Below are 57,537 nucleotides of genomic sequence, written 5' to 3'. Positions count from 1 at the left end.
CGTGATGCTGTGGGCGGTGTCACGCGCGCCGCTGGCGAAGCTGAAGGCGTACAAGGCGCGGATGGGCTGGACCTTCCCGTGGGCGTCATCGGCGAGCAGCGACTTCAACTTCGACTTCAACGTCGCGATCACCGAGGAGCAGCAGCGCCGGGGCGGCACCGACTACAACTACCGCACCAGTCCTCCGCTCGGGGCTGGCGACGTGCCGGCGATGGTGGCGGAGATCGCCGCCGGCACCGGCACGGATGGCGCGACCTTCATGCGCGATCGGCCGGGCATGAGCGCCTTCATCCTTGAGGATGGTGCCGTCTATCACACCTATTCGGCCTATGCGCGCGGCCTCGATGGGCTGTGGGGCGCCTATCAATGGCTCGATCGCGCGCCGAAGGGCCGCAACGAGCAGGGCGTGTGGTGGCGCCGCCGCGACGAATACGGCAAGCGCTGACACGCAGGAGCAAAGCCATGGCGTTCTTCCACTCCAGGATGCGCGCGATGCCCGACATCGCCAATGGTCTCCGCTTCGCTGCGGCGCCGACCTTCGCGCTGATGGCCGTGCTGAACGCCATGGCGCGTGACGGCCGGTCGGACGTGATCTGCACGGCCATGCCGGCGGGCGCGCCGCTCGGCGACATGACGGTGATGTATCTGCTGATGAGCGCATTCCACCTCGTGCCATGGTTGAAGCGCGTCGGCCGCTACGTTGCTATTCGAGCGAGCGAACGATGTGCTGCTTCAGCCGTTGCGCCGGCAGCGACAGACCCTTGACCTCGAGCAGCGCGATCTCGGTGTCCTTGAGATCCGGTAGGTCATGGCCGTCGAGCACGTGCAGGCCTGCCGGCACCATATCCTTCGGCAGCACCGCGAGCCCGAGCCCTGCCTTGACTGCGGCATGCGCGCCGGACAGGGCGGCGCAGGTGTAGGAGATGCGCCATGGCTTCCTCGCTCTGTCGAGCGCCGTGGTGGCGCGCTTGCGGTAGACGCAGGGCGGCGGCGACACCACCAGCGGCACCTTCGCGCCGTGATGCAGGAAGTCGCGGCTGCCTGACACCCATACCAGCGGCTCGCGCCAGACGCGCAGGCCCTTGGCGCGCACCGATGGCTCCTGCTTGACCAGCACCAGATCGAAATCGCCGGCGCGGAAGCGGTCGACCAGGTTGAGCGTCAGGTCGCAGGTGACTTCGAGCGCGACAGACGGATAGGCCTGCGCGAATCGCGCGAGCACCTCGGGCAGATGGCGGGTCGCGAAATCCTCCGGCGTCCCCAGCCGCACCACGCCGGTCATCATCGGCTCCCCGAACCGCGCCACCGCCTCGTCGTTCAGGTCGAGCAGCTTCTGCGCGTAGTCCAGGAACAGCTTGCCCTCGGTGGTCAGTGCCACCGCGCGCGGCGAGCGCTCCAGCAGCTTGGCGTTGACCGCGCTTTCGAGCCGCCCGATCTGCAGCGAGATCGTCGATTGCTGGCGTCCGAGCCGCTCGGCGGCCTGGGTGAAGCTGCCGAGCCGCGCGATGGTCGCGAAGGTGCGCACGAGGTCGATGTCGAGATTGGTCAACGTCTTCGGCATGGGGCGGTCATGATTGAGAAACACAATGGTAAAGCTTTCAATTATCAATTTTACAAATTATCGCCCTTTGCTGCAAGTGCGGCCGGCGCCCATTGGGGGCGCCCTTGGAGGGCGGAGGCCGGCACCAGAGGCCGTCCGCCCGATGCGGAGTAGCGCTTCATGGGGCTGACCGAACTTGCGTTTCAGAATCTACTGTCGCCGATGGTACTGTTCTTCATGGTCGGCCTCGCCGCCGCGCTGGCGAAGTCCGATCTCACTGTGCCTGAGGCGGTGGCGAAGCTGCTGTCGCTTTATCTCCTGATGTCGATCGGCTTCCGCGGCGGCGTCGAGGTCGCGCATCACGGCATGAGCTGGGATCTGGTCGCCGCGATCTGCGCCGGTGTCCTGCTGTCCTATTTCACGCCGATCCTGGCCTATCTGCTGCTGACGCGAATGAGCCGGCTGTCGCCGGTCGACGCCGCGGCCGTGGCCGGACACTACGGCTCGATCTCGGCGGTGACATTTGCCGCCGTCACCGGCGCGCTCAATCTCGTGTCGTTGCCGTTCGCGGGCTACATGGTCGCGGTCGCGGCCGCGATGGAGACGCCCGCGATCGTCTCGGCGCTGCAGCTCGCGCGTCCGCATCGCAAGACTGAAACGGGGGACGGGCATTCGATGTGGCGCGAGGTGATGCTGAACGGCTCGGTGGTCACTCTGCTCGGTGCCTTCGTGGTGGGTATGATCACCGGCACCAAGGGGCTCGCGACGGTGAAGCCGTTCCTGGTCGATCTCTTCCCAGGCGTCCTCTGCGTGTTCCTGCTCGACATGGGCTTGATCGCAGGCCGCGGCCTGCAGCACGGACGCAAATATCTCAGCGTGCCGCTGTGCAGCTTCGCCGTGCTGATGCCGCTGATCGGCGCAGCGCTGGGCGCTCTGCTCGCAAGTGCCATCGGGCTATCGGCCGGCTCTGCCGCCGTGCTGATGACGCTCGCGGCGTCGGCGTCCTACATCGCCGTGCCCGCCGCGCTGCGGCTGGCGCTGCCGGAGGCCAATGCAGCGATCCCGCTGACGCTCTCGCTCGGGATCACCTTTCCGTTCAACCTGCTGGTCGGCATTCCGCTCTATATCGGCGCTGCGACGATGCTCGCCGGCGCCGTGAAATGAGGGAGGAGACGATGAAGACATTCGCCAAGAAGCGCATCGATCTGATCATCGAGATGCCGCTGCTGCGCCGGGTCACCGAGCGCTTCGACCAGGCCGGCGTGACCGGCTATTCCGTGCTGCCGGTGATCGCCGGGCGCGGCCAGTCCGGCCCCTGGTCGGCCGGCGGGCAGGTCTCGGAGGTCGGCCAGATGGCGGCGATCATGTGCATCGTCGATGGCGGCCGCGTCGATGCCGTGCTCGATGCCGTCTTTGCCGTGGTCCAGCATCAGATCGGCCTCGTCACCGTGTCCGATGTCGAGGTGGTCAGGCCCGAGCGGTTCTGATCGGGCGCGGCGGGGATTACGCCTCCGCCGCTACCTTCAGCGCCTCGGCGCGGATCTCCTCGACCAGCCGCTCCTTGAGCGCCACGAACTCCGGCGAGGTCTTGACCTTGTAGGAGCGCGGATGCGGCAGCTCGATCTTGATGTCGGCCTTGATGCGGCCGGGCCGCGCGCTCATCACCAGCACCCGGCTGCCGAGGAAGATCGCCTCCTCGATGTCGTGGGTGACGAACAGCACCGTCTTCTGGTCGCGCTCCCAGATGCCGAGCAGCATCTCCTGCATCAGCACGCGCGTCTGGTTGTCGAGCGCGCCGAACGGCTCGTCGAGCAACAGGATCTTCGGATCGTTGGCGAGCGCGCGCGCGATCGCGCAGCGCTGCTGCATGCCGCCGGAGAGCTGCTTGGGCCAGTGGTTCTCGAAGCCCTTGAGGCCGATCTGTCGGATGAAGCGATCGGCGATGGCATTGCGCTCGGCCTCCGCCACGCCGCGCTCGCGCAGGCCGAAGGCGATGTTCTCGCGCACGGTGAGCCAAGGAAACAGCGTGTAGGACTGGAACACCATGCCGCGATCGGCGCCGGGACCGGTCACCTCGCGGCCGTCGAGCAGCACCTTGCCGCTGGTCGGTTGATCGAGGCCCGCGACGATGCGCAGCAAGGTCGACTTGCCGCAACCGGAGGGCCCGAGGATGGTGACGAAGTCGTTGGTGCCGATCGTGAGCTCGACCGGCTCCAACGCGCGTGTCGGCGCATGGCCCTGGCGGGCCGGAAAGGTGCGCGTGACGTTGTTGATGACGAGCGTGGTCATGCGAGCTTCCACGGGAACAGCCAGGCGTTGAACGTCTTGAACAGGAAGTCCGAGATCAGCCCGATCAGGCCGATGACGATGATGCCGAAGATGATCTGTCCGGTGTTGAGCAGCGCCTGGCTGTCGGTGATCATGTGGCCGATGCCGGAAGACGAGCCGATCAGCTCGGCGACGATGACGTAGGTCCAGGCCCAGCCGAGCACGAGCCGCAGGATCTCGGCGATATCAGGCGCAGCGGACGGCAGCAGCACCCGGCCGATGATGCCGCGGTCGCTGGCGCCCAGCGTATACGCAGCCTCGACGAGATCGCGTCTGGTATTGCCGACAGTCACGGTGATCATCAGGATGATCTGGAACACCGAGCCGATGAAGATGATCAGAAGCTTCTGGAGCTCGCCGATGCCGGCCCACAGGATCAACAGCGGAATGAAAGCGGAGGCGGGCAGATAGCGCGCGAAGGACACGAACGGCTCGAGGAACGCCTCGACCGGCTTGTAGGCGCCCATCAGTAGGCCGAGCGGGACGGCGATGGCAGCCGCGAGCACGAACCCGCCGACGACACGCCAGACGGTCATGCCGATGTCATAGAGGAAGCCGAACTTGGTCAGCAGATCCCAGCCCTCGCGCACCATCGTCAGCGGATCGGCAAGGAAGGTCTTCGACACGTAGCCGCCGAACGTCGCCAGGGACCACGCCGCGACGAAGACGACGAAGAAGGCGAGGCCGAGCGCTGTTCTTGACCTGGCGCTGACGGGATCGAGAGGTCGGATCACGGAGAAAGGCTTTCGTGGTGGAGGCGGTACGCCCGGTGTCGCGGGCTGCTGGTGGTCGGTTCGAATAAATTCACGAGGGCATGATCTCTCCACATCGTCATTGCGAGGAGCGAAGCGACGAAGCAATCCAGAGTCGCACCCCGCCCTGGATTGCTTCGCTACGCTCGCAATGACGGATCACTCAGAGCTTAGCTCCGAGCTACTTGATGAAGCTCGCGTCGTAGAGGTCGTCGATTTTCGGGATCTGCTTGACGATGCCGACCTCGAGCAGGAGCTCAGCGGCCTCCTTGTTGAAGGTCTTGAACTCGGTCTCGAAGAACTTCTGGCTCGCGGCCTTGTCCTGCCAGCGCAGATATTTGGCGGAGTTGCCGAACTGCTCAGCCGTCTGCTTCACGTCCGCGCCCATGATCTCATAGGCCTTGGCTTGGTCCTTGGCGATCATGTCCAGCGCCTCGAAATAGCTGTCGGCAAGCGCCTTGGCGGCCTTCGGGTTCTCGGACAGGAACTTCGGTGTGCAGCCGAACGTGTCCATCACCATCGGATAATCGAGGGTGGTGGCGATGATCTTGCCCTTGTCGGGAGCGGCGCGCACCGTCGACAGATACGGCTCGTAGGTCATCGCCGCGTCGTTCTGACCGGCGACGAAGGCCTGCGCTGCGGCGGCCGGCTCCAGGTTCACGATGGTGACGTCCTTCACCGTGAGGCCGTTCTTCTTGAGCATCCAGGCCAACCCGAAATAGGGCGAGGTGCCGGGTGCAGACGCGGCGACGGTCTTGCCCTTCAGGTCCTTGATGGAAGCGATGTCGTTGCGCACGGCCATGCCGTCGGCGCCGTAGCTCTTGTCGAGCTGGAAGATCTGCTTGGTGGCGACGCCGTTGGCGTTCCAGGAGATCCAGGTCTCGACCGTAGTTGCCGCGCACTGCACGTCGCCGGCGGCGATCGCGAGGTGGCGATCCTTCTGCGGGATCTTCTTGATGGTGACGTCGAGGCCGTTCTTCTTGAAGATGCCGGCTTCCTTCGCCAGCGTCAGCGGCGCGAAGCCGGTCCAGCCGGAAATGCCGATGCCGACCTTGACGTCATCGGCGTAGGCGGTCGTCGAAGTCAGGAGCGCGGCCGTTACTGCAAGTAGCCCGAATCTGCGCATCGTCATCGTCCTTTGCGGTGGGAGGAAACTGGTCGCGCGGCTCGCGCGCCGTCAAGGCTGCGCGGTCCGCCTGCGTCTGCAAGCGTGCTTGCAAATCTCGTGCTCAGGCCGGGCGCGCTTGATCGTTTCATTCGCTGCCCCTGAACCGCGCCACAAGCCGATGCTGCTCGCCGGGATAGACCAGCCGCACCGCTGTGAGCGGCTGGTTCTGGCGCCAGGTGTGCCGCTCGATCACGAGGCAGGGTGCGCCGATCGCGATGTCGAGCCCATCGGCGATCGCCTCGTCGGCGACGATGGCGCTGATCGCATGCTCCGCTTCGGTCCATGGCACGTGATGTAGCAGCCAGGAGCCGGGCGGATCGACCTTGAAATTGGCCTTGGCCGCGTCGGGGACGGCATCGAGGTCGATCAGGCGATCCTCGATCGCGAATGGCAAATTGTCGGCGCTGTGCCGGCAGCGGATCGCGATCACCTTGCATGGCGTCTTGACGCCGAGGCGCTCGCGATCGGCCGCGTTGGCGGTGCGGCGCGTCGATGAGATCAGCTCGTAGCCATAGGCGCGGCCGAGCGCGCCGATCTCGGCGCGGATGTCGGGGATCTTCAGCACGGCCGACAGGAATTGCGGCCGCCGCACGAAAGTGCCGGCGCGCCGCCGCCGCTCGATCAGGTCGGCCTGGGCAAGCTCCGACAGCGCCTTGTTCACGGTCATGCGCGAGCAACCATAGTGCTCCATGATCTCGTGCTCGAACGGGATGCGATGGCCCGGCGGCCATTCGCCGGTCAGAATGCGGCGCTCGATGTCGTGCCGGATCTTCTTGTAGAGCGTACCGGCTCCCGGCTTGGCGCGATCCTCGGCGAGGCTCATGCGAGCAGCCTCCGCACGGCCCTGTTGAAGCCGCGCCGGGCCGTGTCGCGCGAACGATGGTGGCCGCCCTGGACGACCTTGGCGCCGCCGGCCCAGACGCAGTCGATCGCGTCGTTCGACGTCGCGAAGATCCAGCCGTCGAGCAGCGCATCTTGCGTCCGCCCCGCGAGCGAAGGATGCGTCAGATCGAACGTGACGATGTCGGCACGGCCGCCCACCTGCAGCCCGGCGAGAGATTGCGCCAGCGCCTGCGCGCCGCCGGCGAGCGCGGCATCGAGAAGCGTGCGGCCCGTCGACGCATCCGGACTTGACGTCAGCACGTTGCGCTCGCGATGCGTCAGCCGCTGGCCGTATTCGAGCTGGCGCAACTCATCGCTCACGCCGACCAGCACGTTCGAGTCGGTGCCTACGCCGATGCGTCCACGCGCGCGCAAGAAGTCGCGCGCCGGGAAGATGCCGTCGCCGAGGCTGGCTTCGGTGATGGGGCAAAGGCCGGCCGTCGCGCCGCTGCTCGCGAGTGCCGCCGTTTCATCCGGCGTCATGTGCGTCGCGTGGATCAGGCACCAGCGAGCATCGACGGCATGATGATCGAGCAGCCATTGCACGGGACGCTGCGCCGACCAGGCCAGGCAGTCCTCGACCTCCTTGACCTGCTCGGCGGCGTGAATGTGGATCGGGCCGCCGTCCGCAAGCGGCAACAGCGTGCTCAGCTCATCCGGCGCGACGGCGCGCAGGCTGTGCGGCGCGATGCCGAGATTGGCGCCGGCAAGAGTGCTGATAGCCCTGCGCGACGCCGCGAGCAGCCTCTCGAAGCGATCGACATCGCAGATGAAGCGCCGCTGTCCCTCATGCGGCGCGGCGCCGCCGAACCCGCCATGCGCATAGAAGCTCGGCAGCAGCGTCAGGCCGATGCCGGATGATTGAGCTGCACCGGCGATGCGCACCGCCATCTCGGCGATGTCGGCGTAAGGCGTGCCATCGCGATCATGATGCAGATAATGGAATTCGCCGACCCGCGTAAAACCGCGCTCCAGCATCTCGACATAGAGCAGCGTCGCGACCGCCTCGACATCGTCAGGGCTCATCGCCAGCGCGAAGCGATACATCGTCTCGCGCCAGGTCCAGAACGTGTCGGTGGAAGGACCGCTGATCTCGGCAACCCCTGCCATGCCGCGCTGGAACGCGTGACTGTGCAGGCTGGCGATGCCGGGGATCGCGACCTCATGTTGCTCGTCGGCGGAGGTCGGAGGCACGCCCGCGGTGACCGACGCGATTGTGCCGTTGCTGATGACGACCTGCACGTCCTCGGCCCAACCCTTGGGCAGAAGCGCGGATGCGAAGTGCAGTGACGCCATGATCGATAAGCCCGCTGGACAGGACGGCGGAAGCGAGTTTATGTATAGACATATCGCCCGTCAAGCTTTCGTGAAGTTGGGAGGCAGCAGCATGGCCGAGCGCTTCGATCGGATCTGGCACAATGCGCGGCTCGCGACGCTGCGCGAGGGGCAGCCGGGCCTCGGCGTGATCGAGCAGGGCGTGGTGGCCGCGCGCGGCGGCCGCATCGCCTTTGCCGGCCCGCAGTCCGATTTTCCAGCCAATGCGGATGCGCCCGAGCGCATCGATTGCGAGGGCCGCTGGATCACGCCGGGCCTCGTCGATTGTCACACCCATCTCGTCTACGGCGGCGACCGCGCCCATGAGTTCGAGCTGCGCTTGGCGGGCGCGAGCTATGAGGAGATCGCCCGCGCTGGCGGCGGCATCGTCTCGACCGTCGCTGCAACGCGCGCCGCCAGCGAGGAGGCGCTGGTTGCAAGCGCTCTGCCGCGGCTCGATGCACTGCTCGCCGAGGGCGTCACCACGATCGAGATCAAGTCCGGCTATGGCCTGGAAACCGCAACCGAGCTGCGGCAATTGTCCGCAGCCCGCGCGCTCGGCAGCCGGCGGCCGGTCGGCGTGCGCACCAGCTTTCTCGGCGCCCACGCGCTGCCGGTGGAGGCTGGCGGCGACAAGGACCGCTACATCGATCTCGTCTGCAATGAGATGCTGCCGGCGGTCGCAAGGTCGGGCCTCGCCGATGCCGTCGATGCGTTCATGGAGAACATCGCCTTCTCTCACGCGCAAACGTCGCGGGTATTTGCCGCGGCGAAAGCGCTCGGCCTGCCGGTCAAGCTGCATGCCGACCAGCTGTCCAATCTCGGTGGCGCTGCGCTCGCCGCCGAATTCGGCGCGCTCTCGGCCGATCATCTCGAGCACACCGACGATGCCGGCGCCGCCGCGATGGCGCGCGCCGGCACGGTCGCAGTGCTGCTGCCCGGTTCCTACTACTTCATCCGCGAGACGCAGAAGCCGCCGGTCGAGCTGTTCCGCAAACATGGCGTGAAGCTCGCGCTCGCCACCGACTGCAATCCAGGCTCGTCGCCTTTGACCTCGCTGCTGCTCACGATGAACATGGCCGCGACCTTGTTTCGCATGACCGTCGACGAGTGTCTTGCCGCAGTGACGCGCGAAGGCGCCCGCGCACTTGGTCTGTCGGCTGAGACCGGCACGCTCGACGCCGGCAAATGGTGCGATCTCGCGATCTGGGACATCAGCCGCCCGGCGGAGCTGGTTTACCGCATGGGCTTCAATCCGCTGCATCAGCGTGTCTGGAGGGGCGAATGAGCACGATCATTGCGGCGCCCGGCCGCGTCGGCCTCGACGATCTCGCGCAGATCTATGCGGGAGCTGCGGTCGTGCTCGAGCCTTCCTATTGGCCTGATGTCGATGCGGCGGCCGCGATCGTCGCCAGGGCGGCGCAAGGCGCCGAGCCGGTCTATGGTATCAACACCGGCTTCGGCAAGCTGGCCTCGAAGCGCATTCCGCCCGATCAGACCGCGCAGCTCCAGCGCAACCTCATCCTCTCGCATTGCTGTGGCGTCGGCCCGGCGGCGCCCGAGCCGGTCGTGCGGCTGATGATGGCGCTGAAGATCATCTCGCTCGGCCGCGGCGCCTCGGGCGTGCGGCGCGAGATCGTCGAACAGCTCCAGGCGATGTTGGCGCGCGGCGTGTCTCCGTTCGTGCCGCAGCAGGGCTCTGTCGGCGCCTCCGGCGATCTGGCGCCGCTCGCGCACATGACGGCGGTCATGATCGGCGAGGGCCAGGCCTTCCACGATGGCCGGCTGGTGCCCGGGCGCGAGGCGCTGGCGCACGCCGGCCTGACGCCGGTCACCCTCGGGCCGAAGGAAGGCCTCGCGCTGATCAACGGCACGCAGTTCTCGACGGCCTATGCGCTCGCCGGCCTGTTGCGCGCGCATGATCTGCTCAACGCCGCGTTGGTGACCGGCGCGCTGTCGGTCGATGCCGCGATGGCCTCGACCGCGCCGTTCCGCCCCGAAATCCAGGCGCTGCGCGGTCATCCCGGTCAGATCGCAGCCGGCCGCGTGCTGACGGAGCTGCTCGACGGCAGCGCCATTCGTCTGTCGCATCTCGAAGGCGACGAGCGGGTGCAGGATCCGTATTGCCTGCGCTGCCAGCCGCAGGTCGCCGGCGCCGCGCTCGATCTGTTGACGCAGGCGGCGCACACGCTGGTGACCGAAGCCAATGCCGTCACCGACAATCCGCTGGTGCTGGTCGGGACCGGAGAGATCATCTCCGGCGGCAACTTCCATGCCGAGCCGGTGGCGTTCGCTGCGGACGAGATCGCGCTGGCGCTGTCCGAGCTCGGCGCGATCAGCGAGCGGCGCATCGCCACGCTGGTCGATCCCGCGCTGAATTTCGGCCTGCCGCCGTTCCTCACGCCGGAGCCGGGCTTGAACTCCGGCTTCATGATCGCGGAGGTCACCGCGGCGGCGCTGTTCGCCGAGAACAAGCAGCGCGCGCTGCCATGCTCGATCGACTCCACGCCGACCAGCGCCAACCAGGAAGATCACGTCTCGATGGCCGCGCATGCGGCGCGGCGATTGCACGACATGGCTGACAATCTCGCTGCCATCATCGGCATCGAGCTGCTCGTCGCCGCCCAAGGCATCGAGCTGCGAGCGCCGCACGGCACCAGCGCGGCGCTGTCTGCTGTCATTGCCGCGCTGCGCGCGCATGTGCCGGCGCTGGTGCACGACCGCTACATGGCCGACGATCTCGCCAAGGCGGCCGCGCTCGTCGGTGGCGGTGTGTTGGCCACGGTTGCAACGCATGCACTCGGACGCGATCCGTTTCCCAAGCTTGGATGAGAGGGACCCATGAACCGACGCCTGGACAATGCGCGGGTGATCCGCGCCCCCATTGGCAGCGACATCAGCGCCAAGAGCTGGCTCACCGAAGCGCCCTTGCGCATGCTGATGAACAATCTCGATCCTGATGTGGCCGAGAAGCCGAGCGAACTGATCGTCTATGGCGGCATCGGCCGCGCCGCGCGCGACTGGGACAGTTTTGATCGCATCGTCGAATCCTTGCGCAAGCTGGAGGCGGATCAGACACTGGTCGTGCAATCCGGCAAGCCGGTCGGCATCTTCCGCACCCATCCGGATGCGCCGCGCGTCCTGATCGCCAACTCCAACATCGTGCCGCATTGGGCGACGCTCGATCATTTCAACGCGCTCGATAAAATGGGCCTGATGATGTACGGCCAGATGACGGCCGGCTCCTGGATCTACATCGGCAGCCAGGGCATCGTGCAGGGCACCTACGAGACCTTCGTCGAAGTCGGTCGACGTCACTACGACGGCGATCTCTCGGGCAAGTGGATCCTGACCGCCGGCCTCGGCGGCATGGGCGGCGCGCAGCCGTTGGCTGCCACGATGGCTGGCGCCTCGATGCTCGCCGTCGAATGCCAACCGAGCCGCATCGAGATGCGGCTGCGCACCGGCTATCTCGATCGCCAGGCCGCCACGCTCGACGAGGCGCTGGCGCTGATGGCGGAGGCCGCGACGACGAAGAAGGCGGTCTCGGTCGGCCTGCTCGGCAATGCTGCCGAGATCTTCCCGGAGCTCGTGCGCCGCGGCGTGCGCCCCGACATCGTCACCGACCAGACCAGCGCGCATGATCCGATCAACGGCTATCTGCCGAAGGGCTGGACGCTGGCCGAGTGGGAGGCCAAGCGCGCGTCGGAGCCGAAGGCCGTCGAGCAGGCGGCGAAGACCTCGATGGTCGGCCACGTCCAGGCGATGCTGGATTTCCACGCCATGGGCATCCCGACGCTCGACTACGGCAACAACATCCGCCAGATGGCGAAGGACATGGGCCTCGCCAACGCGTTCGATTTTCCGGGCTTCGTGCCGGCGTATATTCGCCCGTTGTTCTGCCGCGGCATCGGCCCGTTCCGCTGGGCTGCGCTGTCGGGTGATCCGCAAGACATCTACAAGACCGATGCCAAGGTGAAGGAGCTGCTGCCGGACAACAAGCACCTGCACAATTGGCTCGACATGGCGAGGCAGCGCATCAAGTTCCAGGGGCTGCCGGCGCGGATCTGCTGGGTGGGGCTCGGCGATCGTCATCGCCTCGGGCTTGCGTTCAACGAGATGGTCGCCCGTGGCGAATTGAAGGCGCCGATCGTGATCGGGCGCGACCATCTCGACTCCGGCTCGGTCGCGAGCCCGAACCGCGAGACTGAGGCGATGAAGGACGGCTCGGATGCCGTTTCGGACTGGCCGCTGCTCAACGCGCTCCTGAATTGCGCGAGCGGCGCGACCTGGGTGTCGCTGCATCATGGCGGCGGGGTTGGCATCGGGTATTCGCAGCATGCCGGCATGGTGATCGTCGCCGATGGCACGGCCGACGCCGCGCGGCGGCTGGAGCGCGTGTTGTGGAACGATCCGGCCACCGGCGTGATGCGCCATGCCGATGCCGGCTACGAGGACGCTATCGCGTGCGCCGAGGCCTACGGCCTCGACCTGCCGAGCCTGGCACGCTGAGGGCGTGCATTCCTCACGGGTTGAAGTGCGGCCCCTGATTGTGATCTCATGCTGACAACGCGACGGGAACTCGTCGCGGTGCAGGGGAAGCTCATGGGGATCGCCTTCCGTTCTCGGCCATCGTCGGCCAGGACGAAATGAAGCTGACGCTGATGATCGCTGTCGTCGATCCGAAGGTCGGCGGCGTGCTGGCCTTTGGCGATCGCGGCGCCGGCAAGTCGACCGCGGTCCGCGCGCTCGCAGCGGGCAACTAGCTCCCCTTTTCGGTTTCCTCGTCGTCGCTTTCTTCTGGTTGGCTGAGGTCATACCGATCGAGCTTGGCGTAAAGGCTTTGGCGGCTGAGACCAAGAATTTCGGCGGCCGACGTCCGATTCCCATTGGCGAGCTCGAGCGCCGCACGGACGTAATGCTGTTCAACGACCTCGACCGTGCTCTTCACCAGCTTGCGCAGCGGAGTCTTGCCGACGGATTCGTTCAGGGCGGCCAGCGCGACCCTGAGGTTGTCATGCTCCGCAGTCGGCAACAGCCGCCTGGCGACGTTGCGCAGCACCAGCGCAATCCGGGGATGGCCGTCCAGACCATAGGCCGCAGCCGAGATCTCGACCTCCGTTTCGGTGCCGAGCTCGCCTTGGATCGTCGTGGATAGCAGCCGAACGGTGCCGTGGCGCTCGACGTTGGAGATCAGGACCGAAAGGTCGGCGCCCGGGCGCGTCAACCAGCGGCTCAGCTTCTCGCCGATGACCGCCTCCGTCGACCCGATCTCGACCAGTTCCAGAAACGCGCGATTCGCGCGCTTGATGGCACCACCGCCGTCGATGCTGATGACGGCGTCGGGGAGGCTGTCGATCAGCGCTTCGGGATTGTCCGGCACGAGGCCAGGCTGCGCAGCCTTGCCGATCGGCGCCATCTGCAGCAGGAACATCGGCCCGGTATTGCTGGTCATCAGGGATCCCCTGAGCATCCAGGGGACGGCCTCTGCGCCGAGATGGACCACGATGCCGGGCGCCTTGCCCTGGTCGCGCACGCGTCTCAGCATCTGTTCAACCAGCTCGCGGTCAGTGGCTGGAATCTCCTGCAGAAGCTCGCGGCCGACCAGATTGTCCCTGCGGCGGCCGGATGCCCCCAGCGCGGAGGCCGCGGTCCGGTTGGCTTCGACGATGCGCAGATCCCGGACCTTCGTCAGCAGTACGGCCTCGTTGGAATCCTCGATCACGAGCCGGTAGCGCGTTTCGATCTCGCGCAGCTTCCAATAGTCGCGCTCGATGGTCTGCTGGGCCGAGATCAGCCGGGCCTGCAGCTCGGCCACGGCCTGCAGGTTCTTGCCGATCGCGAGCATGCCAGCCCGACCGCCGAGCAGTACAGTCGTGAATTCCATCGGAAGTTCGAGGCCGCTGGGGAAGCGCTGCGTGATCTGGCGGAATGCGGAAATGCCGGTCCGCTTGGTGTCCTGCATGATGCGTTCGATCTTCTCGCTCGCACCGTCGACGATCTCGGACCAGGGACGGCCAAGCCACACGTCGACATTTTCGGATGACATGTTGGGAGACAGCGTCGCCTCACGGATCACGCCGTCCATGTCGAGCAGTAATGTCACGTCGGCGCGTGGACCGTGAAATTCGGCCATGGTCTAGGCACCCGTTGGAGACGCTCAAGGACCACGGCCGACGCCGTCGGCGCGCATCTTGAAGGCGCTAGGTCGCATCCCGCTAACGTCTTGAGAGACTCGACAGTCCATGCTGCGCCCTCAGTGTCAAGGCTTATTTACAAGTACATACTTCCAACTGTATCCCTGCGCCCGCCGCATGCTCAAACTGCGGCTTGACCGCTCGTTTTCAGCGATCATTTCATCGACACATGGCATGACAAGTATTCATTGCACTAATCACTGTAAGGGATAGCTGCGCGAGGACTCGGAAAATCGCGACAACGCAGGATGCTGAGAGCGGGTGTGGTTGCGACGGTCGTGTTGGCAATTTCGGCCGACGGCACTCTCGGCGATCTGGGCCGAGATGGGGCTGGCGCAGGCCGCGTGAGGTCTGGTGCGCGCGCACATCGACGTGCGCGCGCACGGTGCCACCACGCCGGTCCCTCACCGTGCCGTCAACGGGGCAGGAACCGTGCGCCCTCCTTGCCGAGGAAATCCAGCATGGCCTGCGCCGGCGGCAGCAGCAGCTTGTCGGCGCGCCGTACCGCATGCCATTGCCGGATCACGGGCAGTCCGGGCACCTTCAAGGTGACCAGGCGGCCCTCGCCGAGCTCGTGCGACACCGTGTGCTGCGAGATGAAGGCGATGCCGAGGCCGGCGATGACGGCCTGCTTGATGGTCTCGTTGCTGTCCATCTCCATGCTGGTCTTGAGATGCAGACCGTGCTTCTCCAGGAAGGTCTCCATCAGCATGCGGGTTCCCGAGCCGCTCTCGCGCGTGATGAACACCTCGCCCGCGAGCTCTGCGGCCGCGATCCGTTTTCGGCGCGCGAGCCGGTGCCCCGCCGGCGCGACGATGACATGCGGATGCTTGCCCATCGGCCGCATGTCGACGGGAATGTCCGCCGGCGGCCGTCCCATGATGGCGATGTCGAGATCGTATCCTCTGAGCGCTTCGCGGATGGTGTCGCGATTGCCGATCCGCAGGGTGACGTCGATCTTGGGGAACCGTCGCGAGAATTCCGCTATGGCGAAGGGAACGAAATATTTCGCCGTGCTGACCGCGCCGATCGCGACCCTGCCGCCGCTGCGCCCCGCCAAAATGTCGAGCGCCTGCTCGCAATCCTGCAGCGCCGCCTCGACGCGTTCGGCCAGCGCCAGCACGCTGCGTCCGGCTTCGGTGAGAATCATGCCGTCGGTGGTGCGCTGGATCAGCGGCAGGCCGGCGAGCTCCTGAAGGTTGCGAATTTGCAGCGTGACCGCAGGCTGCGTCAGGTGAAGACGGCCGGCCGCGGAGGTGACCGATCCGGACTCCTGCACGGCTGCGAGCGCGCGCAGCTGGCGAATGGTGAGGTCGCGTGAGAAGCGCCGGCTCATGGAACCCTCGATATAAGGAAAACTTTTGTCGATCCAAAGATAATGAAATTTCCCTAATCACGCAAACCGGGCCTTGATGGGGGTGCGGCACGACCCCTTCGTGCCGCACGCATCAAGCTCTCCAAAGAATGGGCTGATGGCAAGGGAGTGGCCCATGGATCATCATCAGACATTGCAGGCACATCTGGCGGCGCAGGGTGCCGACGCCGATTGTGCCGCGGTCATCGAGGCTCTGGCCGAGGCGGCGCGCGAGCTCGCGCGGCAGATCGCTATCGCGCCGCTGTCCGGCGTCGACGAAGGCGCCGCCACCGTGAACGCCGACGGCGACGTCCAGAAGGCGCTCGACATCGTCGCCGACAATCTGATGCGGGATGCGCTGCGCCGGGCTCCTGTCGCGGGCATCCTGTCCGAAGAGGTCGATCGGCCGGAAACGGTCAACGCTGCTGCCCCACTTTGCGTGGCGATCGACCCGCTCGACGGCTCCTCGAACCTGCAGAACAACATCTCGGTCGGCACCATCTTCTCGATCCGGCCGCGCGGCCGCGACGTGCTCTCCAGCTTCTTCGAGCCCGGCACCGCGCAGCGTGCCGCCGGCTTTTTCGTCTACGGACCGCAGACCTGCCTGGTGCTCGCGATCGACCGCCGCGTCGATCTCTACGTCCTGCATCCGACCTTGCACGAGTTCATGCTCGCCAAGTCCGGAATCCGCATCCCGCAGGATACGCCGGAGTTCGCCATCAACGCCTCGAACCGCCGGCACTGGAGCGGGACGGTGCGCAACTATGTCGACGAATGCCTGGCGGGCGCCGCGGGCCCGCGCGGCCGCGACTTCAACATGCGTTGGATCGCCTCGCTGGTCGCCGAGGCCTATCGCATCCTGATGCGCGGCGGCGTGTTCCTCTATCCGGCCGACTCCCGCCCCGGCTATCGTGAGGGCCGGCTGCGGCTGGTCTACGAGGCGCATCCGATGGCGCTGATCATGGAATGGGCCGGCGGCTCGGCCTCGAGCGGCCGTTCGCGCATTCTCGAACTGTCGGCGCGCTCGCCGCATCAGCGCGCGCCGCTGATCATGGGCGACGTTCGCCTTGTCCGCGACGTCGACCAGCTGCATGAGGGTGTCGAGCCGCTGTTCGAAACCAGCGATGCGCCCCTGTTCGCGCGGCGCGGCCTGTTCCGCTGAGCCTGCCTGCCGAACGCGCCTTCCGGAGAAAAGTCATGTCACGTCGTCATCCCATCATCTCGATCACGGGCTCGTCGGGCGCCGGCACCACGTCCGTCAAGAAGACCTTCGAGAACATCTTCCGCCGCGAGAACGTCAAGGCGGCCTACATCGAGGGCGATGCCTTCCATCGCTACAATCGCGAGGAGATGCGCCGCAAGATGGTCGAGGAGGCCGAACTCGGCAACAAGCACTTCAGCCATTTCAGCCCCGACACCAACCTGTTCGAGGAGCTCGAGAAGACCTTCCGCGACTACTCCGAGACCGGCACGGGCATGACGCGCCACTACGTCCATGACGAGGAGGAGGCGCGGCTCTACGACACAAGGCCCGGCAACTTCACCGACTGGACGCGGCTGCCGGAAGAGTCCGATCTTCTGTTCTACGAAGGCCTGCATGGCGCTGTCGTCACCGAGACGGTCAACATTGCCCAGCATGCGGACCTCAAGATCGGTGTTGTTCCGGTCATCAATCTCGAATGGATCCAGAAGCTGCACCGCGACCGTGCCTCGCGCGGCTATACCACCGAGGCGGTCACCGACACGATCCTGCGGCGCATGCCGGACTATGTGAACTACATCATTCCGCAATTCTCCGAGACCGACATCAACTTCCAGCGGGTGCCGACCGTCGATACGTCGAATCCCTTCATCGCGCGCTGGATTCCCACGCCCGACGAGTCGATGGTCGTCATCCGTCTGAAGAATCCGCGCGGCATCGACTTTCCCTATCTGCTCTCGATGATCCAGGGCAGCTTCATGTCGCGCGCGAATTCGATCGTGATCCATGGTTCCAGGCTCGATCTCGCCATGCAGCTCATTCTCACCCCCATGATCATGCAACTGATGGACCGAAAGAGGCGCACGCTATGACCGCCACCGCCGTGCAGACGCTGGCCCCCAAGACTGATAGCAAGACCGATATCAAGGCCGATCCCAGCCATGCGGAGATGGCGAATGCCATCCGCTTCCTCGCGATCGACGCCGTCGAAAAGGCGAAGTCGGGCCACCCCGGCATGCCGATGGGCATGGCCGATGTCGCCACTGTGCTGTATCAGCGCTTCCTGAAGTTCGATCCCGCCGATCCGGCCTGGCCCGATCGCGACCGGTTCGTGCTGTCGGCCGGACACGGCTCTATGCTGCTCTATGCGCTGCTGCATCTGACCGGCTACGAGGCGGTCACGATCGATGAGCTGAAGAAGTTCCGGCAATGGGGCGCCAAGACGCCCGGGCATCCGGAATATGGCCACACGCCGGGCGTCGAGACCACGACCGGTCCGCTGGGGCAGGGCATCGCGACGGCGGTCGGCATGGCGCTCGCCGAGCGCCTGATGAACGCGCGCTATGGCAACGATCTGGTCGATCACTACACCTATGTGATCGCCGGCGACGGCTGCCTGATGGAGGGCATCAGTCACGAGGCGATCTCGCTCGCGGGGCATCTCAAGCTGAATCGTTTGATCGTGCTGTTCGACGACAACGGCATCTCGATTGACGGCTCGACCGGACTGGCATGCTCCGACGATCAGCTCGCGCGCTTTGCCGCCTCTGGCTGGACGACCTGCCGCATCGACGGCCATGATCCGGAAGCGATTGCTGCGGCGATCGCAGCGGCGCGGCAGAGCGATCGTCCCAGCATGATCGCGTGCCGGACGACGATCGGCTTCGGTTCACCCGGACGGCAGGGCTCGGAGAAGGCGCATGGCGCGCCGCTCGGGCCGGAGGAGGTCGAGAAGACCCGCGCGGCACTGCACTGGCCCCACCGTCCGTTCGAGGTGCCGGCCGACGTGCTGGTGAGCTGGCGCGAGATCGGCGCGCGCGGCCGCAGCGTGCGCCAGGCCTGGAAGGAGCGTGCGCGCAAGCTGTGCACCGCGGACCGGTCGCCCTGCCACGACGCGCTGAACAAGAAGCTTCCGGCCACCTATACCGAGCGCATGGCGCAGTTCATCGCGCAGCTCACGGCCGAGCGGCCGAAGATCGCCACCCGCCAGGCCTCGCAGAACGTCATCGATGTCATTGCGACGGTGCTGCCCAATCTGCTCGGTGGCTCGGCGGATCTCACTCACTCCAACCTCACGAAGGCAAAGACACACAAGTCCGTCACGCCCGCGACCATGGACGGCAACTACATCCACTATGGCGTGCGCGAGCATGCGATGGCCGCGGCCATGAACGGCATCGCGCTGCATGGCGGCTTCATTCCCTATGGCGGCACCTTCCTCGCGTTCGCCGACTACAGCCGGCCGGCGATTCGCCTGGCCGCGCTGATGGGCATCCGCGTCATCCACGTCATGACCCACGATTCCATCGGCCTCGGCGAGGACGGCCCGACGCATCAGCCGGTCGAGCATGTCGCGAGCTTGCGGGCCATTCCGAACCTCCTGGTATTCCGCCCGGCCGACGCGGTCGAGACGGCGGAAGCCTGGGATTGCGCGCTGCGTGCGGAGACCTCGCCGTCAGTGCTGTGCCTGTCGCGGCAAGCCTTGCCGGCCTTCCGCACCGAGGCATCGGATCACAACAAGGTAGCGCTCGGCGCTTACGTGGTCATCGAGCCCGAGGCCGGTCGCGACGTAACTTTGATTGCGACCGGCTCGGAGGTGACCATCGCGCTGGAGGCGGCCAGCCTGCTGGCGGCCGAAGGCGTCCAGGCGGCGGTGGTGTCGGCGCCGTGCTTCGAGTTGTTCCGCAAGCAGTCGGCAGAGTATCGCGCCGAGGTGCTCGGCCATGCGCCGCGCATCGGGGTCGAAGCTGCGATCGAGGGCGACTGGGCGCGCTGGCTCGGTGATGCCGGCGAGTTCGTCGGCATGCAGGGCTTTGGCGCCTCGGCGCCGGCCGAGGTGCTGTACCGCGAATTCGGCATCACGCCTGCGGCGGTCGCCGATGCGGCCATGCGCAACATCATCCGGGCGCGGGCTTCCTGAGCCGCGTCGCAGAATAGAACATCGAAACAGGGACGGAGATCAACATGGCGCGGATCACGCTCAGACAATTGCTGGACCATGCTGCCGAGCGCAGCTATGGCGTGCCGGCTTTCAACATCAACAACATGGAGCAGGGGCTCGCGATCATGGAGGCGGCGGCGGCGGTCGACGCCCCCGTGATCATCCAGGCCTCGCGCGGCGCGCGCTCCTATGCCGGCGACATCATGCTGTCGAAGATGATCGACGCGCTGGAGGAGATGTATCCGCAGATTCCGCTCTGCCTGCACCAGGACCACGGCAACGACGAGGCGACCTGCGCCACCGCGATCAAGTACGGCTTCACCTCTGTCATGATGGACGGGTCGCTCAAGGCCGACGCCAAGACCGCGGCGGATTATGACTACAATGTCGACATTACCCGCCGTGTCACTGACATGGCGCATTGGGTCGGCGCCTCGGTCGAGGGCGAACTCGGCGTGCTCGGCTCGCTCGAGCATGGCGGCGGCGAGCAGGAGGATGGTCATGGCCTCGAGGGCAAAGTCAGCCGCGAGCAGCTGCTGACCGATCCGGACCAGGCCGTGGATTTCGTCCGCGCCACCAAGGTCGATGCGCTGGCGATCGCGATGGGCACCTCGCACGGCGCCTACAAGTTCTCGCGCAAGCCGGACGGCGAGATCCTCGCCATGAACGTGATCGAGGAGATCCATCGCCGGCTGCCGAACACGCATCTGGTGATGCACGGCTCGTCCTCGGTGCCCCAGGCGCTGCAGGACATGTTCAATCAGTTCGGCGGCGAGATGCCGCAGACCTGGGGCGTCCCGGTCGAGGAGATCGTGCGCGGCATCCGCCATGGCGTCCGCAAGGTCAATATCGATACCGACTGCCGGCTGGCGATGACCGCGATCTTCCGCAAGGTCGGCGCGTCGTCGAAGGTCGAGTTCGATCCGCGCAAGTTCCTGAAGCCGGCGATGGATTCGATGCGCGAGTTGTGCCGCGAGCGGTTCGAGCAGTTCGGCGCTGCCGGCAATGCATCCAGGATCAAGGTCATTCCGCTCGCCGAAATGGCCAAGCGCTACCGCTCCGGCGCACTCGATCCGCGAGTTGGGGGAATGACTGAAGCTGCCTGACATCCACGGCCATAACGAACATTCAGGAGGAACACATGAACGACCCATCGATCACGGTGCGCGGCAAGGATCGCTACAAGTCCGGCGTCATGGAATACAAGCGCATGGGCTACTGGGAGCCGTCCTATCAGCCAAAGGACACCGACGTGATCGCGCTGTTCCGCGTCACGCCGCAGGACGGTGTCGACCCGACCGAGGCTTGCGCCGCGGTCGCCGGCGAATCCTCGACCGCGACCTGGACCGTGGTGTGGACCGACCGCCTGACGGCGGCCGAGAAGTACCGCGCCAAGTGCTACCGGGTCGAGCCGGTGCCGGGCTCGCCGGGCAGCTACTTCGCCTACATCGCCTATGACCTCGACCTGTTCGAGCCGGGCTCGATCTCCAACCTGACGGCCTCGATCATCGGCAACGTGTTCGGCTTCAAGCCGCTGAAGGCGCTGCGGCTGGAGGACATGCGGCTGCCGGTTGCCTATGTGAAGACGTTCCAGGGGCCGGCGACCGGCATCGTCGTCGAGCGCGAGCGGCTCGACAAGTTCGGCCGGCCGCTGCTGGGCGCTACCGTCAAGCCGAAGCTCGGCCTGTCCGGCCGCAACTACGGCCGCGTCGTCTACGAGGCGCTGAAGGGCGGGCTCGATTTCACCAAGGACGACGAGAACATCAACTCGCAGCCGTTCATGCACTGGCGCGAGCGCTTCCTGTACTGCATGGAGGCGGTCAACAAGGCGCAGGCGGCCACCGGTGAGATGAAGGGGACTTATCTCAACATTACCGCAGCGACCATGGAAGACATGTATGAGCGCGCCGAGTTCGCCAAGGAGCTCGGGTCATGCGTTGTCATGATCGACCTCGTGATCGGCTACACCGCGATCCAGTCGATGGCGAAGTGGGCTCGCAAGAACGACATGATCCTGCATCTGCATCGTGCAGGACACTCGACCTATACGCGGCAGCGCGCGCACGGCGTGTCGTTCCGCGTCATCGCCAAGTGGATGCGGCTCGCCGGTGTCGACCACATCCATGCCGGCACCGTGGTCGGCAAGCTCGAGGGCGACCCGAACACCACACGCGGCTACTACGACATCTGCCGCGAGGACTTTAATCCGATGCGGCTCGAGCACGGCGTGTTCTTCGACCAGCCCTGGGCCAGCCTGAACAAGCTGATGCCGGTGGCGTCCGGCGGCATCCATGCCGGCCAGATGCACCAGTTGCTCGACCTGCTCGGCGAGGACGTCGTGCTACAGTTCGGCGGCGGCACCATTGGCCATCCGCGCGGCATCGCCGCCGGTGCGACCGCCAACCGCGTCGCGCTGGAGGCGATGATCCTCGCCCGCAACGAGGGCCGCGACTACGTGCATGAGGGCCCGGAGATCCTGGCCAAGGCGGCGCAGACCTGCACGCCGCTGCGCGAGGCGCTGGAGATCTGGAAGGACGTCACCTTCAACTACGAATCGACCGACTCGCCGGACTTCGTGCCGACCGTCACTCCCGCCGCCTAGTCATTATTCGATGCGCCGCCGCGACGCGGGCCGGAGCCCGCTCGCCCGCATTAGCCACATCAGGAGACATCAACATGCGCGTGACCCAAGGCTGCTTTTCTTTCCTACCCGATCTGACCGATGAGCAGATCACCGCCCAGATCCAGTATTGCCTCGAGAAGAATTGGGCCGTGAACATCGAGTTCACCGACGATCCGCATCCCCGCAACACCTATTGGGAGATGTGGGGCCTGCCGATGTTCGACCTGCGTGACGCCGCCGGCATCATGCGCGAGCTGGCCGAATGCCGGAAGATCTATGGCGACCGCTACATCCGCATCTCGGCCTTCGACTCTACCCACGGCTGGGAGTCGACCCGGCTGTCCTTCATCGTCAACCGGCCGCAGAACGAGCCGGGCTTCCGGCTCGACCGGCAGGAAACCGTCGGGCGCAATCAGCGTTATTCGACGCGGTCCTACGCGGCCGAGCGCCCCGAAGGCCAGCGTTACTGATCCCTGGCGGGCGGAGGTCGCTGCTGCGCCTGCAGGTCTGCGGCGTGGCAGGGATCTCCGCCCGGAGCGGCCATATCACTCTATCTGCCGTTGCTTCGTTGCTGCCAGGTTCGCAATCGAACGCACGGCGATCTGATGCGAGCGTCCCGAACGGAGCACGAGCGGATGATGCAGGCCACGCAGGCGGACACCACCCAGGCGACGCCGGTCGATACCGTCGACCTGCGCCGCGAGTTTGAGAGCGTCGATATTGCGCCCGTGCTGGAGCAGCTCGACCGTGAGCTGGTCGGGCTCGCGCCGGTCAAGACGCGGATCCGCGAGATCGCCTCGCTGCTGATGATGGAGCGGATCCGCCGCAAGATGGGGCTGGCGACGACGTTTCCGACCCTGCACATGTCGTTCACCGGCAATCCCGGCACCGGCAAGACCACGGTCGCGCTGCGCATGGCGGGCATCCTGCACCGGCTCGGCTTCGTCCGTCGCGGCCACGTCATCAGTGTCACCCGCGACGATCTCGTCGGCCAATATATCGGCCACACCGCGCCAAAGACCAAGGAAGTGCTGAAGAAGGCGATGGGGGGCGTCCTGTTCATTGACGAGGCCTATTATCTCTACCGTCCCGAGAACGAGCGCGACTACGGCCAGGAGTCGATCGAGATCCTGCTGCAGATCATGGAATCGCAGCGCGAGGACCTCGTGGTCATTCTTGCCGGCTATGCCGACCGGATGGAGAAGTTCTTCCAGAGCAATCCCGGCTTCCGCTCGCGCATCGCCCACCACATCGACTTCCCCGACTATTCGGAAGCCGAGCTACTGACGATCTCCGAGATGATGCTGGAGGGGCAGAATTATCGCTTCACCCCGGAGGCCCGCGCCGCTTTCGAAAAGTACATCGCCGTCCGGCGCACCCAACCGTTGTTCTCGAACGCGCGCTCGATCCGCAACGCGCTGGATCGGATCCGCCTGCGCCAGGCCAACCGGCTGGTGTCGCGGCTCGACCGCGTACTGACGTCCGATGACGTGATGTCGATCGAAGCCAGCGACGTGCTGGCGAGTCGCGTGTTCGCCAAGGGCGCCGACGCAGGCGACGGCAGGGCGGAGGCGCAATCATGAGTCTCGCTTTGGTGATGAACGCGCCGCTCGACGATCTCAGGCGCCGCATCGCCGACGCCGGCGCGCTGATCTTCGATGTCGACGGCACCATGGCCGAGACCGAGGAGATCCATCGCGAGGCCTTCAACGAGGCGTTCGTCGCGGTCGGCATCGACTGGCACTGGGGCCGCCGCATCTACAAGGAGCTGCTGCGCGTCGCCGGCGGCAAGGAGCGCATTCGCGCCTTCGACCAGAGGCGGCGCACGGGGCCGCCGCTGAGCGACGCAGTCATTGCCCGGCTTCATCGCATCAAGACGGAGCGGTTTGCCGCGCTGATGGCCGACAAGGGATGCCCATTGCGTCCGGGCGTCGAAGCACTGCTGGGGGCTGCCTCGGCACGCGGGCAGCGGCTCGCGATCGCGACGACGACCACGCGCGCCAATATCGATGCCCTGCTGGCGCCCGTGTTGGGCGTGGATTGGGAGGCAGGATTTGCCGCCGTCGTGGCGGCCGACGATGTCGCGCGCAAGAAGCCTGCGCCCGATGTCTACCTGGAGGTCTTGTCGCAGCTCGATCTACCCGCGGCCAGTTGCATCGCGATCGAGGACTCCGGTAACGGGTTGATGGCTGCGACCCGCGCCGGCGTTCCCGTGCTGATCACGCGCAGCCTCTACTTTCATGACGACACGTTCGACGGTGCGCTCGCTGTGCTCGACGATCTCGTGGAGTTTGTTGCCTGAGGTATTTTGAGGTGCCTGTGCTGATGCATTGCCGATTATGTACGCCACCATGCGCATAGCCGCGTGGCGTAGTTGTTCTATTGCCGTCTCGACAAGAACGTGTAATCCCTTAACGATATGTCTTCATGTCGAGTCGAGGTCGTTGAGTATGGCCCGCACGCAGGCCAAATTGAAACGTACGGACGTTGCACGCACGGAAGCGTTTCGCGGGCGGGTGGGACGGCCGCCGAAGGCGCTGGCTGGAAACATCGAGGAACGTATTCTGGACGCTGCGCGCGCGGTGTTTCTCGAGCGCGGCTTTGACGGCGCGAGCATCGACGAGATCGCCGAACGCGCTCCCGCCAGCAAGCCGACGATTTATGCCCGATACACCGGCAAGGCCGCCTTGTTTGCCGCCGTCGTCGAGCGCTCCATCAACGACGTGATGAATCTCGGGGCCTACACGCCGGTCGCCGGCACTGCACAGGAAAAGCTGGTTGGACTTGCCATCGCCATCGTCGATCGCGCGCTGAAGGAATCGCTCGGATTGTTACGGGTCACGATCGGGGAGGCCTACCGGTTTCCCGATCTCAGTTGTCAGTTTCATGACGTCTCGCGTAAGCGCGCCACCCATGCCGTGGCGGCGCTGCTCGCCGAGACGATCGGCGTCTCGGCCATGACCGCCCGCCGGACGCCGTCGAAGGCGTCGGCGGCCTCCGCCGAGATCTTCATCGACCTGATCGTCATGCCGGTGATCATGCGCTCGCTGATGGGCGAGAGCGAACGGACGATCCGCAGGGAGCTGCCCGGCTTCGTCCGTGACCGGGTCAAGATTTTCCTGGCGCTGCAGCCGAAGGCCTGAGCAGCGCGATCAGCGCCGCCGCAGCAATGACGGTTCGAGCGTCACCTGCTTGAGATCGTTGCCGCTGACGACGACCACGATGAAGGCGAGCTTGCCGTCCTTGTTCATCAGGCCGCCACTGATCGCCCGGCCGGCCGCCGAGCGCTCGGCGATCCGAATCGCATCCGACATCTTGAGCCGGACCGTGGTGAGGGCGGCCAGGCTGTTACGGTCGCTTTCGCTCAGTCCGTCCACGGTCGAGAACAGCACGCTGTTGCGCACCTTTGCCGTGGTGCCGTCGATGTCGGATTCCCAGATCCGTCCGCGCTGCAGGGTTCGAACCTTGTAGACGGGGGCGTCGAGCCCACCCTCGAAGCTGATGTCCGCGGTCTTGGAGCCAGGATGAATCCTTTCGGCGATTCGCAGCGCCTGGTGCAGTGACACCTCCGTCCGCCTGAACTTGTCGAGCTCGCGATCAATCGTCTCCTGGCTCAGCGCCGGATCGGTGGAGGCTTGCGGATCCCCCTCCGTCTGCATGCCGGTTCCGGCGACGGCATGCGCCACGGGAGTCCATGACAGCAGGATCAAGGTCAACAGAATGATTCGTTTCATGACGGCCTGCTGTCTCCGATCTCGGTCGGTGCTTGTAGAGCATTCCCTTGGGAAACGGTTGCGATAAAACGAAACTGTATCGTTTTATAATTGTCGGCGGCGCGGTTGTCAAGGTAACGGCGCCGGCGGCGTCTGGGTCCAGAAGCGACCCGAGCGCGCGCCGTCATAGCCGAGGGTGTAGAGCGAGCGCATGTAGTCGGTGTCGAAGCCGACGCCTTGGCCCTCGGGGACGGACGGGTCGATCGCCGTCATGTTGAAGGCCAGGCCATTGTGCTGGGCGAACTGATAGGTGGCCGAGAGGTAGCTCCGGATCTCGCGTTTGCTCTTCATGGCCAGCGAGCGGATCGCGATCGCCTTGGCGCTGTTTTCGACCGGCTGGAAATCGGTGGACGTCCGACCGTTCATGATGATGTAGATGGCGGGCCTCGCTGAGGTCATGCGCCGCGATGATTCGGGCTGCATCAGCAGACGGTCCGGAAAGGTGAACACCTGGGTCGAGACACCGCCGTCGACATGCATCTCCTCGATCGGCTTGCCGTCGGAGGAGGCCGCGATCAGCGACGGCGGAAACGCCACGGGAACGCTGGCGGACGCGGTCAGGACCTGCCGGAACAGGTCGAGCGCGCGCGGCGTCCGCGCCGAGGCGATCTCACCCATGTTCCACAACACCGGGCGCCCCGCGTCCAGGTCGGTGGTCACGACGAACAGTCTCCGGCCCTTGGCGTGTTCTCTGGCGATCGCCGCGAGCAGGTCCGGCGTCGTGTAGTGGCTGATCGCGTCGCGGAGCGGCTGCCCATCGAACAGGGATGAGCCGAACACGGCGTTGAGCGCGTTGGGGGAGGCCGCGAACGAGCTGGCGAGCCCGCTCGTATACATCTCCTTCAGCGTCGCATCGTAGGCTGGCCCGAGGAAGGCGAACGGAGCGATCAGCGCGCCGGTGCTGACGCCCGAGACGATCGTGAATTCGGGACGAGCGCCGCTTTCGCTCCAGCCGTTGAGAACGCCGGCGCCGAATGCGCCGTCGCCGCCGCCGCCGGACAGCGCAAGATAGGCGAAGGGCTTGCCCGGTTGCGGCTGCGGCTTGAACGCGGCGTTGTCGAAGCTCGCGGCCGGCGCATCGGCCCACATCCGGATCGCGCGAAAGCCGTCGATCGTGGCGCGTTTGGCATCGTCGGCCGAATAGGCCGCGCGCTGAACGGCGGCACAGCCGCCGAGCAGGAGAGCCAGGCTGCAGAACGCGGCCAGACTCCCTGCCGCTCGGATCCAACGCGATCGCACGTCCCACCTATCCGTTCAATAAACGAAACCGTATAGTATTGTTATTGCGATTTGATCAAGCCCGAAGGCGATCGACGCGTATCCGCGGATCACGATTGCGGGAGCTGGATCTTGGAACCTGCACGGCAGCCTGGGCCGATCGTCCTGCTGCTCGATCGCAGGCGGCGCTCGGCGCGTTCATCTGCGGCTCACGCGCCGCCGGCTATGATTTTCTTCCATTTCCGATAGGTTGTCGCCGTTTCAACCAGGGGCGGCCGATATTGCCGCGCAGCGGCGTCCGATGTTCCGACAGGGTCACGATGCAGGCCGCATCGGCGGACGCGACCAGAGGAGTCTGAATGATCAACCGGCGGGCCATGATCACCTTCACGTTCACCGCCGCGACGCTGCTCGCAGCCTGCGGCGGCGTTGCGCAGGCGGCGCAGTGCGGCTCGTCGCCGGCGGGGTTCGAGGCGTGGAAGCGCGAATTCAGCGAGGAGGCGAGGGCGAAGGGCGTCGGCGGCACCGCGATCGCCGCGTTGATGCAGACCAACTACGCCTCGGCGACGGTCGCCGCCGATCGCGGCCAGCGCAGCTTCCAGCTCTCGCTCGATCAGTTCCTCGCCAAGCGCGGGGCTGCGGCGATCGTCGCGCGCGGCCGCCAGCTCAAGCAGTCGCAGGCGGCGATGTTCGCCTCGATCGAGCAGCGCTACGGCGTGCCGCCCGGACCCCTGATCGCGATCTGGGGCATGGAAAGCGCGTTCGGCAGCCAGCGCGGCAATCAGCACATGCTGTCGTCGATCGCGACGCTCGCCTATGATTGCCGCCGTCCGGAGTTCTTCACCGACCAGCTCTATGCCGCGCTCAAGCTGATCGACCGCGGCGTGCTCTCGGGCAACACCCGCGGCTCGATGCATGGCGAGGTCGGGCAGACGCAATTCATGCCGAAGAACATCCTCGCTTACGGAGTCGGCAATCTCGACGTCGCCGCCAACGCGCTGGCCTCGACCGCGAACTTCCTGCGCGCCAACGGCTGGAAGGCAGGCGCCGGCTATCAGCCGGGCGAGCCGAACTTCGCCGCCATCGAGGCCTGGAACGCCGCCGGCGTCTATCAGAAGGCGATCGCGCTGATGGGCCGCCAGATCGATGGCGGCGGCTCGGCCGCGGCGCGCTGACAGGCTTGCGACTGGCAAGCATGTCGAAATGAAAGAAGCGGCGCTTCATCACTGAAGCGCCGCCTCGCATTATTCTCGGTCAGTCAGCTTCTCGACTTAGGCCTTCAGCTCGAACCGATCCAGGTTCATCACCTTGGTCCAGGCGGCGACGAAGTCCTTGACGAACTTCTGCTTGGCATCCGAGCTCGCATAGACCTCGGCCAGCGCCCGCAACTGCGAGTGCGAGCCGAAGATCAGGTCGGCGCGGGTGGCCGTCCACTTGATCGCGCCGGACTTACGGTCGCGGCCCTCGAAGGTGTGCTCGCCCTGATCGACCGGCCGCCACACCACGCCCATGTCGAGCAGGTTGGCGAAGAAGTCGTTCGTGAGTGTCTCGGTCTGCGCCGTGAACACGCCATGCTTGGAGCCGTTGGCGTTGGCGCCGAGCACGCGCAGGCCGCCGACCAGCACGGTCATCTCCGGCGCGGTCAAAGTGAGCAGTTGCGCCTTGTCGACCAGCAGCTCCTCGCCCGACAGCCACTGCTGGCCGCTGAGATAGTTGCGGAAGCCGTCATATTTCGGCTCGAGCACCGCGAACGACTCGACTTCGGTCTGCTCCTGCGAGGCATCGGTGCGGCCGGGCACGAACGGCACGGTCACCTCGACGCCGGCCTTCTTGGCCGCCGCTTCGACGCCGGCATTGCCGGCCAGCACGATCAGGTCGGCGAGCGACACCTTCTTGCCGCCGGTGGCCGATGCGTTGAACTCCTTCTGGATGCCCTCGAGGGTCGAGAGCACCTTGGCGAGCTCAGCCGGGTTGTTGACCGCCCAGTCCTTCTGCGGAGCGAGACGAATGCGCGCGCCATTGGCGCCGCCGCGCTTGTCCGAGCCGCGGAAGGTCGAGGCCGAGGCCCAGGCCGTCGACACCAGTTGCGACACCGACAGGCCAGAGGCGAGGATCTTCGCCTTGAGCGACGCGATGTCGTTGTCGTCCACGAGCGGATGGTCGACCGGCGGCACCGGATCCTGCCAGATCAGATCTTCCTTCGGCACCAGCGGGCCGAGGTAGCGCACCTTCGGACCCATGTCGCGATGGGTCAGCTTGAACCAGGCGCGGGCGAAGGCATCGGCGAACTGATCCGGGTTCTCCATGAACCGGCGCGAGATCTTCTCGTAGGCCGGATCGAACCGCAGCGCGAGGTCGGTGGTCAGCATCGACGGCGCGTGGCGCTTGGACTTGTCATGCGCATCCGGCACGGTGTTGGCGCCGGCGCCATGCTTCGGCTTCCACTGGTGCGCGCCGGCCGGGCTCTTGGTCAGCTCCCATTCATAGCCAAACAGATTCCAGAAGAAGTTGTTGCTCCACTTGGTTGGCGTCGTCGTCCAGATCACTTCGAGGCCGGAGGTGATGGTATCGCCGCCCTTGCCGGAGCCGTACTTGCTGGCCCAGCCGAGACCCTGCTGCGCGATGTCGGCGCCTTCCGGCTCGGCCCCGACCAGCGACGCATCACCCGCGCCGTGGGTCTTGCCGAAGGTGTGACCGCCGGCGATCAGCGCCACCGTCTCTTCGTCGTTCATCGCCATGCGGGCGAAGGTCTCGCGGATGTCGTGCGCGGCAGCCAGCGGATCGGGATTGCCGTTCGGGCCTTCCGGGTTGACGTAGATGAGGCCCATCTGCACGGCAGCGAGCGAGCCTGCGAGCTCGCGGTCGCCGCTGTAGCGCTCGTCGGCAAGCCACTTGCCCTCGGGGCCCCAATAGATGTCCTGCTCGGGCTCCCAGGTATCGGCGCGACCACCGCCGAAGCCGAAGGTCTTGAAGCCCATCGATTCCAGCGCGACGTTGCCGGTCAGCACGAACAGGTCGGCCCAGGAGATCTTCTGGCCGTACTTCTGCTTGATCGGCCACAGCAGGCGGCGGGCCTTGTCGAGGTTGGCGTTGTCCGGCCAGCTGTTCAGCGGCGCAAAACGCTGCTGACCAGTGCCGGCGCCGCCACGGCCATCGCCGATGCGATAGGTGCCGGCGGCGTGCCAGGCCATGCGGATGAACAGCGGACCGTAATGGCCGAAATCGGCCGGCCACCATTCCTGCGAATCCGTCATCAGCGCGTGCAGATCCTTGACCAGCGCGTCGAGATCGAGGCTCTTGAATTCCTTGGAGTAATCGAACGCCTCGCCGAGCGGATCGGAGAGGTTCGAGTGCTGATGCAGGACCGACAGATTGAGCTGGTTCGGCCACCAATCCTTGTTCGAAAATCCCTTCAAGCCGCCCGAGAACGGGCACTTGCTGACGTCATCCATGTTTGCCTCCTGACGTGATCGTCATGGTTCCCCCCTGGGGTGGGAGCCGGGACCCTACGCGGCTACTTCGATCAGGGGAAATTGAGATTGATGATCATAACGATAAGATTATCTGATGATGTGGTGTGACGCTGTCCAAACGCATATGGACGCGGTGCGTTACCTCCGCATCTCAAGATTGCGGTCAGGAAAATTGACTTCGCGGCGCTGATCGATAAGATAATCTGATGATACATTTGACGATGCGGCAGCTTCGCTATTTCGACGCGCTGGCGCGTCTGGGGCATTTCGGCCGCGCCGCCGAGGCCTGCGCGATCTCGCAGCCGGCGCTGTCGATGCAGATCAAGGAGATGGAGGAGGCGCTCGGCGGCGTGCTGCTGGAGCGCAACGCCCGCCAGGTCGTGCTGACCCGGTTCGGCGAGCAGCTCGCCGAGCGCGTGCGCGAGATCCTGCGCTCGGTCGATGAGCTCGGCGACTTCGCCCGCGCCTCGCGCGACAAGCTCACCGGCCGGCTCCGGCTCGGCATGATCCCGACGATTGCGCCTTATCTGCTGCCCAAGGTGATCGGGAGCCTGACGCGCAAACATCCCGAGATCGACATCCACGTCCGCGAGTCCAAGACGCCGACCTTGATCGAGGAGCTGGTCGAGGGCCGCCTCGATGCCGCCATCGTCGCGCTGCCGGTCTCGGAGCCGTCGCTGACTGAGGTCGCGCTGTTCGCGGAGAACTTCCTGCTGGTGCGGCCGCCGGAATATGAAGGCGCGGCGGTGCCGAGTGGCGAGATGCTGCGCGAGATGCGGCTGCTGTTGCTGGAGGAGGGGCACTGCTTTCGCGACCAGGCGCTGTCGTTCTGCAACATGCAGGCGCCGCGCGAGATGCTCGATGCCTCCTCGCTGTCGACCCTGGTGCAGATGGTGGGCGCCGGCATGGGCGTGACGTTGATTCCGGAGATGGCGGTCGGCGTCGAGACGCGCTCGGCGTCGGTGTCGCTGGCGCGCTTCGCCGATCCGCAGCCGCAGCGCACGGTCGGCATGGTCTGGCGCAAGACCAGCCCGCTCGCCAAGCAACTGATGCAGATTTCCGAGATCGTCGGCAGCGCGGCCCAGGGTCTGCGCAAGCAGGCCTCGGCCGGGCAGGGCCGCAAGCGGCGAGGGTGATCCCAGCCGTCGTGCGTTTCCTCCCGGAACGTCCCGCGATGCGGAGATTTGTCCGTCTCCTGCCGGAGAAGGAGAACGGGCGGCAGCAGCTCTCTACGGCTATGTCGGCGTCGGCTACGGGCCGTACTACGGTCGTCCATACGAGGCCCGTCCATATTGGCGGCACCGCTATGACGTTGGGTGGTCATTGGCCGGCCCGTGGTGGTGAGATCGGCCGATTGATCCTCTGACACGAGGGTCGTCTGCGCGCCAGATCGCGCTGGCGATCTGGCGTGACGGCTAGCCGGCTGACGAGACCTCCCCTGCGCCCCGCTGGGTCGGAACGCGCCGTCGTGATGGCCCCTGATGTCCTGCTTTCCCATGGCATAAGTCTTGTATCGATCTCCGCGAGCGGTTGAACGTCCGACGCGCATGCGGTGTGGCGATGCCGTCGGATTGTGATCTCGGTCGGTCGGTTCGCCGCTCGCGCGGCTTGCTGGTCGAGACCGCGTGCCTGGAGAACGGTCCATGTCTGAGTCGCGCAATGCCCGGGAGCTCTGGGCTGCCACGATTATCGATTGGCTCATCGAGAACGCGAGCCTCAGGCGGGAGCGCGTCGACCTCGCGCGGAAGTTCACCCAGGAGCCCTACAATCTAAGCGTCGTCAGGGTCCTGACCATGATGGACGAACTCGTTGCGCGCCACAATGCAGCGAGCGGCGCCAGCCTCGTGCTGTCGCAGAACTGGCGCCTGGCGCATCGCAGCGACACGGTCGGTGACTTCATCGCGGCTTTCCTGCAACTGGTGCTTCCCGAGGGGCGCGGCGCCACAACGGACGACGCCGCGAGGGACAACGGCGTAGCGACGCCCGGCGACGCGTCGGAAAGCCGACAGGGCCGGACGCAGTCGCGCCGCATCGATGCGCTGCGGGCTAGTCCGGGCGGCGACTGGAAGCCGGTCGATTTCGAGATCATCGCCTCGCAATACGCGATCAAGTTTCGCAAGATCACCGGCACCCACGAGGTGTTCCTGCATCCCGCGGTCCCGAATTGCGTGACGATCCCGCTGAAGGCGAGGATCAGGCCGCCGCATGTCCGGGCCTTCGTGGCGATGATCGACGGAATGGACGAGGCGGCGCGATGAGCGATTCCCGCGTCTATGCCTATGAGGTCACGGCGCTCGGCGCCGAGGATGGCGGCGGCTTTCTCGTCACCTTCCCTGACATTCCCGGGGTCATCGGCATCGGCGCCCACGCTGAGGAGGCGGTTGCCGACGGTCAGCAGGCGCTGTTGGCATGTCTCGACGCGCTCAAGGCCGTCGATCGCGGGCCGCCGGTCCCGGCCGCGGCGCGAGCTACCGTGCCGCTGGCGTGATTCTTGATGTGAGGTCCGGGACGCCAATGCGACGGGAGACAGCATGCCATTGACAGAGGACGCCATCCAGGTCGGCAAGTGCTACAAGACGAAGATCGCCGAGAGCTACAAGGTGCTGTCGATCACGCGCGGCATCGTCACCTATCAGACGCTGACCTCGCCCTTGCGCATCAACACCGGCATCAAGGCGTTCGCCGACGCCGTCTACAAGGAGATCAACTGTCCGCGGCAGGGCTAGCGATCCGGCGGCGGCCGTATCGTGCGGCACGCGGACCGGGGGCAGGCGGCAGGCTCGGGGCGGACAGAGAGCGCACCACCTCTCCTCCGTCATTGCGAGGAGTGTCAGCGACGAAGCAATCCAGACTGCCTCTACGGAAAGACTCTGGATTGCGTCGCTGCGCTCGCAATGGCGTGGAGAAGGCTCGCCTTTGTTCACGCGCTGCGGAGGTAGGAATGAAAGTCGAACAGCGCGATGACGGCGTGTTGGCCGTCGTCGACGAGGAAGGCCGCGTCTGGGCGCAATGCGCGCGGTCCTCGCAACATGCCGATGAGACGGATTACGTGATCGAGGGGCCCCTCAGTGGATTCGTCTATGAGGACGGCACGTTCACGGCGGACAGCGAGCAGGCCTTCCGCGCCTGGCTCGCCGACCGCCTGATCAGCGACGAGATCTTCCATGTGAAGGACAGGGAGACCGCGTTGGCTCTGTGCCGGCGTATCGCGATCGCGGCCCGCGAGATCCTGAAGGACAAAGCTGGCCCGGCTCATTGTTGAGTGTCCCTGCGTTCCCCTGCGCCATCGCAGATCGCGATCCGGGCCTCAGCCGAGGTCCGGCCTTCCTCGCGCGCTCTCCTCATTCAGAGGGACATGATCGATGCACGACCTGGGCGCAGTGCGCCGCGCGGGATGAGCGGCAAGGTATCGATCGGATTCGTCGATTTTGCTGCGTTCTCGTTCGATTTCGATTGAGTTCGTTGCGGTTTGTTCGGATCGTTTCTGGTGCGGCCCGTCGGGGGCAACATCCTCTCTAGGCTGAAACAGGGGTTCGATTCCCTAGAGAACCTTAAGATCACTTGGCAATCAGGGGGCCACCTCGTGTTGTCCGGAAGCCATCATTGGTACACAATGCATTTTCCGAGAGCTGGCAAACCCTGAGTCCTCAAGAAAAGACCGGCTGGAGGCTTGCCTGGGCCGTAGAGCCATCCTGCACACAAGCGGCTGAGCTTCGCGATTGGGAAGTCCCGCCCAGTCTAACTGAGGGAGTGTCAGTCAAACTCCCCCGTCAGATAACGACCTTCCGCCACTTGCAGCGCATGATCGTCTCGGTGTTGCCGGATGGATTGATGTCGGTGCCGACAATGACCGTGCCATCGGCGGCGACGCCGTTGTGCCGGCCTGAGATATTAATCCGGAAGCAGTCGGCGGACAGGAATCGATCGCATACCAGTGGCCGCAGTCTGGCGAACCGCGTTCTGACGCGGGAAGCAGGAAAACGCGAGAGTGTTGCCCCGCAACAGCCGCCCTTTGCGGGTCAACGTGGAGAGCAGAGTACAGATTCTGTAACGAGTGCAGTTAACGCGTAAGGAGGCCTTGCGGTAGCGTAGGCTTCCCCGGCTGCGCTATTTCAGCGTCGACAGATAGGCGACGACGTCGGCCCGCTCCTTCGCGTCCGCCAATCCCTTGAAATACATCTTGACGCCGTGAACGTCCCCGCGCGGATCGGCGATATAGGCATCCAGCGCGGTCGTGGTCCAAGGCGCGTTGTTTTTTTTCATGCCCTCGGAGTAGGCGTAGTCCGGTACAGCCGCCGGTTGCCGTCCGACGATGTTCCAGAGGCTCGGGCCGACCTTGTTGATGCCTATCTCGGCAGAGTGGCAATTCTGGCAGATGCGCTGGAAGATGCCCTTCCCAGCGACGGGATCTCCATCCAGCGCCTGGGCGCTCGACGCCAGACCTGCGAGAACAACGACAAGAGCGATGCGGCGGAGCATGCGAATCCTTCCCTTTTGATCCGGAGCGGGCGCGGGCCAGCCCCGCGGCCAGGCCGGTGAGCAGATCGGTGCAGATGATCTGACGACAGCCCGGCCCAAGTCCTTGTTCTGGATCAAGCCGCGCAGTTGCCGTTGCTGCTCAATTGGCTTAATCTTCTAAAAAAACGAACGATCACGAACACGAAACCCAAGTGTCGTTCTGGGAGGTGCCCGGTGGGAGACGCCGATCCTCGGCCCGCGCGTCCGTCTGGCGTGATTGCGGCGAAGTCGAAGGCTGCGACGGAGGCCGCCGCGGCGGCCGACATCTGCGGCCAGGTGCCGGCTGACGGCTTGGCCATGGTGCTGATCTTCCTGTCGCCCCACTACGACCCAAACGCGTTCATGGCGGAAGTGACGACCCGTCTCGCAGACATCCCCGTGTATGGTTGTACGACGGCTGGAGAGCTGTCGCCCGATGGCTGGGACGACAACAGCGTCGTCGCTCTCGGCTTTGCCGCCGATGATTTCACGGTATTCGCACAGCCCATCTTCGGGCTGTCGGGCTTCCGCGTCGACGAGGGCCGCCGCCTTGGCGTCCAGTTGAGGCAGGATCTGTCGCGGCACGGCGGTCGCGACGATGACGGCGTGTTCGGGCTCGTCCTGATCGACGGCATGTGCCAGCGCGAAGAGGCGATCATGTCGGCGATCTATGCGTCGCTCGACAATATCCCCTTGGTCGGCGGGTCGGCCGGCGATGGTCTGCGCTTCGAGCGCACCTGGGTCTTTCACGACGGCAAAGCGCATACGGACATGGCGGTGCTGATCCTGATCAGGACGTCATTGCCGTTCCGGCTGTTCAAATGTGACAATTTCGAGCCGACCTCGACCAAGATGGTGGTGACGGAGGCCGATCTCGAACAGCGTATCGTCAAGCAGCTCAATGCCGAGCCGGCGGCGGAGGAATATTGCCGCGCGGTGGGCATCGCGGATTCCGAGCTCGACCCATTCCTGTTTGCAGCCCATCCGGTGCTGGTGCGCGTCGGCGGCTCCTATTTCGCGCGCTCGATTCAGCGCGTTAGCCCTGACGGCTCGCTGCGGTTCTTCTGCGCGATCGACGAAGGAATGGTGCTGACGGCGGCAAGGTCGCGCAACTCCGTGGCCGCCGCCCGCGAGATGCTGGCCGAGGTTCGAGACGACATCGGCGAGGTCTCGATCTTCATCGGTTTCGAGTGCATCCTCCGTCGTCTCGACGCTGAGCAGCATCAGTTCGCGCGGGAAATGTCCGAGCTCTATCGCGATAACCGGATCGTCGGGTTCCATACCTATGGTGAGCAGTACGGTTCAATGCACGTCAATCAGACGTTGACCGGCGTCGCGATCGGCAAGCGTCCAGGGGCGCAGCAATGACTGTCGTCGGGTCTCCGGAAGACCTGCAGCGCGAGGCGGCCAAGCTCAGGAAGATCAATGCCGCACTGATGTCCCGGGTCGAGCGCTCGATGGACCAGCAGTTCAATGCGTTCTCACTGTTCGAAACGGCGATCGCACTCGATCAGCAGGTGCGCGAGCGGACGCAGCAGCTGCGCGATGCGCTGCGTTCGATCGAAACGGCCAACAAGGACCTGTTTCGGGCCAAGCAGCAGGCCGAAGCGGCCAGCTCCCTGAAATCCTCGGTTCTCATCTCCGTCACGCATGATCTGCTTCAGCCACTCAACGCGGCGCGGCTGACGCTGTCGACCTTGGCGGACGAAGTCTCGTCTGATCGTGGCACAGCCATGGTCGGCCAGGTCGACCATTCGCTGGCCATGCTGGAAGATCTGCTGCGGTCCCTGCTGGAGATTGCCAAGCTCGATGCCGGAGCCCTGTGGCCCGACGTGAGGCCCGTTCTGATCTCGAGCCTGTTCGAGCCGCTCGAACGCGAATTCGCCCCGATCGCGGCCAAACGCGGGTTGTCCTTGCGCATTTGTCCCTGCTCGGTCGCGGTGGTCTCGGATGCTATGATGCTGCGGCGCATCTTGCAGAATCTCCTCGCGAACGCTCTGCGCTACACGCGGCGAGGCGGCGTCGTCATGGGATGCCGGCGCGGACCGGGGGCAGGCCGGGTTCGCATCGAGGTCTACGATACCGGCCCTGGCATTCCCAAGCCGCAGCAGGAAGCGATCTTCCTCGAATTCCAGCGCGGTCATTCGAGCGCCGAGGACCAGGCCGGCTTTGGGCTCGGCCTGTCGATCGTCCGTCGCTTCGCCAATGCATTGGACCATGAGGTCAGGCTGGCTTCGCGGGTTGGCCATGGATCCACATTCAAGCTCGCGCTCGACCGGGCGGACCCGGCAGCCGTACCGCCGGATCCGCATCCTGCTGAGCACGTCGAGCACGATTATGGCGGGCTCGAAGGCGCCAAGATCCTGTTGATCGAAAACGACCTGGCCACCGCCGATGCCATGGTCGGTCTGCTGGAAAAATGGGGCTGCGACGTCGTGGCCACGGTCTCGTCGAAGGACGCGCTGCAGCGCCTGAGTGCGCTCGGGGCGGCCCCCGAGGCGATCATCGCCGATCTTCACCTGGATGGCGACGAGAGCGGGCTTGCCGCCATCCGGGACATCCGGCAATTCCTCAGCCGAGATGTTGCGGCCATGATCGTCACCGCTGACTATTCCGAAGATGCAGCCAGGGAAGCGAGCCAATACGGGCTCGAGATCCTGACCAAGCCGGTCAGGCCTGCGGAGCTTCGCGCGCTGTTGTCGTTCCTGCTGTCATGAGCGCGTCAACGCCGCTCGCCCGCGCCGGCATGCGTGGCCCGCTGATGAGGTTCACGAAGTCGATCTTTTCCATCTCGATGATGGCCTTGGTCCGGCTCATCACGCGGAGCTTTCGCAGGATTTCAGAGACGTGGACCTTCACCGTCGTCTCGCAGATCCCGAGTTCGAAGGCGATCTGCTTGTTCTGCAGTCCGCGGCGGATCAGGTCGAGCACGCGCAGCTGCTGCGGCGTCAGCTCGTGAAGACGCTTCAGGAGATCTTGAGCGGGAAGTCGGCCACGGCGCACGCCGGCGCAGAGGGAGCCACCTTCAACGTGGACTTCGCCGCGCAGCACCGCCTTGATCGCGTCGGCCAGTTGCTGCTTCGAGGTTGATTTCGAAATATAGCCGGAGACACCCAGCGCGAGAACATGGGCGACGAGGCGCGGGTCCTGATGCGCGGAAACCACCAGGATCGGTGTGCGCGGCGCGGTCTTGCGAATGCGGATCACGCCGGAGAGCCCGGTCGTTCCGGGTGTTGAGAGGTCGAGCAGGATCAGGTCGAATCTCGGAGGCGATGACAGAAGATCGACGGCCATGTCGATGGATGTTGCCTCGCGCATCTCGGCATCAGCCAGAGCGGGGCGGATCGCGCTCTCCAGCGCCTCGCGAAACAGCGGATGGTCCTCGACGATGAGCAATCGAGCCACGTGCCTGTCACCCCCCGGCCGGATCGGAGATCCGGTTTGTTCATTGTCGCGGATCTGACATTCAAACCAGTGCGCGCGCTGCGTCTTCGAAAGAACGTCAGGGCCGGAGCACCAGCGATAGCGCGTCGGTCGGCCTCAATCAACGACCAAGACGCCATCAACGGTGCGACGCCTGCGGCGGCCGCGACCTCCTGCAGCGCAGCAATAGCGCTACGGGTGCTTTCTGCGCGAGACGTTGCGCGATCCCTGGCGGTCGGCCGGAACGGGCAGCGCGATCTTGCCGATCTCGATAACGGCCTTGTTGCGGCTGAACAGGCGGAGTTTTCTCAGGATCTCCGTGATGTGCGCCTTGACGGTCGACTCCGCGAGCTGAAGCTCGCCCGCGATTTCCCGGTTCTGATAGCCACGCCTGATCAGGTCGAGGACGCGAAGCTGTTGTGGGGTCAGCTCCTCGAGGCGCGCCTGCAGCGCGCGGGCGGAGCCGTTGCCGTGGCGCTCCGCCACGGGCACGAAGTCCTTCGGGACCGAGATCGAGCCGCTGAGCACGCGCTCGATCGCGGACGTCAGCTCACGCTTCGAGGTCGACTTCGGCAGATAGCCGGCGGCGCCGAGCGAAAGCGCCTCGCGCACGACGTTGAGGTCTTCATCACTGGAGACGATCGCGACCGGAAGCCGGGGATGCGTGGCACGAAGCCGCAGGAATCCTGAGAAGCCCACGGCATCGGGCAGCGTCAGGTCGAGCAGCGCCAGGTCGATGTCGGGTTCTAGCGCGAGGGTGTTGAGCGCATCGGCAATCGACAGCGCCTCGAAGATCTCGGCGTCAGGATGCGCCAGACGCACCGCATTGCCGAGGGCTTCGCGAAACAGCGGATGATCGTCGATGATCAGAAAGCGCGTCATGTCCGCCCCCCCCCCCCTCACTTGCCCCCTGTACGCGCCGGGTGATCCGGCAGATCGAGCGGCCGGTGTCCGCCTCCTTCAATTGGCCGTTTCGGACGACTGCACGGTCCGCAGGAACGCATAGATGCTCTCGAACTGCTCGTCGGTAAAGACCTCCTTCCAGGCCGGCATGCCCTTGGACGGACGGCCTTCATGCACGGTGGTCCAAAACTTGTCGCGCATATCCTCGCCATAACGGGTCTGCAGCCGCCGCAGGTCGATCTTCCGTTCCGCCTGCACGGCGTCCGGTCCATGACAATGTGCGCAGGTGCCGTTGAAGATCTCCTTGCCGGCGCTGACCGCCTCGGTCGTGGAATCGCTCGCAGCAGCCGAGTCCGAAACCCTGATCACGGCCGCCTCGGCGACCGGCTGGCGGAGAAGCTGAGCAGGGCCGGCCAGCGAGGCCAGCTTGATTGGGCCAGGCAGCGCGCCGAGCCTGATCGGTGGTTCGCTCGGCAGCCCGTATTTGCCAGCCAGCTCGGCTATCAGCGGTGCGAGCTGCGGCAAGGCGGCGTCGATCTGATCGCGCAACTGCGTGGAGCTCTTGGCAAAGCCGATCGCGGCATCCCAGGACAGACCGTCGCCTTCGACCGGCTGGATCCGGAAGCTGCTCTGGTAGGTCGTCTTGTTCAGCCAGCCTGCAACCGGTCCCCAGACGAAGGCGACGTCGGCCTTGCCCTGTGCCAGCGCCGCCAAGCCTTCGTTCGGCGTCAGCACCGTCACCTTCTCGATGTCGTCGCGCTGGGCCAGCAGATTTTGCGGCGTGGTCTGGTATTGCACGGCGACGCGCTTGCCTCGGAGGTCGTCGATGCTGTGGACGACGAGCGTTCCGCGGCTGACAAGCGCGTAGGTCTCGGTCGCGATCTTCTTCGAGAAGATCACCGTCGGTCCCATGAAATCCGAGGACAGCGGCAGGCCGATCATCGCGTCGCACTGCTTGCCGAGCAGCGTCACGCGCACGGTTCGCTTGCCGAAATAGGATTTGTACCAGTCATACGTCACGGGCCGTCCGAGCTGCTGTGACAGCGCCTGGCCGACCTCGAGGTAGAATCCCGGCTGCGTTGGATTGTCGCTCGAGAATGGAAGATTGGTCGGATCCGCGCAGAGCCGCAGCGGGTCCGCCTCGTTGGCCAGGCCCGCCGACGATGCGGCCAGCACGGTGGAGGCCACCAAGGCGACGAGTGCCGTCGCGCTTGCTGCCAGTTCGGCGGCGGCCCGCCACTTCGAGCCAGTCTGACGGCGATTCAGGCGCATCCTCGATCCCTCGGGTCTTGTTTATCTGTTTGTACGGTTCGGTCTCGCGGCCGGGCCGTCTTCGTCCGCTTGATGCGGATTGGCTAAACGCTGCGCGTGTCCCCGCGGCCGGGGGCACGCGCAGCCGTCGCGAGCGTTGCGGCTATTGGACCGCGAACACGAACAGGGCGCCGCCCTCGGGAGCCGCGTTCGTCATCTTCTTGCCGATCTCGCCCAGGAACGCCGGGATCGAGGCGGTGCGGCCGACGACGACAGCGACGTACTGCTTGCCGTCGACGGAGTAGGTCACTGGACCGGCGCCGATGCCGGAGCCGAGATTGCGCTTCCACAGGATCTTGCCGGTCTTGGCGTCGATGGCGCGGAAGTCGCCGTGAAGATTGCCGGAGAACACCAAGCCGCCGGCGGTGCTCAGCGTGCCGCCGTTGAACGGAAGGTCTTCCTGAATCGACCACACCTTCTTGTTGTTCACGGGATCCCAGGCAATGAGCTCACCGAGGAAGCCGCCGGGGCCTTCCTTGGTCGGGAATTCCGCACCGAGATAGAACACACCGCGCTTGTAGGAGACGTCGCTGACCGACCAGTCCATGCAGACATTGTTCGCCGGGATGTAGACCAGCCCGGTGTCCGGATTGTACGACATCGGCTGCCAGTTCTTGCCGCCGATCAGGTTCGGGCAGACGTCCTTGACGGGATGTCCAGGGCCCGGCCGTTTGTCCGGATCCTCGACCGCGCGCAACGTCGAGATGTCCCATTTCTGCGCCCAGTTGGCGAAGACGTACTTCTCGGCCGAGATCACCTTGCCGGTCTCGCGGTTGGCCACGAAGAAGAAGCCGTTGCGATCGGCCTTCATCAGCGTCGGGACAGCCGCACCGCCAACCTTGAGATCGGCGAGAATAGCCTCGTTGACGCCGTCATAGTCCCAGGCATCGGCAGGCGTCGTCTGGATGTGCCACTTGATCTTGCCGGTGTTCGGATCGAGCGCCAGCGTGGACGCCGTATACAGATTGGTCAGCTTGCCGAAATCGCCATTGCCGGTCGAGCGCACAGCGGTGTTCCAAGGACCGGGGTTGCTGGTGCCCCAATAGACCGTGTCGCTCTTCGGATCGTAGGAGCCGACCAGCCAGGCCGCGCCGCCGCCATGCAGGCCGGTGTCGCCCTTCCAGGTCTCGCTGCCGGGCTCGCCGGGCGCAGGCACGGTAAAGGTCTGCCAGACCAATTTGCCGGAGTTGATGTCGTAGGCCTGCAGCGAGCCGCGCACGCCGTACTCGCCGCCGCCGAAGCCGGTGATGACCTTGTCGCGCACGACCAGCGGCGGCGAGGTGATCACCGAGCCCTGCTTGTAGTCGACCACCTTGGACGCCCACAGCTCCTTGCCGGTGGCGGCATCGAGCGCGGTCAGCTTGCCGTCGAGCCGGCCGACGAACAGCTTGCCGTCGGCATAGGAGATGCCGCGGCTGTTCACGTCGCAGCAGGCATATTGCAGCGTATCGTCCGGAATGTCCGGCTCATAGGTCCATTTGCGCGCGCCGGTCGCGGCATCAAGCGCATAGACGTATTTCGGCCCCCACGACGTCGAGACGTAGAGCGTGTTGCCGATCACGATCGGCGAGGCCTCGTTCGAGCGTAGCGAGGCCAGCGAGAACGAATAGACCAGCGACAGCTTGCCGGCGTTCTCGGTGTTGATCTCCTTGAGCGGGCTGAACCGGGTGTTGCCGTAATCATGGCCCGCCATCGCCCAGGCCCCGGGCGCGCCGGCGGCCTTCAGCGCCGAGTCGTTGGCGCGGACGCCAAGCGTGCCGGCGACGAGGAAGGCAACCGTCGAGATGCCAGCCAAGAATCTCCTGCTCGTGAAATTCATCAGTTCCCTCCGCATATTTCTTTGTTGTGGCACGTGCGCGCCAAGCCCCAGATGTGCAGTCGCGCTGCAAGCATCGGGAGCGATTACAGCATCAGCTCTGCCAGGCTCTCATAGGCGGAAGGTAGTAGGCCGTGGGGCCGCCGTTGAACGTCGATTCTCCAGCAGTTTCGCAGGCTTATGAAGTCCGGACGCCAAATGTCCGACTTCAAAACGATGGTCAATCGCGTGATCAAGGAAGCGGGTATCGACAAATTCACGATACGTGACTTGAGGCGCAGCTTACGCACCGTCATGCCGCGCGCGTCTACGTCCCATCAATAAAAAAGCCCGCCGGCAATCTGGGCCATCAGCGCGAGAGCAGGGGTGGTCCGGCAGAGGGCAGCGGACGAGGCACTGACGACTGCACAGCCGCTGACTGTGCCCTGGGTTGCGAGGGTTTATGCTGCGGGATCGGGGCCGCCTGCTGCTGGGACAGCGACGAAGGCGGGGTTGTTGACATTCTCTGTCTGATGTCGTCTGCGACAGCTTGCAGCGTCGCAATGCTCTGGGTCATCTGTTCTTGCTTGGCGGTGAGTTGCTCGACGCTGCGCCGCACGACATCGAGATTGAACGCCAGGGGCTCAAGCTGCTGCATCGGGTCCGGGACAGTTGCAGCAATGGCTGGCGACTTCGTCGTCGAGACGGATAACAACCAGCCCAGCGATGGAGCCCGGGCCACCACCTTGTCCCTTGCTGCGTTACCGTAGGACTGCCAGGCAAGGGTGGCGCCGATACCGATGAGAACTGCAATAACGAGCCGGGCAAGGGTGTGGAGTGTTCGCCTGCCAATCGACGGCTGGTCGCTCGCGATATTGTCGTCCTTGAGGCCGGAGGGGCGAGGAGAACGGCCAGGCGGTTTCATGGGCCCTCCAATCCGCGGATCGAATCGGGCGTTTGGATCGCGCGCAGGCCCGTCCCACGCATTCTCTACGAGAGGTATGCTTTGCGAGTACATAAGTAGCTCCTTCCTGACTATTCACGGATCGTGATCGCGAGCTGAGCCTGCACGACGAGTTTCAGCACAATCAGTCTCAGCAATGTCGATTTTCCGGACCCGTTCCGATTGTTCCGGGGCATGAAGCCAGGGTCGACCGGCTTGATGCCTTGGTCGTCACGGCATGGCGATAGACGGTTTCGATTCCTTTCCCGAAGGCGTCGACGGAATATTGCGTCGTTGCGCGAAGCCGGGCGGCATGGCCCATGCGCCAGCGCCGCTCCGGATCGCGGAGCAATGTTTCGATCGCTTCCGCCAACCGAACATGATTGCCGGGTGGAACGGTGATGGCCTCGATGCCGTCGCGCGCCACGCGTGGAACGGCCGTGTCAAGCCATGTATTGATGATCGGCCGTCCCGCCGCCATCGCTTCCAGTTGAGCGATGCCAAACGTTTCCGCATTGGTCACGGACGGCAGGACAAAGACGTCCGCTGTACACATGAGACTGGCGAGTTTGGCCTTCGGCGCGGAGCCAAGCAGGCGGACGCGATCCGCGACGCCGAGGCTATGAATCATTCGTTCAAGCCGCGCCCGTTCTGGACCCTCGCCGATGATCCAGACCTCAAAGCGGTGGCCGACCGCCGCTCGCACCAGCACATCGAAGCCCTTGTAGGGAACGAGTTGCCCGCAAGCCAGCACGAGCCGTCCACGATCGCGTTCGGCAGCGTCATTGTCGCGCGGCTCCGGCCAATCGTACTTCGAGGCATCGACGCCGAACGGAACGACGTGACATTTCTCAGCGAATTCCTGCAGCAGCGGGCTGCTGTACAGCAGAATGGCATTGGACACGATGATTGCGTCCGCCTGCCGCAGCGTCCGGCGCAACAGCGGCTTCATAAACCACCTCAGTCCGGCATGCGAAACGATGTCCGCATGGTAGTGCACGACCAAAGGTCGATCGCGGCCCAACCCCAGGGCGAGCATGAGATCGGCGAGCGAAAACGGTGCATGAAGCGCGAGCAGATCGTGATCGGCGACCTGGCGCCATAACCGCAGCGGATAAGTCGGCGCGGCCGGAAGCGAACCTACATCGCCGAACGAGCGCACGCGCTCGATCGTTACGCCGTTCACGACGATGCGCCGTTGCCCGTTCGACTTGGAGCAGACCAGCACGCAGGCGGTGAACGCGTCTTTCAGTCCTGCGCATATGTCGCGGATCACCGACGGGGCTCCGCCGAACAGGTCGGGATAGCAGTCATTGAAGATGTGAAGCACCGAGAGGCGCCGAGAGGGAGCGAGCATGGCCGAACTCTCCATGACTGAGCGCCTCCCTTATATGTGGGAAAATTTCACACGTCAATTGATCTCGACGGAAAAGTGGGATTGTATCCCACGGGACTCGCCGCTACAATTTCGCCATGAACGCCAAATCCCGGAAATCGAAGTCGGCTTCGCATCAGCCGATTGCGGCGGCGAGCCTGCGCGCGCCCTTGGCGCGCCTGCTGCGCCCGCTGGTGCGGCTATGCATCCGCGGCGGAATGACATTTCCTGAGCTGGCTCAGCTGTTGCGAGAACTCTTCGTCAATGTTGCCGAGCACGACTTTGCCCTGGAGGGAAAGGAGCAGACCGACAGCCGCGTGAGTCTGCTCACCGGAATTCACCGCAAGGAGGTTGCGCGGCTGCGCGGCGCCGGTGCGCCGGTCAATGAAACGCCTGCCACTCTGTCGCTGACCAGCGCGATCATGGCACGCTGGCTCGCCGCTCCGGAGTTCACGGACGCGAACGGCGATCCGCTGCCCTTGCCGCGCATGGCCAGTGGCGATGCGCCCTCGTTCGAGCAGCTCGTCAGTTCGATCACGAAGGATGTCCGCCCGCGCGCAGTGCTGGATGAATGGCTGGACCGCGAGCTCGTGACCATCAACGGCGATGAAGAGATCGTGTTGGTGGATACTGGCTTCGTTCCGCGCGGCGATGACGAGCGCAAATGGCACTATCTCGGCCGTAACCTGCATGATCATATCGCGGCAGCCGCCGAAAACGTATCCGGGCCAGCACCCCGTTTCCTCGAACGCGCGGTGCACTATGACGGCCTTTCGGCCAAGCTCGCAAAACGTCTCGAAGGGCGTTCGCGCGAACTGGCCATGGACGCCCTGAAGATCGCCAACCGGGAAGCAAACCGCGCGCTCGCCAGGGACAAGGGCGGCGACCACCGCTGGAATTTCGGCATCTACATTTACAGCGAAGGTCCGGACGACGCGGCGAATGGTGATGCTGACGAAGGCGGCTCGTCATGACCAAGCAGCCCGTCATCTCGCGCCGCTCGTTGCTTATGGGACTCTGGCTTGCCGGATCGTCCTCCGCCTGGGCACAGGTGCGCCGCGGCAGCGATCAGGGTATCGGCGGCACCGGTATCACGCGTGGCCACGATCAGGGCATCGGCGGCACCGGCATTGTTGGCGTCATTCAGCGTTTCGGCAGCATTTTCGTCAACGGCCAACGCATCAGCTATGCGCCGAACGTCCCGGTGCGGATCGATGGCGAACCGGTATCGGCGAAGGCGCTCAAGATCGGACATCTGGCCCGGGTGCTGGCGCTGCCGCAGGCGAACGGTTCGCTGATCACCCGCGGCGTCAACGTGGTCAGTGAGGTGATGGGGCCGATCGAAAGCGTCAGGGACGGCGAGATGACCGTGCTGGGCCAGCGGATCATAGCGGCCGGCCACGAAAGCTGGCGCCATCCGGGCGCCAATGTCGCGGTCTTCGGGGTGCGCCGCATCGACGGCGTGATCGTCTCAAGCCTGGTCGAGCAACGCCTTAACGCGACAACGCGGGTTTCCGGACCACTCGAACGCGATCGCGGCGGCCTGCGAATAGGCGGGTTGCGACTCAACGGCGCCGATGCCGCACTCGTCGGACAACGTGTTCAGGCTGAGGGCCGCGTTACGCAAGGCGTGATGCAGATCTCGCGCATAAGGGCTGACGACCTCTCTGATTTCTTCGGCGCGAACCGTCTGTCGATCGAAGGCTATGTCCGCCGCGTCGGCAGCTATCTGCAATTCGGCTCGGGCTATGTCGCGCATGACAATAGTCGCTTCGCATCCTCAGGTAATGCCCGCGTGGTCGTGAACGCCACCTTTGACAGTTCCCGTGGCTTGCGGGTTGAATCCATCCAATCCGTCAACAAATTTCCGGGTGACTCGATCCAAGGTACGAGATCCGAGCAAGCTCCGGGCGCGACGCCCGGCGGCTCGGACGTCCCGGGCGGTGGCGCTACTGTGCCGGGCGGCGGTCCTCCCGGGCTGGGCGGTGGCGGTCCTCCCGGCCTTGGCGGTGGCGGTCCTCCCGGCCTTGGCGGCGGCGGTCCTCCCGGCCTTGGCGGCGGCGGTCCTCCCGGCCTTGGCGGTGGCGGTCCTCCCGGCCTTGGCGGCGGCGGTCCTCCCGGCCTGGGCGGCGGCAGTCCTCCCGGCCTTGGCGGCGGCCACGGCCGGCGATGAACAACGAAGATTTGGCAGAGCGGGCGAGAGGCGCGCGCTCGCAGCGTCGTCCAGCTTCGCTATGCGATTCATCGCGAGCAACCTGCGCTGCGAACAGCTAGCCCGAGTTCGCGGATTCGCGCTCGAAGATCGGGATTTGCGATTTTTTGGCGAGCTAAGTAATTGATCTGCAAAGGGTGGGGTGTTCGATTTCGGGCGAGAATGGTTGTAGTGAAGACCTCCCCGATTCCCAAGGGCGTGGCGATGCGGGTGGATTCGCCGCGCGATGTTTCTGCGACGCACGGAGCGACGAGCCCGCGGCTGAGCAGAATTTGAACAACCCGACGGCGCTCGCCGCTCTGGCGAGCGCCGTCTCGCAGACAGTGCGACGACAGAAGATTGGCTGAGTTTCCGCAGATCGGCGGAGAGACGTTTGGTGGATCGAAGCGGATGCGGAGAGCACGCTATCTTGCCGGCGATGACAACTCGATTGAGAGGTCGAGCGCGCTATTGTGTCTGTGTTGCCCCGCGATCCTGACGAGGACATGTGCGCCCGCTTGGCAGGCGGGGCTGAGCACGGACTCCCGGATGGACCACCAGATGTCATCACCGCGAGATCACGACGGAAGCCGGACCAATGCTATGTTGTCGACCGCTCATGTGCAGCCGTGTAGTATCGAACAGAGGAGACGATCATGTCGAATAAGAAGGCGAAGAGACGCCCGATGTAAGCGTCCGGCCGCTGCACATGGCCTCAGATCTTGACATGATCGGCCGGCTTCCAGCTCCACGGCAGCACGTCGCCGTTGTGAGCCATCGGACGCCGAACTTGGCAGTGTTTCCGCACGAACGAAAAGTGGACGTATCTGGTGCGCCGAGCCCGCAATGGCAAAATCACACAAGCCGTTCATTGAGATCGCTGGTGGGCCCGGCAGGACTCGAACCTGCAACCAGACCGTTATGAGCGGGCCTGCTTGCTCGAAGGTCTCGGAGAACATTGACGTTTTTCGTGGCGTCGCCTCACGAGCTTCCACGTTCGTTCACCCTGTAGCGGTGGTCAATCGGTGGTCGAATTCTGAGGGGCGGCGCACAACGTCGATCGACGAGCCAATTAGCAGTAAGTAGGTCTCGGCTTGACGCTGCTCCCTTTCTCGGACGCTCTACGAGCACGCCTCCGTAATTATCACTACCAATCTTGCTTTCGGCGAATGGCTCAGCGTGTTCGGCGACGCCAAGATGATAACCGCGCTGCTTGGCCGGCTGACCCATCACTGCGACATCGTCGAGACCGGCAACGACGGTTGGCGGTTCAAAGGCCGAGACGACGATCACGCCACCATCTCGCCTCCGATATTCCAGTCGGCTCCGACAAGACGAGCGCTATCGCCAAAACCCGCCGCGCAAAGGGCGAAGATAGACACACCAGAGTAGTAAGGCCTAGAGTCGCATGGCGCCGAAATCTCAAAAACCCGCAACCCAATAGCAGGCGGGTCGAGGTTTGCGTCTTCATCGGGCCTGGGGCATCAGCTGCGTCTAGTATTCCAGATATCGGGCTCGGCTTCGGCTTGAGAGCGAAATTGGTCCCGTAACTCAATTGAAGCTAAAGGAATTTTAGTCCATCTCCGGCTTCTCGACCGAGCGCAAAAATGGAACAAAAACCCGAACAATCCGGGATTTCCGGTCCAAAAGTCCCAGAATAAGTCCAAGACTTGGATTCATCGTTCTTGGGAGGTTCTCGGCGCAACGGCCACCGCCCAAAGGGGCGGAGGCCGTGTTTTTCACGTCCTAGCTGGCCCGCAAGGCGGCCGATCGAGCAATGTTTCGTACACGCCGATTTTCCGTCGCAGCTCCCCGACGGCGTCAATGGAGGCGCCCATCGGGTACAGGGAGGGCGCCGATTTCAGGCTTTCGAGCCGGCGTCGTCTATCGGAAATTCGCGCACGCCAATTGTCGCAGAAGCCGCACATAGTGGCCTCGTCTGATTGGGTTTCGGATGTTCGAACTTCCCAAGCGGCGCGCTGGGGTCCCGTCGATCAGGCGATCTGCGGCGCGCAGACCAATTCAGCAGCTTTAAGCGGCCTCGGCGCGAGACCTGAACAGCTAGGGTCCATATATCCCATTTTGGGCGACGAAACAAACAATTCCCTGGGCTGCGCCTCCTCCGAGGACCCTTGTCGGCCCTCGATAGAGCCGCAAGTGCGGCCCCGGAAGCGCCGCTCGCTCTCTGACCGAGAACCGAACTGCGACGAGCTGATTGCGACGTATAGCCCGCGCACCCGCATCAAGCGTCCTTCCGATTGCGAGTCAACTTGCGTCAACCACGACTCGGTTATTCGAACATTTCTTGATCAACCGTGGCCGCGTGGGCGAAAGAGAAGAGCGTCGACCCGGCTAAACTCAAGGTGCGGTCGTAGCGCTCGATCCGAAGATTGTCGTGCCATGATGAGCCATCCATCATGATCTGATATTGGCCTAGAAGTGGGCGCTCTTAGCCTCGAGCCAGGTGCCATCGATGAGATGGAAATACACCCATAGTCCCTCCGAAGAAGGTCTCCGGCCCACGACCAAAAGCAGAAACCCCGGAAGATGGTGGGCGGATCGGCGGACCTTCTCGGCGAGGCTCGTCGGGTCGTTGGAGGAAGGGGTGTCAGTCAAGAGCATTGAATAGTAAGCGGTTTTCGAACCTTGGCTTATAAAGCTACGGTCCTAGCTACGGTGCACGCGAGGGACCGTAGCTTCGACAACTGGGCATTTGCGTAATTCAAGCGAGCCGCGGGTCGGGCCGTCGAGAGCATGGATGAGAAGGGACGAGCACAGCAGGGCACCACACCTGGTCTAGTGATTGCAAAACGGCTCTTCCGGGACAAGTTGACACAAGACGTTTGCGGCGAAGCACGTTTCTAGCTCGCCGAGGCCTGTCGAACACACGGCGCGCGCCATCAATCAACGCGAATCGTCGAACGTCAATCTCGGAACGCGCGCGTATCAGAGAGCAGCTGCCTTGGCGAGAGCCTGCACGTATCTGGCGTAGTCGCTCTTGCCGAGCGCTGCCCCCAGCCGCTCCAGCTGCTTCTGCTCGATGAAACCCTGTTTGAACGCGATCTCCTCCGGACAGGCGATGCGAAAGCCTTGCCGTTTCTCCAGGGTCGCGACGAAGTCCGCGGCGGCCATGAGACTGTCGGGTGTTCCAGTATCCAACCAAGCGAAGCCGCGGCCCATTTGCTCAACAGCGAGCAGCCCTCGTTCTAAATAGACCCTGTTGACGTCGGTAATCTCAAGCTCCCCTCGCGCGGAGGGAACAATGCTGGCGGCAATTTCGACCACCTGGGGATCATAAAAATATAGCCCCGTCACGGCAAAGTTCGATTTTGGAGTTGCGGGTTTCTCTTCTATCGAAGTTGCTTGTCCTGTGCTGTCGAAGCCAACCACGCCGTACCGTTCGGGGTCGGCGACATGATAGGCAAAGACCGTCGCACCGAACCGGCGGCCAGCGGCCCTGACAAGCATGTCCGGCAGACCATGGCCAAAATAGATGTTGTCGCCCAAGATTAAGGCTGACGATTCGCCGCGCACAAAATCTGCCCCGATAATGTAGGCTTGAGCCAGGCCTTCAGGTTTGGGTTGCACGGCATAGGATAGCGTCAGTCCCCATTGCCCGCCGTCGCCCAGCAGGGACTGAAATAGCGGAAGATCGCCCGGTGTCGATATAATCAGTATGTCCCTGATACCCGCCAGCATCAATGTCGTTAGCGGGTAGTAGATCATTGGCTTGTCGTAAATCGGCAGGAGCTGTTTGGACACCACCAACGTCATGGGATAGAGGCGGGTGCCGGTTCCGCCAGCCAGAATGATGCCTTTCAAGATCTACTCCAAATTGGCGTGAGCGGGATCGCACAGGCGATCGAGGCAGATTCGCAAGGATTGCGATGAGTGAGGCAGGCGCAGCCCGAAGACAGAGTTCAATCTGTCGCAGTTCAGACGGGAATTCGCCGGCCTAACAGCGGCCGTCGGATAGTCCTTCGTCGAGATCGCCTCAACACGGGCTGGACGATCTCGTCTCGTTGCGAGGTCGAGGACGATGCGTCTGGCGAACTCGAACCAGCTCATTTCGTCAGGACCCGCCAGATGCGTGACGCCGCCATGACCAGACTGCCAGCCCGAACCCGCGATCTGCCGAGCGATGGCAATGATGGCATCGGCGATGTCGGGCGCGTAAGTGGGGCAGCCGATCTGGTCGTTGACGATACCCAATCGATCCCGTTGCCGGGCGAGCCGCATGACCGTCTTTACGAAATTGTTGCCATAGGGCGCGTAGACCCATGAAGTTCGCAAGATCAGGTAACGATCGGCGGCAGACGCCACCGCGACTTCGCCGGCGAGCTTCGATCGACCATATACGCTCTGCGGCGAAGTCGCGTCGGTTTCGACGTAAGGAGCCGGATTCTTGCCGTCGAAAACGTAATCCGTCGACAGATGGATGACGGGAACATCCAGTCGACTTGCTGCTGATGCGACCGCACCAGCTGCCTTGGAATTGATCGAGTAGGCCAGATCCGGTTCCGTCTCCGCACGATCGACAGCGGTATAGGCGGCAGGATTTACAACGATGTCTGGCGAGAACTCCGCCAAAGCCCTTTCAATCTGTTCGATGCGCAACAGGTCGAGGTCGGAGCGCGTGGAGCATCTGATCGTGATGTCGGGGTTCGCTGCGGCAGCTTCCCGCAATGATCGAGCGACCTGACCTTCGCTCCCAATAACATATAGACGCATCGTTCTGCTCAATGTCGACCAAGACCTAGTCGCTCGCCACGGTATACGTTTTCGCGCAGCGGCCTCCACCACGCGGGATGCTCGAGATACCATCTGACCGTCTTTTTGATGCCGCTTTCCAGAGTCTCCTCAGCGCGCCAACCCAGAGCCGTTTCGAGCTTTGTTGCGTCGATGGCGTAGCGCAAATCGTGACCCGGACGATCCTCGGTATAGGTGATCAAGCCGTCGTGCGAATGTGCGGGCCCACGCAGTTCGTCAAGGCATGCGCAGATTTGTCTTACCACCTCGATGTTGGAGCGTTCGTTGCGACCACCGACATTATAGGTCTCGCCTGGAACTCCTTTCTCGAGGATCAAGCCCAGCGCGCGCGCATGATCCTCGACAAACAGCCAATCCCGGACATTTAGACCATTTCCATACACCGGCAACGGCTCCCCATGCAGAGCGTTGAGGACCATCAACGGAATGAGCTTTTCAGGAAATTGATAGGGCCCATAATTGTTTGAGCAATTGGATACAATGACGGGCACGTCGTAGGTTCTGTGCCAGGCCTTTGCAAGATGATCGGACGCGGCCTTGGTCGCTGAATAGGGGGAACTCGGATCATATCGCGTAAGTTCGGTGAAAAGTCCGGTCTCTCCCAACGAGCCGTAGACTTCATCGGTCGAAACGTGAATGAACCGGAATCGATCGGCGAGCAGGGGATTATGGTCGAGATGGCGGCGCGTGGCCTCCAGCAGGGTGAAGGTGCCTACAACGTTTGTTTGGATAAATGCATTTGCGCTGGTGATCGACCTGTCGACGTGGCTTTCTGCTGCAAGATGAACGACTGCAGTCGGTCTATGCTTGATGAAAATCTTCTGCAGGGCATCGGCATCGCAGATGTCGGCCCTCTCGAACGCATAGTTGGGATGCTCGGCAACCAGCGCAAGCGAGGCCAAATTGCCGGCATAGGTCAATTTGTCGACGACAACGACCTTGAGGCCAAGGTCAAAAACAAAATGCCGACAGACCGACGAGCCGATAAATCCTGCTCCGCCCGTGACAAGAATGTGCATGTTCAGTCGTTCCCCAGCGCATTCTCGAAGGAAGAGAAAACGGAGAAGGGAGAGACAACGGAACTGAGTCGAGGATTCCGCTGATCCTTTTCAGACAAAATGGGCTCACCTGCTAATCGCCAATCGATTGCAAGGTCCGGATCGTCCCAGGCGATCCCTCGCTCGAGATCCGGGGCCCAATAGTCGGTCACCTTATAAATAACCTCGACCGGTGCTTCCAAGGTCACATAGCCGTGAGCGAAACCTGGGGGTACCCACAATTGCTTCCAGTTCGCCGCTGACAACTCGATCGCTACATGACGTCCGTAGGTCGGTGATCCTCGCCGGATGTCCACGGTCACATCCAGGATCGATCCTCCGACGCAACGAACGAGCTTGCCCTGGGCTTTGGGAGGCAGTTGAAAATGAAGTCCGCGCAGCACCCCGCGTTCGGCGGAGAAGACATGGTTCTCCTGGACCAGATCGTCCATCACGCCGTGTGCCCTCAGATCATCCTTGCGGAAGGTCTCCGAAAAAAAACCCCGATGGTCACCACGCCTTGAGGGGACGATGAGAACAAGACCATCGATTTCGAAATGCTGAAAATCCATTTCACACCAAGCTCATTAGGTGCCAGCACCAGGAAGCTTCCGTCCGATCGCGCGACAATAGCGGGAAGCCGCATCTTTGCAAGGCGCGTCCAGTCGCGAGTGACCCGGCGCGCTTAAGGCCGAGCCCGCGCGCGGCATCTCGTTAGCACCGACAGCAGCACCACCAAACTGATGCCTGATCTGCTCATGAAAAAGAAAATTTGATTTTCGTCAGCTCGATAGGCTGCGGCTTCGCGACGCAGCTACGAGAACTCGCAGCAATGCTGTTCCAAATCTGACTGTCGTGTAATTTTCATTTGCAACCTCTGAATGCGTCGAGGTACTATCAACTTCAGGGCATCGTCCGTGAGCTCGGCGGAATCCTTAGCTTCGGATTCGTCTGATGGTGGGGATGTGAAGCTTGGAGAGTCGTTATGCAGCCTATCCTCGTTCATAAACCCATTATGAATGCTGTGGTGGCAGCTCAGGAAGGCACGAATTCAAGTAAGTAACCAACGGTCAATAGTCACGATGATCTTCACCGCCAACGCAATGGTCCGACGGCAACATCACCAACAGGGACCAGAAGTGTCGCCGTATCCCCCAAATCGGTTATGGATCAGCTCGAAGAAAGGCGCGGCTGTCGTAGGCAAGGGGGTGCGACATGAGGGTATTTGAACAATTCGTTCAAAATCTGACGACATGCGACAACGCGGATGAAATCGAGCGTCTATTGCGACAGACCTTGGATCAGTACGGCTTTCCATGTTTCGCTTATCTAAGCTTCACGCCGCGAGGTGACGAAGACGATACACTGGCAATGACGACGTATCCGAGTTCCTGGGTGGAGCGGTACTGTGCAAATCGGTACGACAGGATCGATCCGGTGATCGCCCGCTCGGTTACAACGACGCTTCCCTTCGCTTGGTCGGCTGATCGATTTGATGCAGGGCTGACCAACAGGCAGAAGGGGCTTCTAAAAGAGGCCAGCGAGTTCAACATTCGACGTGGTGTCACGATTCCGATCCATGATCGCCAGGGTAAAGTTGCCACACTCACGCTCTCGGCTGGCAATTCCCGTCCGGCGTTCGAATCCCAAGTCGAGAAATACCGCCATCAGCTGCATCTCATTGCGATCTACCTGTATGCGCAATTGCGTGACGTAACGCCATCGCCCACGTCATCGCCTCGCCCATACCTGACACAGCGCGAGAGGGTCTGCCTGCAATGGGCAGCTCGCGGAAAGAGCGCTTTGGACACAGCGGAAATCATAAACGTCAGCCGACGAACGGTTGTCTTTCACACCCAGAATGCCAAGCGCAAGCTCGGAGTTGCGACCGTGCAACAGGCGGTCGCCAAGGGACTGGCGTACGACATCATCAGCATGTAGCCGTTCGTCGAGCGGTCCGAAGTGCCGCGACCTTGGAGTGGCCGCGCCTGGGCTTGCAGATGCGCGTCTTGATAGCGTCGCTCTCCGTAGCGTCGCTCTTCGAGGTCACTTGGTGTCGCATCCGTCTATCGTGTCGGCACCACCCGTTGTGGCCGCGTCGGTGCATAGCGCAGCATGTTCGCGAGCTACCGACGCCGACTCTAGGGCAGTCTCCAAACACGGGATACCTGCAAAGGTAGACAGCTCGAGCTGATGTTGGCGCCGGGTCATACTCCAGCCTGACGGACGGCACGAGGACGCCAATGATACGAATTGTCACGAAGGACAATGCAGAACGCCACATCAGCGGTAGCGGTTTGTATCAAATGCATCGTCTTCGGAAGGCGGTCTTCAAGGACCGGCTCGGTTGGGACGTCATCGTAAGCGGCGAACTTGAGGTTGACGAATACGACGCCTTGCGGCCTCGCTATCTGCTCTCGATGGACAGACACGGCATCCTGAACGGTTGCGTCCGCCTCCTGCCGACGACCGGTCCGAATATGCTTCGCGATATCTTTGCGTCCCTTGTGACCAAGGCAGCCGTGCCTCGCGGAGAACGCGTGTGGGAAGCCAGCCGATTTGCAGTGAGCGGGAACACCGGCGGCACTCAATCGGGCATATCACAAGCGACCTACGATCTGCTGATCGGAGTTCTGAAATTCAGTTTGTCGAACGGCATAAACACGATCGCTTGTGTCGTCGACGTGCGTATGGAGCGAGTCCTGCGGCGGGCCGGCTGGCGACTCGAGCGCCTCGGCCCCGCGCGCCGAGTCGGCAACACCATCGCCATGGCCGGACAGCTTGACGTGTCTACACAAATCCTTCGACAGCTTGAAGCGCGTGTGGGCCTCGCGCACGCAGCCGCGGCCTGATCGTGGGCGCACGACTGAAGTCATCCCCTAGTCGAGATCGGAGCACGAGACGTGAGTAACCCTTTCGATGATCAGGGCGGCACCTTCGTCGTCCTGCTCAATGACCAAGGTCAACATTCGCTCTGGCCCGCAGCTGCGGAGATTCCGGCCGGCTGGTCCGTGGTCTACGCACAGAACAGCCGCCGGGCCTGCATCGACTACATCGACACAAACTGGACGGACATGCTTCCGAGAGCCCGCGCTGATAGCCATTCGGCATAGCCGCAGACTCGATCATCCGTCTAAGGCATAATACATGGTTGGGGAAGCCGTGAACGCGATCAACGAACCTTCACAGGTATTGCCACTCTCCGCGGCTCAGACGGGCATGTGGTTTGCGCAGAAGTTCAGTTCGCCGGACTCGATATTCAATCTTGCGGAGTCCATAGAGATACACGGTCCGATTGATCCGCCGCTGTTCGAGGCGGCCTTGCGGCAAGCCGGGATGGAAGCGGAAACCGTGCGAGTGCGGTTCATCGAGCGAAGTGATGGAATTCGCCAGATGATTCCCCGCAGATTGGATACGACCTTTCCATTCATCGACGTTAGCTCCGAACCTGACCCGCGGGCGGCAGCAGAAAGCTGGATGATGGCAGAGTTGACCCAACCGGTCGATCTGCTGACAGGGCCGCTTTGGACCTGCGCATTGTTCAAGGCCGCGGCGGATCACTATTTCTGGTATCATCGCAGCCATCACATCGTCATGGACGGTTTCACCGGCGGGCTCTTCGCCCGGCGCGTCGCCGAGATCTACACGGCTCTCACCGAGGGACGCGCTCCCGAACAAGGTACTTTCGGTCCTTTGGCGCTTCTCCTCGAAGAAGAGACCGCGTATCGGAGCTCCGAACGATTTGCACGCGACCGCGAGTATTGGCTGAAGCACTTCGCCGATCGCCCGGTTGCGTTTAGTCTTGCCGATCAGCGAAGGCAAAATGTCGGTGGCCTTCTCCGCCAGACGACCCATCTCGGTGCTGGAAGCGTGAAGGCGATGCGCGCAACGGCGCAGGCCAGCGGCGCAAGTCTCCCACAGATCATGATCGCCGCGATCGCAGCCTATCTCTATCGCGTGACAGGTATTGACGATTTGGTCGTTGGCCTGCCGGTTGCCGCCCGGCCCAAGGGACGGCTGCGGCGTGTTCCCGGCATGGTTGCCAACGCCGTGCCGCTACGTTTGGCGATGAGTCCGAGCATGAGCGCGACGGCACTCATTCGCGATGTGGGAAGGCAGGTCCGCGAAGCGATTCGACACCAGTCCTACAGATACGAGGACCTCAGGCGGGACCTTAGCCTGCTTTCCACCAACGGGCACCTTTTTACCACTGTCATCAATATCGAGCCATTCGACTACGACCTCCGGTTCGGCGGCCATTCCGCAACGACTCACAACCTCTCCAATGGCTCGGCCGACGACCTCGCAATTTTCGTCTACGACCGTGGAGATGGAAAAGGGCTTCGAATTGATTTCGACGCCAATCCCGCCCTTTACACCTCGAACGATCTCGCCTTTCACCAGCAACGTCTCGTGAGGCTGGTCGAGGCAATCGCACACGATCCCAGTCGGCCGATTGGCGCAATCGACATTCTCGACGCGGCGGAGCGGCGTCGGGTGCTGGCGGAGTGGAATGACACGGTGCGCG

Annotated in this window: 52 protein-coding genes and 2 pseudogenes (1 of these 54 only partly in view); 32 read left to right on the top strand and 22 right to left on the bottom strand. The window is 63.9% G+C overall.

Annotation, left to right across the window (positions count from 1 at the left end; genetic code table 11):
* Together QX070_RS00270 and QX070_RS00265 are read left to right on the top strand one after the other, a co-directional pair.
* A protein-coding gene (locus QX070_RS00270) for a DUF899 domain-containing protein (protein ID WP_315733771.1) crosses the window boundary here: on the top strand, positions 1–445 show its 3' portion. It extends 317 nt beyond the left edge of the window; the window shows 445 of its 762 coding nt (coding positions 318–762); its start codon lies off the left edge, out of view; the stop codon is at positions 443–445.
* Between the two features lie 17 nt (positions 446–462).
* Positions 463–765, top strand: a complete 303-nt coding sequence (locus QX070_RS00265) for a hypothetical protein (RefSeq protein ID WP_315733769.1) — start codon at positions 463–465, stop codon at positions 763–765.
* On the opposite strand, the gene QX070_RS00260 is transcribed toward QX070_RS00265, so the two are convergent.
* A complete protein-coding gene (locus tag QX070_RS00260; RefSeq protein WP_315733767.1) occupies positions 704–1,561 on the bottom strand; it encodes a LysR substrate-binding domain-containing protein in 858 nt (285 codons plus the stop codon). The two genes, QX070_RS00265 and QX070_RS00260, sit on opposite strands and share 62 nt — an antisense overlap.
* A 159-nt stretch (positions 1,562–1,720) precedes the next feature.
* Here QX070_RS00260 and QX070_RS00255 point away from each other — a divergent pair, with 159 nt between their 5' ends.
* Both QX070_RS00255 and QX070_RS00250 read left to right on the top strand, forming a co-directional pair.
* Positions 1,721–2,704: a sodium-dependent bicarbonate transport family permease gene (locus tag QX070_RS00255; RefSeq protein ID WP_315733765.1), complete on the top strand. Its 984-nt coding sequence runs from the start codon at positions 1,721–1,723 to the stop codon at positions 2,702–2,704.
* 11 nt (positions 2,705–2,715) lie between these two features.
* The gene (locus QX070_RS00250; protein ID WP_315733763.1) at positions 2,716–3,027 is read left to right on the top strand and encodes a DUF190 domain-containing protein; all 312 of its coding nucleotides are present in this window, start codon (positions 2,716–2,718) and stop codon (positions 3,025–3,027) included.
* A gap of 16 nt (positions 3,028–3,043) precedes the next feature.
* Here the strand turns inward: QX070_RS00250 and QX070_RS00245 are convergent, their stop codons facing one another.
* From QX070_RS00245 to QX070_RS00225, 5 genes are all read right to left on the bottom strand, one after another.
* Positions 3,044–3,829, bottom strand: coding sequence for an ABC transporter ATP-binding protein (locus QX070_RS00245; protein WP_315733761.1), 786 nt, complete (start codon positions 3,827–3,829; stop codon positions 3,044–3,046).
* Positions 3,826–4,599 (bottom strand): ABC transporter permease, encoded by a 774-nt coding sequence (locus QX070_RS00240; protein ID WP_315735642.1) that lies wholly within the window; start codon positions 4,597–4,599, stop codon positions 3,826–3,828. The genes QX070_RS00245 and QX070_RS00240 overlap by 4 nt, the downstream gene beginning before the upstream one ends.
* A gap of 202 nt (positions 4,600–4,801) precedes the next feature.
* The gene (locus QX070_RS00235; RefSeq protein WP_315733759.1) at positions 4,802–5,746 is read right to left on the bottom strand and encodes an ABC transporter substrate-binding protein; all 945 of its coding nucleotides are present in this window, start codon (positions 5,744–5,746) and stop codon (positions 4,802–4,804) included.
* Positions 5,747–5,873: 127 nt separating this feature from the next.
* Positions 5,874–6,611: a histidine utilization repressor gene (hutC, locus tag QX070_RS00230; protein WP_315733757.1), complete on the bottom strand. Its 738-nt coding sequence runs from the start codon at positions 6,609–6,611 to the stop codon at positions 5,874–5,876.
* Positions 6,608–7,966, bottom strand: coding sequence for a formimidoylglutamate deiminase (locus QX070_RS00225; protein WP_315733755.1), 1,359 nt, complete (start codon positions 7,964–7,966; stop codon positions 6,608–6,610). Before QX070_RS00225 ends, hutC begins: the two co-directional genes overlap by 4 nt.
* A 91-nt stretch (positions 7,967–8,057) precedes the next feature.
* On the opposite strand from QX070_RS00225, the gene hutI reads away from it, so the two are divergent.
* From hutI to QX070_RS00205, 4 genes and pseudogenes are all read left to right on the top strand, one after another.
* Complete coding sequence (gene hutI / locus QX070_RS00220; RefSeq protein ID WP_315733753.1) at positions 8,058–9,272, top strand: imidazolonepropionase; 1,215 nt, start codon at positions 8,058–8,060, stop codon at positions 9,270–9,272.
* Positions 9,269–10,816, top strand: coding sequence for a histidine ammonia-lyase (gene hutH / locus QX070_RS00215; RefSeq protein WP_315733751.1), 1,548 nt, complete (start codon positions 9,269–9,271; stop codon positions 10,814–10,816). Before hutI ends, hutH begins: the two co-directional genes overlap by 4 nt.
* Positions 10,817–10,825: 9 nt before the next feature.
* Entirely contained in the window at positions 10,826–12,496 is a 1,671-nt protein-coding gene (gene hutU / locus QX070_RS00210) for a urocanate hydratase (RefSeq protein ID WP_315733749.1), read from the top strand.
* Between the two features lie 107 nt (positions 12,497–12,603).
* Positions 12,604–12,741: pseudogene (locus tag QX070_RS00205) on the top strand (magnesium chelatase ATPase subunit I); the annotation flags it as partial.
* A 5-nt stretch (positions 12,742–12,746) separates the two neighbouring features.
* Here QX070_RS00205 and ppsR read toward each other — a convergent pair.
* Positions 12,747–14,120 (bottom strand): transcriptional regulator PpsR, encoded by a 1,374-nt coding sequence (gene ppsR / locus QX070_RS00200; protein WP_315733747.1) that lies wholly within the window; start codon positions 14,118–14,120, stop codon positions 12,747–12,749.
* Positions 14,121–14,596: 476 nt separating this feature from the next.
* Positions 14,597–15,517 carry a LysR family transcriptional regulator gene (locus tag QX070_RS00195; protein ID WP_315733745.1) on the bottom strand — a complete coding sequence of 307 codons (921 nt, stop codon included), beginning with the start codon at positions 15,515–15,517 and terminating at the stop codon, positions 14,597–14,599.
* A 136-nt stretch (positions 15,518–15,653) separates the two neighbouring features.
* Here QX070_RS00195 and QX070_RS00190 point away from each other — a divergent pair, with 136 nt between their 5' ends.
* The 9 genes from QX070_RS00190 (at position 15,654) to QX070_RS00150 (ending at position 25,443) form a co-directional block, all read left to right on the top strand.
* Positions 15,654–16,697, top strand: coding sequence for a class 1 fructose-bisphosphatase (locus QX070_RS00190; RefSeq protein WP_315733743.1), 1,044 nt, complete (start codon positions 15,654–15,656; stop codon positions 16,695–16,697).
* 35 nt (positions 16,698–16,732) lie between these two features.
* Positions 16,733–17,608: a phosphoribulokinase gene (locus tag QX070_RS00185; RefSeq protein WP_315733741.1), complete on the top strand. Its 876-nt coding sequence runs from the start codon at positions 16,733–16,735 to the stop codon at positions 17,606–17,608.
* Positions 17,605–19,656 carry a transketolase gene (gene tkt, locus QX070_RS00180; protein WP_315733739.1) on the top strand — a complete coding sequence of 684 codons (2,052 nt, stop codon included), beginning with the start codon at positions 17,605–17,607 and terminating at the stop codon, positions 19,654–19,656. Before QX070_RS00185 ends, tkt begins: the two co-directional genes overlap by 4 nt.
* A gap of 44 nt (positions 19,657–19,700) precedes the next feature.
* Positions 19,701–20,783, top strand: a complete 1,083-nt coding sequence (gene fba, locus QX070_RS00175; protein WP_315733737.1) for a class II fructose-bisphosphate aldolase — start codon at positions 19,701–19,703, stop codon at positions 20,781–20,783.
* Positions 20,784–20,818: 35 nt separating this feature from the next.
* The gene (locus QX070_RS00170) at positions 20,819–22,279 is read left to right on the top strand and encodes a form I ribulose bisphosphate carboxylase large subunit (RefSeq protein ID WP_315733736.1); all 1,461 of its coding nucleotides are present in this window, start codon (positions 20,819–20,821) and stop codon (positions 22,277–22,279) included.
* A 74-nt stretch (positions 22,280–22,353) separates the two neighbouring features.
* The gene (locus QX070_RS00165; protein WP_315733734.1) at positions 22,354–22,770 is read left to right on the top strand and encodes a ribulose bisphosphate carboxylase small subunit; all 417 of its coding nucleotides are present in this window, start codon (positions 22,354–22,356) and stop codon (positions 22,768–22,770) included.
* A gap of 168 nt (positions 22,771–22,938) precedes the next feature.
* On the top strand, positions 22,939–23,883 hold the full coding sequence (gene cbbX / locus QX070_RS00160) for a CbbX protein (RefSeq protein WP_315735640.1): 945 nt from the start codon (positions 22,939–22,941) through the stop codon (positions 23,881–23,883).
* The gene (locus tag QX070_RS00155) at positions 23,880–24,602 is read left to right on the top strand and encodes an HAD-IA family hydrolase (RefSeq protein ID WP_315733732.1); all 723 of its coding nucleotides are present in this window, start codon (positions 23,880–23,882) and stop codon (positions 24,600–24,602) included. Before cbbX ends, QX070_RS00155 begins: the two co-directional genes overlap by 4 nt.
* Positions 24,603–24,750: 148 nt before the next feature.
* Positions 24,751–25,443, top strand: coding sequence for a TetR/AcrR family transcriptional regulator (locus tag QX070_RS00150; protein WP_315735638.1), 693 nt, complete (start codon positions 24,751–24,753; stop codon positions 25,441–25,443).
* 9 nt (positions 25,444–25,452) lie between these two features.
* Here QX070_RS00150 and QX070_RS00145 read toward each other — a convergent pair whose 3' ends face one another.
* Positions 25,453–26,034 carry a PepSY domain-containing protein gene (locus QX070_RS00145; RefSeq protein WP_315733730.1) on the bottom strand — a complete coding sequence of 194 codons (582 nt, stop codon included), beginning with the start codon at positions 26,032–26,034 and terminating at the stop codon, positions 25,453–25,455.
* Between the two features lie 108 nt (positions 26,035–26,142).
* Positions 26,143–27,312 carry a patatin-like phospholipase family protein gene (locus QX070_RS00140; RefSeq protein WP_315733728.1) on the bottom strand — a complete coding sequence of 390 codons (1,170 nt, stop codon included), beginning with the start codon at positions 27,310–27,312 and terminating at the stop codon, positions 26,143–26,145.
* Positions 27,313–27,650: 338 nt separating this feature from the next.
* Here QX070_RS00140 and QX070_RS00135 point away from each other — a divergent pair, with 338 nt between their 5' ends.
* Positions 27,651–28,466: a lytic transglycosylase domain-containing protein gene (locus QX070_RS00135; protein ID WP_409998861.1), complete on the top strand. Its 816-nt coding sequence runs from the start codon at positions 27,651–27,653 to the stop codon at positions 28,464–28,466.
* 96 nt (positions 28,467–28,562) lie between these two features.
* Here the strand turns inward: QX070_RS00135 and katG are convergent, their stop codons facing one another.
* Positions 28,563–30,743, bottom strand: coding sequence for a catalase/peroxidase HPI (gene katG / locus QX070_RS00130; protein ID WP_315733726.1), 2,181 nt, complete (start codon positions 30,741–30,743; stop codon positions 28,563–28,565).
* A gap of 227 nt (positions 30,744–30,970) precedes the next feature.
* Between katG and QX070_RS00125 the strand changes: the two genes are divergently transcribed.
* The 5 genes from QX070_RS00125 to QX070_RS00105 all read left to right on the top strand — a co-directional run bounded on the left by QX070_RS00125 (position 30,971) and on the right by QX070_RS00105 (position 34,026).
* Positions 30,971–31,900 (top strand): hydrogen peroxide-inducible genes activator, encoded by a 930-nt coding sequence (locus tag QX070_RS00125; protein WP_315733724.1) that lies wholly within the window; start codon positions 30,971–30,973, stop codon positions 31,898–31,900.
* 507 nt (positions 31,901–32,407) lie between these two features.
* Complete coding sequence (locus tag QX070_RS00120) at positions 32,408–33,022, top strand: hypothetical protein (protein ID WP_315733722.1); 615 nt, start codon at positions 32,408–32,410, stop codon at positions 33,020–33,022.
* Complete coding sequence (locus QX070_RS00115) at positions 33,019–33,252, top strand: type II toxin-antitoxin system HicB family antitoxin (RefSeq protein ID WP_315733720.1); 234 nt, start codon at positions 33,019–33,021, stop codon at positions 33,250–33,252. The genes QX070_RS00120 and QX070_RS00115 overlap by 4 nt, the downstream gene beginning before the upstream one ends.
* 43 nt (positions 33,253–33,295) lie before the next feature.
* Positions 33,296–33,490: a hypothetical protein gene (locus QX070_RS00110; protein ID WP_315733718.1), complete on the top strand. Its 195-nt coding sequence runs from the start codon at positions 33,296–33,298 to the stop codon at positions 33,488–33,490.
* Positions 33,491–33,705: 215 nt separating this feature from the next.
* Positions 33,706–34,026: a hypothetical protein gene (locus QX070_RS00105; protein WP_315733716.1), complete on the top strand. Its 321-nt coding sequence runs from the start codon at positions 33,706–33,708 to the stop codon at positions 34,024–34,026.
* Between the two features lie 845 nt (positions 34,027–34,871).
* Here the strand turns inward: QX070_RS00105 and QX070_RS00100 are convergent.
* The gene (locus QX070_RS00100) at positions 34,872–35,243 is read right to left on the bottom strand and encodes a c-type cytochrome (RefSeq protein WP_315733714.1); all 372 of its coding nucleotides are present in this window, start codon (positions 35,241–35,243) and stop codon (positions 34,872–34,874) included.
* A 213-nt stretch (positions 35,244–35,456) separates the two neighbouring features.
* Between QX070_RS00100 and QX070_RS00095 the strand changes: the two genes are divergently transcribed.
* Complete coding sequence (locus QX070_RS00095) at positions 35,457–36,629, top strand: FIST N-terminal domain-containing protein (protein ID WP_315733712.1); 1,173 nt, start codon at positions 35,457–35,459, stop codon at positions 36,627–36,629.
* Positions 36,626–37,978 carry an ATP-binding protein gene (locus QX070_RS00090; RefSeq protein ID WP_315733710.1) on the top strand — a complete coding sequence of 451 codons (1,353 nt, stop codon included), beginning with the start codon at positions 36,626–36,628 and terminating at the stop codon, positions 37,976–37,978. Before QX070_RS00095 ends, QX070_RS00090 begins: the two co-directional genes overlap by 4 nt.
* On the opposite strand, the gene QX070_RS00085 is transcribed toward QX070_RS00090, so the two are convergent.
* The 6 genes from QX070_RS00085 to QX070_RS00060 form a co-directional block, all read right to left on the bottom strand.
* A complete protein-coding gene (locus QX070_RS00085; RefSeq protein ID WP_315733708.1) occupies positions 37,932–38,666 on the bottom strand; it encodes a response regulator transcription factor in 735 nt (244 codons plus the stop codon). The two genes, QX070_RS00090 and QX070_RS00085, sit on opposite strands and share 47 nt — an antisense overlap.
* Positions 38,667–38,876: 210 nt before the next feature.
* Positions 38,877–39,566, bottom strand: a complete 690-nt coding sequence (locus tag QX070_RS00080) for a response regulator transcription factor (protein WP_315733706.1) — start codon at positions 39,564–39,566, stop codon at positions 38,877–38,879.
* A 78-nt stretch (positions 39,567–39,644) separates the two neighbouring features.
* Positions 39,645–40,859 (bottom strand): c-type cytochrome, encoded by a 1,215-nt coding sequence (locus tag QX070_RS00075; protein ID WP_315733704.1) that lies wholly within the window; start codon positions 40,857–40,859, stop codon positions 39,645–39,647.
* Positions 40,860–41,001: 142 nt separating this feature from the next.
* Entirely contained in the window at positions 41,002–42,693 is a 1,692-nt protein-coding gene (locus tag QX070_RS00070) for a PQQ-dependent methanol/ethanol family dehydrogenase (protein WP_409999152.1), read from the bottom strand.
* A gap of 370 nt (positions 42,694–43,063) precedes the next feature.
* Complete coding sequence (locus QX070_RS00065; RefSeq protein WP_315733700.1) at positions 43,064–43,618, bottom strand: hypothetical protein; 555 nt, start codon at positions 43,616–43,618, stop codon at positions 43,064–43,066.
* A gap of 169 nt (positions 43,619–43,787) precedes the next feature.
* A complete protein-coding gene (locus QX070_RS00060) occupies positions 43,788–45,008 on the bottom strand; it encodes a glycosyltransferase (protein WP_315733698.1) in 1,221 nt (406 codons plus the stop codon).
* A 101-nt stretch (positions 45,009–45,109) separates the two neighbouring features.
* Here QX070_RS00060 and QX070_RS00055 point away from each other — a divergent pair, with 101 nt between their 5' ends.
* The 3 genes and pseudogenes from QX070_RS00055 to QX070_RS00045 form a co-directional block, all read left to right on the top strand.
* Positions 45,110–45,985: a DUF6502 family protein gene (locus QX070_RS00055; protein WP_315733695.1), complete on the top strand. Its 876-nt coding sequence runs from the start codon at positions 45,110–45,112 to the stop codon at positions 45,983–45,985.
* Positions 45,982–47,184, top strand: a complete 1,203-nt coding sequence (locus QX070_RS00050) for a hypothetical protein (RefSeq protein ID WP_315733693.1) — start codon at positions 45,982–45,984, stop codon at positions 47,182–47,184. The genes QX070_RS00055 and QX070_RS00050 overlap by 4 nt, the downstream gene beginning before the upstream one ends.
* 1,137 nt (positions 47,185–48,321) lie before the next feature.
* Positions 48,322–48,594 (top strand): annotated as a pseudogene (locus QX070_RS00045) (ATP-binding protein); the annotation flags it as partial.
* 1,554 nt (positions 48,595–50,148) lie between these two features.
* Here QX070_RS00045 and rfbA read toward each other — a convergent pair.
* The 4 genes from rfbA to rfbC are packed head-to-tail and all read right to left on the bottom strand — an operon-like array spanning position 50,149 to position 53,581.
* Complete coding sequence (gene rfbA / locus QX070_RS00040) at positions 50,149–51,024, bottom strand: glucose-1-phosphate thymidylyltransferase RfbA (RefSeq protein WP_315733691.1); 876 nt, start codon at positions 51,022–51,024, stop codon at positions 50,149–50,151.
* 3 nt (positions 51,025–51,027) lie between these two features.
* Positions 51,028–51,933 carry a dTDP-4-dehydrorhamnose reductase gene (gene rfbD, locus QX070_RS00035; RefSeq protein ID WP_315733689.1) on the bottom strand — a complete coding sequence of 302 codons (906 nt, stop codon included), beginning with the start codon at positions 51,931–51,933 and terminating at the stop codon, positions 51,028–51,030.
* Between the two features lie 8 nt (positions 51,934–51,941).
* A complete protein-coding gene (gene rfbB / locus QX070_RS00030; protein WP_315733687.1) occupies positions 51,942–52,991 on the bottom strand; it encodes a dTDP-glucose 4,6-dehydratase in 1,050 nt (349 codons plus the stop codon).
* Between the two features lie 2 nt (positions 52,992–52,993).
* On the bottom strand, positions 52,994–53,581 hold the full coding sequence (gene rfbC / locus QX070_RS00025) for a dTDP-4-dehydrorhamnose 3,5-epimerase (protein WP_315733685.1): 588 nt from the start codon (positions 53,579–53,581) through the stop codon (positions 52,994–52,996).
* A 643-nt stretch (positions 53,582–54,224) separates the two neighbouring features.
* Here rfbC and QX070_RS00020 point away from each other — a divergent pair.
* From QX070_RS00020 to QX070_RS00005, 4 genes are all read left to right on the top strand, one after another.
* Entirely contained in the window at positions 54,225–54,950 is a 726-nt protein-coding gene (locus tag QX070_RS00020; protein WP_315733682.1) for a LuxR family transcriptional regulator, read from the top strand.
* Positions 54,951–55,252: 302 nt separating this feature from the next.
* The gene (locus QX070_RS00015; protein WP_315733680.1) at positions 55,253–55,861 is read left to right on the top strand and encodes an acyl-homoserine-lactone synthase; all 609 of its coding nucleotides are present in this window, start codon (positions 55,253–55,255) and stop codon (positions 55,859–55,861) included.
* 51 nt (positions 55,862–55,912) lie between these two features.
* Positions 55,913–56,122, top strand: coding sequence for an MbtH family protein (locus QX070_RS00010; RefSeq protein ID WP_315733678.1), 210 nt, complete (start codon positions 55,913–55,915; stop codon positions 56,120–56,122).
* Positions 56,123–56,171: 49 nt separating this feature from the next.
* Positions 56,172–57,537: condensation domain-containing protein (locus QX070_RS00005; protein WP_315733676.1), on the top strand; the 1,366-nt coding region annotated here is incomplete at its 3' end.

Source organism: Bradyrhizobium sp. SZCCHNR1093, assembly GCF_032381175.1.
Taxonomy (GTDB): Bacteria; Pseudomonadota; Alphaproteobacteria; order Rhizobiales; family Xanthobacteraceae; genus Bradyrhizobium.
The sequence above is the reverse complement of the archived record's forward strand: the minus strand, read 5'-3'. Positions and strand labels throughout refer to the sequence as shown.

Coding starts and splice junctions, on each gene's coding strand:
- fba (WP_315733737.1), top strand. CDS start 19,701: ATGGCGCGGATCACGCTCAGACAATTGCTGGACCATGCTGCCGAGCGC.
- rfbC (WP_315733685.1), bottom strand. CDS start 53,581: ATGGATTTTCAGCATTTCGAAATCGATGGTCTTGTTCTCATCGTCCCC.
- QX070_RS00245 (WP_315733761.1), bottom strand. CDS start 3,829: ATGACCACGCTCGTCATCAACAACGTCACGCGCACCTTTCCGGCCCGC.
- hutI (WP_315733753.1), top strand. CDS start 8,058: ATGGCCGAGCGCTTCGATCGGATCTGGCACAATGCGCGGCTCGCGACG.
- rfbB (WP_315733687.1), bottom strand. CDS start 52,991: ATGCACATTCTTGTCACGGGCGGAGCAGGATTTATCGGCTCGTCGGTC.
- QX070_RS00265 (WP_315733769.1), top strand. CDS start 463: ATGGCGTTCTTCCACTCCAGGATGCGCGCGATGCCCGACATCGCCAAT.
- QX070_RS00050 (WP_315733693.1), top strand. CDS start 45,982: ATGACCAAGCAGCCCGTCATCTCGCGCCGCTCGTTGCTTATGGGACTC.
- QX070_RS00110 (WP_315733718.1), top strand. CDS start 33,296: ATGCCATTGACAGAGGACGCCATCCAGGTCGGCAAGTGCTACAAGACG.
- QX070_RS00250 (WP_315733763.1), top strand. CDS start 2,716: ATGAAGACATTCGCCAAGAAGCGCATCGATCTGATCATCGAGATGCCG.
- QX070_RS00105 (WP_315733716.1), top strand. CDS start 33,706: ATGAAAGTCGAACAGCGCGATGACGGCGTGTTGGCCGTCGTCGACGAG.
- QX070_RS00055 (WP_315733695.1), top strand. CDS start 45,110: ATGAACGCCAAATCCCGGAAATCGAAGTCGGCTTCGCATCAGCCGATT.
- QX070_RS00150 (WP_315735638.1), top strand. CDS start 24,751: ATGGCCCGCACGCAGGCCAAATTGAAACGTACGGACGTTGCACGCACG.
- QX070_RS00165 (WP_315733734.1), top strand. CDS start 22,354: ATGCGCGTGACCCAAGGCTGCTTTTCTTTCCTACCCGATCTGACCGAT.
- hutU (WP_315733749.1), top strand. CDS start 10,826: ATGAACCGACGCCTGGACAATGCGCGGGTGATCCGCGCCCCCATTGGC.
- QX070_RS00195 (WP_315733745.1), bottom strand. CDS start 15,517: ATGAGCCGGCGCTTCTCACGCGACCTCACCATTCGCCAGCTGCGCGCG.
- tkt (WP_315733739.1), top strand. CDS start 17,605: ATGACCGCCACCGCCGTGCAGACGCTGGCCCCCAAGACTGATAGCAAG.
- QX070_RS00145 (WP_315733730.1), bottom strand. CDS start 26,034: ATGAAACGAATCATTCTGTTGACCTTGATCCTGCTGTCATGGACTCCC.
- cbbX (WP_315735640.1), top strand. CDS start 22,939: ATGCAGGCCACGCAGGCGGACACCACCCAGGCGACGCCGGTCGATACC.
- QX070_RS00185 (WP_315733741.1), top strand. CDS start 16,733: ATGTCACGTCGTCATCCCATCATCTCGATCACGGGCTCGTCGGGCGCC.
- rfbD (WP_315733689.1), bottom strand. CDS start 51,933: ATGCGTCTATATGTTATTGGGAGCGAAGGTCAGGTCGCTCGATCATTG.
- QX070_RS00075 (WP_315733704.1), bottom strand. CDS start 40,859: ATGCGCCTGAATCGCCGTCAGACTGGCTCGAAGTGGCGGGCCGCCGCC.
- hutC (WP_315733757.1), bottom strand. CDS start 6,611: ATGAGCCTCGCCGAGGATCGCGCCAAGCCGGGAGCCGGTACGCTCTAC.
- QX070_RS00120 (WP_315733722.1), top strand. CDS start 32,408: ATGTCTGAGTCGCGCAATGCCCGGGAGCTCTGGGCTGCCACGATTATC.
- QX070_RS00115 (WP_315733720.1), top strand. CDS start 33,019: ATGAGCGATTCCCGCGTCTATGCCTATGAGGTCACGGCGCTCGGCGCC.
- QX070_RS00065 (WP_315733700.1), bottom strand. CDS start 43,618: ATGAAACCGCCTGGCCGTTCTCCTCGCCCCTCCGGCCTCAAGGACGAC.
- QX070_RS00235 (WP_315733759.1), bottom strand. CDS start 5,746: ATGCGCAGATTCGGGCTACTTGCAGTAACGGCCGCGCTCCTGACTTCG.
- QX070_RS00225 (WP_315733755.1), bottom strand. CDS start 7,966: ATGGCGTCACTGCACTTCGCATCCGCGCTTCTGCCCAAGGGTTGGGCC.
- QX070_RS00015 (WP_315733680.1), top strand. CDS start 55,253: ATGATACGAATTGTCACGAAGGACAATGCAGAACGCCACATCAGCGGT.
- hutH (WP_315733751.1), top strand. CDS start 9,269: ATGAGCACGATCATTGCGGCGCCCGGCCGCGTCGGCCTCGACGATCTC.
- QX070_RS00190 (WP_315733743.1), top strand. CDS start 15,654: ATGGCAAGGGAGTGGCCCATGGATCATCATCAGACATTGCAGGCACAT.
- QX070_RS00125 (WP_315733724.1), top strand. CDS start 30,971: ATGATACATTTGACGATGCGGCAGCTTCGCTATTTCGACGCGCTGGCG.
- QX070_RS00155 (WP_315733732.1), top strand. CDS start 23,880: ATGAGTCTCGCTTTGGTGATGAACGCGCCGCTCGACGATCTCAGGCGC.
- ppsR (WP_315733747.1), bottom strand. CDS start 14,120: ATGGCCGAATTTCACGGTCCACGCGCCGACGTGACATTACTGCTCGAC.
- QX070_RS00100 (WP_315733714.1), bottom strand. CDS start 35,243: ATGCTCCGCCGCATCGCTCTTGTCGTTGTTCTCGCAGGTCTGGCGTCG.
- QX070_RS00090 (WP_315733710.1), top strand. CDS start 36,626: ATGACTGTCGTCGGGTCTCCGGAAGACCTGCAGCGCGAGGCGGCCAAG.
- QX070_RS00170 (WP_315733736.1), top strand. CDS start 20,819: ATGAACGACCCATCGATCACGGTGCGCGGCAAGGATCGCTACAAGTCC.
- QX070_RS00020 (WP_315733682.1), top strand. CDS start 54,225: ATGAGGGTATTTGAACAATTCGTTCAAAATCTGACGACATGCGACAAC.
- QX070_RS00260 (WP_315733767.1), bottom strand. CDS start 1,561: ATGCCGAAGACGTTGACCAATCTCGACATCGACCTCGTGCGCACCTTC.
- QX070_RS00135 (WP_409998861.1), top strand. CDS start 27,651: ATGATCAACCGGCGGGCCATGATCACCTTCACGTTCACCGCCGCGACG.
- katG (WP_315733726.1), bottom strand. CDS start 30,743: ATGGATGACGTCAGCAAGTGCCCGTTCTCGGGCGGCTTGAAGGGATTT.
- QX070_RS00080 (WP_315733706.1), bottom strand. CDS start 39,566: ATGACGCGCTTTCTGATCATCGACGATCATCCGCTGTTTCGCGAAGCC.
- QX070_RS00060 (WP_315733698.1), bottom strand. CDS start 45,008: ATGGAGAGTTCGGCCATGCTCGCTCCCTCTCGGCGCCTCTCGGTGCTT.
- QX070_RS00255 (WP_315733765.1), top strand. CDS start 1,721: ATGGGGCTGACCGAACTTGCGTTTCAGAATCTACTGTCGCCGATGGTA.